This window comes from Rhizobium sp. SYY.PMSO (assembly GCF_046840415.1).
GTDB lineage: Bacteria > Pseudomonadota > Alphaproteobacteria > Rhizobiales > Rhizobiaceae > Rhizobium.
Genome location: NZ_CP177351.1, coordinates 1,412,027 through 1,469,697, shown reverse-complemented (window position 1 = coordinate 1,469,697; position 57,671 = coordinate 1,412,027). Strand labels below are relative to the sequence as shown.

General features: G+C 60.3%; 46 protein-coding genes (1 of these 46 cut by a window edge). 21 read left to right on the top strand and 25 right to left on the bottom strand.

Translation table 11 applies throughout. From position 1 onward, the window contains the following. The 4 genes from ACJJVH_RS33390 to ACJJVH_RS33375 form a co-directional block, all read right to left on the bottom strand. A protein-coding gene (locus tag ACJJVH_RS33390; RefSeq protein WP_112794645.1) for an amino acid ABC transporter permease crosses the window boundary here: on the bottom strand, positions 1-290 show its start. 355 nt of this gene lie to the left of the window's left edge; 290 of the gene's 645 nt are visible here — the first part of the coding sequence; its start codon is at positions 288-290; its stop codon lies beyond the left edge, outside the window. 7 nt (positions 291-297) lie between these two features. Continuing rightward, positions 298-966 (bottom strand): amino acid ABC transporter permease, encoded by a 669-nt coding sequence (locus tag ACJJVH_RS33385; RefSeq protein ID WP_412066591.1) that lies wholly within the window; start codon positions 964-966, stop codon positions 298-300. Further along, positions 963-1,415 (bottom strand): type II 3-dehydroquinate dehydratase, encoded by a 453-nt coding sequence (locus ACJJVH_RS33380; RefSeq protein WP_412066590.1) that lies wholly within the window; start codon positions 1,413-1,415, stop codon positions 963-965. Before ACJJVH_RS33380 ends, ACJJVH_RS33385 begins: the two co-directional genes overlap by 4 nt. A gap of 107 nt (positions 1,416-1,522) precedes the next feature. After that, positions 1,523-2,353 (bottom strand): transporter substrate-binding domain-containing protein, encoded by an 831-nt coding sequence (locus tag ACJJVH_RS33375; RefSeq protein ID WP_112794921.1) that lies wholly within the window; start codon positions 2,351-2,353, stop codon positions 1,523-1,525. Positions 2,354-2,585: 232 nt separating this feature from the next. Here ACJJVH_RS33375 and ACJJVH_RS33370 point away from each other — a divergent pair, with 232 nt between their 5' ends. Next, positions 2,586-4,475 carry a bifunctional sugar phosphate isomerase/epimerase/4-hydroxyphenylpyruvate dioxygenase family protein gene (locus ACJJVH_RS33370; RefSeq protein ID WP_412066589.1) on the top strand — a complete coding sequence of 630 codons (1,890 nt, stop codon included), beginning with the start codon at positions 2,586-2,588 and terminating at the stop codon, positions 4,473-4,475. A 107-nt stretch (positions 4,476-4,582) separates the two neighbouring features. Here the strand turns inward: ACJJVH_RS33370 and ACJJVH_RS33365 are convergent, their stop codons facing one another. The 6 genes from ACJJVH_RS33365 to proV all read right to left on the bottom strand — a co-directional run bounded on the left by ACJJVH_RS33365 (position 4,583) and on the right by proV (position 9,580). Then, entirely contained in the window at positions 4,583-5,287 is a 705-nt protein-coding gene (locus tag ACJJVH_RS33365; protein WP_112794648.1) for a GntR family transcriptional regulator, read from the bottom strand. Between the two features lie 3 nt (positions 5,288-5,290). Further along, positions 5,291-6,010: a GntR family transcriptional regulator gene (locus ACJJVH_RS33360; protein WP_412066588.1), complete on the bottom strand. Its 720-nt coding sequence runs from the start codon at positions 6,008-6,010 to the stop codon at positions 5,291-5,293. Positions 6,011-6,142: 132 nt separating this feature from the next. Beyond that, the gene (locus ACJJVH_RS33355; protein ID WP_412066587.1) at positions 6,143-6,439 is read right to left on the bottom strand and encodes a helix-turn-helix domain-containing protein; all 297 of its coding nucleotides are present in this window, start codon (positions 6,437-6,439) and stop codon (positions 6,143-6,145) included. A 61-nt stretch (positions 6,440-6,500) separates the two neighbouring features. Then, positions 6,501-7,373, bottom strand: coding sequence for a glycine betaine ABC transporter substrate-binding protein (locus ACJJVH_RS33350; protein WP_412066586.1), 873 nt, complete (start codon positions 7,371-7,373; stop codon positions 6,501-6,503). Positions 7,374-7,441: 68 nt separating this feature from the next. Then, positions 7,442-8,323: an ABC transporter permease gene (locus ACJJVH_RS33345; protein ID WP_113360080.1), complete on the bottom strand. Its 882-nt coding sequence runs from the start codon at positions 8,321-8,323 to the stop codon at positions 7,442-7,444. Positions 8,324-8,347: 24 nt separating this feature from the next. Further along, complete coding sequence (gene proV / locus ACJJVH_RS33340; protein ID WP_112794652.1) at positions 8,348-9,580, bottom strand: glycine betaine/L-proline ABC transporter ATP-binding protein ProV; 1,233 nt, start codon at positions 9,578-9,580, stop codon at positions 8,348-8,350. Between the two features lie 760 nt (positions 9,581-10,340). Here proV and ACJJVH_RS33335 point away from each other — a divergent pair. The 3 genes from ACJJVH_RS33335 (at position 10,341) to ACJJVH_RS33325 (ending at position 15,042) form a co-directional block, all read left to right on the top strand. Next, positions 10,341-12,167: an FUSC family protein gene (locus ACJJVH_RS33335; RefSeq protein ID WP_412066585.1), complete on the top strand. Its 1,827-nt coding sequence runs from the start codon at positions 10,341-10,343 to the stop codon at positions 12,165-12,167. A gap of 270 nt (positions 12,168-12,437) precedes the next feature. Beyond that, entirely contained in the window at positions 12,438-12,920 is a 483-nt protein-coding gene (locus tag ACJJVH_RS33330; RefSeq protein ID WP_162761029.1) for a biliverdin-producing heme oxygenase, read from the top strand. Next, entirely contained in the window at positions 12,910-15,042 is a 2,133-nt protein-coding gene (locus ACJJVH_RS33325; protein WP_412066584.1) for a histidine kinase dimerization/phosphoacceptor domain -containing protein, read from the top strand. Before ACJJVH_RS33330 ends, ACJJVH_RS33325 begins: the two co-directional genes overlap by 11 nt. A 209-nt stretch (positions 15,043-15,251) precedes the next feature. Here ACJJVH_RS33325 and ACJJVH_RS33320 read toward each other — a convergent pair whose 3' ends face one another. Both ACJJVH_RS33320 and ACJJVH_RS33315 read right to left on the bottom strand, forming a co-directional pair. After that, positions 15,252-16,157, bottom strand: coding sequence for a hypothetical protein (locus tag ACJJVH_RS33320; protein ID WP_412066583.1), 906 nt, complete (start codon positions 16,155-16,157; stop codon positions 15,252-15,254). Positions 16,158-16,725: 568 nt separating this feature from the next. After that, positions 16,726-16,929 carry a CsbD family protein gene (locus ACJJVH_RS33315; protein ID WP_112794658.1) on the bottom strand — a complete coding sequence of 68 codons (204 nt, stop codon included), beginning with the start codon at positions 16,927-16,929 and terminating at the stop codon, positions 16,726-16,728. 203 nt (positions 16,930-17,132) lie between these two features. On the opposite strand from ACJJVH_RS33315, the gene ACJJVH_RS33310 reads away from it, so the two are divergent. Continuing rightward, on the top strand, positions 17,133-18,344 hold the full coding sequence (locus ACJJVH_RS33310) for an NAD(P)/FAD-dependent oxidoreductase (protein ID WP_412066582.1): 1,212 nt from the start codon (positions 17,133-17,135) through the stop codon (positions 18,342-18,344). A 179-nt stretch (positions 18,345-18,523) separates the two neighbouring features. Here ACJJVH_RS33310 and ACJJVH_RS33305 read toward each other — a convergent pair whose 3' ends face one another. Further along, a complete protein-coding gene (locus ACJJVH_RS33305) occupies positions 18,524-18,877 on the bottom strand; it encodes a hypothetical protein (RefSeq protein ID WP_412066581.1) in 354 nt (117 codons plus the stop codon). A 289-nt stretch (positions 18,878-19,166) separates the two neighbouring features. On the opposite strand from ACJJVH_RS33305, the gene ACJJVH_RS33300 reads away from it, so the two are divergent. Continuing rightward, a complete protein-coding gene (locus ACJJVH_RS33300) occupies positions 19,167-20,060 on the top strand; it encodes a helix-turn-helix domain-containing protein (RefSeq protein ID WP_412066968.1) in 894 nt (297 codons plus the stop codon). Positions 20,061-20,106: 46 nt separating this feature from the next. On the opposite strand, the gene ACJJVH_RS33295 is transcribed toward ACJJVH_RS33300, so the two are convergent. Continuing rightward, entirely contained in the window at positions 20,107-22,248 is a 2,142-nt protein-coding gene (locus tag ACJJVH_RS33295; RefSeq protein ID WP_412066967.1) for a TonB-dependent siderophore receptor, read from the bottom strand. 337 nt (positions 22,249-22,585) lie between these two features. Between ACJJVH_RS33295 and ACJJVH_RS33290 the strand changes: the two genes are divergently transcribed. From ACJJVH_RS33290 to ACJJVH_RS33270, 5 genes are read left to right on the top strand one after another with little or no spacing between them, the layout of a single operon-like run. Then, on the top strand, positions 22,586-23,581 hold the full coding sequence (locus ACJJVH_RS33290) for an iron-siderophore ABC transporter substrate-binding protein (protein ID WP_412066580.1): 996 nt from the start codon (positions 22,586-22,588) through the stop codon (positions 23,579-23,581). Further along, positions 23,578-24,621 (top strand): FecCD family ABC transporter permease, encoded by a 1,044-nt coding sequence (locus tag ACJJVH_RS33285; RefSeq protein WP_412066579.1) that lies wholly within the window; start codon positions 23,578-23,580, stop codon positions 24,619-24,621. Before ACJJVH_RS33290 ends, ACJJVH_RS33285 begins: the two co-directional genes overlap by 4 nt. A gap of 2 nt (positions 24,622-24,623) precedes the next feature. Further along, positions 24,624-25,658 carry a FecCD family ABC transporter permease gene (locus ACJJVH_RS33280; RefSeq protein ID WP_412066578.1) on the top strand — a complete coding sequence of 345 codons (1,035 nt, stop codon included), beginning with the start codon at positions 24,624-24,626 and terminating at the stop codon, positions 25,656-25,658. Next, positions 25,655-26,479 (top strand): ABC transporter ATP-binding protein, encoded by an 825-nt coding sequence (locus tag ACJJVH_RS33275; RefSeq protein ID WP_113384697.1) that lies wholly within the window; start codon positions 25,655-25,657, stop codon positions 26,477-26,479. The genes ACJJVH_RS33280 and ACJJVH_RS33275 overlap by 4 nt, the downstream gene beginning before the upstream one ends. Further along, positions 26,476-27,537, top strand: coding sequence for a DUF2218 domain-containing protein (locus ACJJVH_RS33270; RefSeq protein WP_412066577.1), 1,062 nt, complete (start codon positions 26,476-26,478; stop codon positions 27,535-27,537). The genes ACJJVH_RS33275 and ACJJVH_RS33270 overlap by 4 nt, the downstream gene beginning before the upstream one ends. 516 nt (positions 27,538-28,053) lie before the next feature. On the opposite strand, the gene ACJJVH_RS33265 is transcribed toward ACJJVH_RS33270, so the two are convergent. After that, positions 28,054-29,397: an AAA-associated domain-containing protein gene (locus ACJJVH_RS33265; RefSeq protein WP_412066576.1), complete on the bottom strand. Its 1,344-nt coding sequence runs from the start codon at positions 29,395-29,397 to the stop codon at positions 28,054-28,056. Positions 29,398-29,409: 12 nt separating this feature from the next. Beyond that, on the bottom strand, positions 29,410-31,146 hold the full coding sequence (locus ACJJVH_RS33260; RefSeq protein ID WP_412066575.1) for an ABC transporter permease: 1,737 nt from the start codon (positions 31,144-31,146) through the stop codon (positions 29,410-29,412). Positions 31,147-31,760: 614 nt separating this feature from the next. Between ACJJVH_RS33260 and ACJJVH_RS33255 the strand changes: the two genes are divergently transcribed. Continuing rightward, positions 31,761-32,798 (top strand): ATP-binding protein, encoded by a 1,038-nt coding sequence (locus tag ACJJVH_RS33255; protein ID WP_112794665.1) that lies wholly within the window; start codon positions 31,761-31,763, stop codon positions 32,796-32,798. Continuing rightward, the gene (locus tag ACJJVH_RS33250; protein ID WP_412066574.1) at positions 32,795-33,427 is read left to right on the top strand and encodes a response regulator transcription factor; all 633 of its coding nucleotides are present in this window, start codon (positions 32,795-32,797) and stop codon (positions 33,425-33,427) included. The genes ACJJVH_RS33255 and ACJJVH_RS33250 overlap by 4 nt, the downstream gene beginning before the upstream one ends. A gap of 241 nt (positions 33,428-33,668) precedes the next feature. Here the strand turns inward: ACJJVH_RS33250 and ACJJVH_RS33245 are convergent, their stop codons facing one another. From ACJJVH_RS33245 to ACJJVH_RS33215, 7 genes are all read right to left on the bottom strand, one after another. Beyond that, entirely contained in the window at positions 33,669-34,007 is a 339-nt protein-coding gene (locus ACJJVH_RS33245) for a slr1659 superfamily regulator (protein WP_412066573.1), read from the bottom strand. Positions 34,008-34,025: 18 nt separating this feature from the next. Continuing rightward, positions 34,026-34,580, bottom strand: a complete 555-nt coding sequence (locus tag ACJJVH_RS33240; protein ID WP_412066572.1) for a slr1658 superfamily regulator — start codon at positions 34,578-34,580, stop codon at positions 34,026-34,028. Positions 34,581-34,584: 4 nt separating this feature from the next. Further along, positions 34,585-36,945: a SpoIIE family protein phosphatase gene (locus tag ACJJVH_RS33235; protein WP_112794669.1), complete on the bottom strand. Its 2,361-nt coding sequence runs from the start codon at positions 36,943-36,945 to the stop codon at positions 34,585-34,587. Beyond that, positions 36,942-38,117, bottom strand: coding sequence for a class I SAM-dependent methyltransferase (locus ACJJVH_RS33230; protein ID WP_113360053.1), 1,176 nt, complete (start codon positions 38,115-38,117; stop codon positions 36,942-36,944). Before ACJJVH_RS33230 ends, ACJJVH_RS33235 begins: the two co-directional genes overlap by 4 nt. Next, positions 38,114-38,617: a ubiquinone biosynthesis methyltransferase UbiE gene (locus ACJJVH_RS33225; protein ID WP_412066571.1), complete on the bottom strand. Its 504-nt coding sequence runs from the start codon at positions 38,615-38,617 to the stop codon at positions 38,114-38,116. The genes ACJJVH_RS33230 and ACJJVH_RS33225 overlap by 4 nt, the downstream gene beginning before the upstream one ends. 49 nt (positions 38,618-38,666) lie before the next feature. Continuing rightward, complete coding sequence (locus ACJJVH_RS33220) at positions 38,667-40,358, bottom strand: bifunctional diguanylate cyclase/phosphodiesterase (protein WP_113423510.1); 1,692 nt, start codon at positions 40,356-40,358, stop codon at positions 38,667-38,669. A gap of 409 nt (positions 40,359-40,767) precedes the next feature. Then, positions 40,768-41,964, bottom strand: a complete 1,197-nt coding sequence (locus tag ACJJVH_RS33215; RefSeq protein WP_412066570.1) for a glycosyltransferase — start codon at positions 41,962-41,964, stop codon at positions 40,768-40,770. Between the two features lie 308 nt (positions 41,965-42,272). Here ACJJVH_RS33215 and ACJJVH_RS33210 point away from each other — a divergent pair, with 308 nt between their 5' ends. The 6 genes from ACJJVH_RS33210 (at position 42,273) to ACJJVH_RS33185 (ending at position 52,039) form a co-directional block, all read left to right on the top strand. Next, positions 42,273-43,601 carry a polysaccharide biosynthesis/export family protein gene (locus tag ACJJVH_RS33210; RefSeq protein ID WP_112794674.1) on the top strand — a complete coding sequence of 443 codons (1,329 nt, stop codon included), beginning with the start codon at positions 42,273-42,275 and terminating at the stop codon, positions 43,599-43,601. 30 nt (positions 43,602-43,631) lie between these two features. Continuing rightward, on the top strand, positions 43,632-46,889 hold the full coding sequence (locus ACJJVH_RS33205) for a Wzz/FepE/Etk N-terminal domain-containing protein (RefSeq protein WP_412066569.1): 3,258 nt from the start codon (positions 43,632-43,634) through the stop codon (positions 46,887-46,889). Positions 46,890-46,893: 4 nt separating this feature from the next. Then, positions 46,894-48,201 carry a glycosyltransferase family 4 protein gene (locus tag ACJJVH_RS33200; RefSeq protein ID WP_113404605.1) on the top strand — a complete coding sequence of 436 codons (1,308 nt, stop codon included), beginning with the start codon at positions 46,894-46,896 and terminating at the stop codon, positions 48,199-48,201. Between the two features lie 131 nt (positions 48,202-48,332). Continuing rightward, the gene (locus tag ACJJVH_RS33195) at positions 48,333-49,025 is read left to right on the top strand and encodes a sugar transferase (RefSeq protein WP_112794676.1); all 693 of its coding nucleotides are present in this window, start codon (positions 48,333-48,335) and stop codon (positions 49,023-49,025) included. Positions 49,026-49,554: 529 nt separating this feature from the next. Then, positions 49,555-51,072, top strand: coding sequence for an oligosaccharide flippase family protein (locus ACJJVH_RS33190; protein ID WP_412066568.1), 1,518 nt, complete (start codon positions 49,555-49,557; stop codon positions 51,070-51,072). Between the two features lie 226 nt (positions 51,073-51,298). Then, positions 51,299-52,039: a methyltransferase, TIGR04325 family gene (locus ACJJVH_RS33185; RefSeq protein ID WP_412066567.1), complete on the top strand. Its 741-nt coding sequence runs from the start codon at positions 51,299-51,301 to the stop codon at positions 52,037-52,039. Here ACJJVH_RS33185 and ACJJVH_RS33180 read toward each other — a convergent pair. Further along, a complete protein-coding gene (locus ACJJVH_RS33180; protein ID WP_412066566.1) occupies positions 52,036-53,751 on the bottom strand; it encodes an FAD-dependent oxidoreductase in 1,716 nt (571 codons plus the stop codon). The two genes, ACJJVH_RS33185 and ACJJVH_RS33180, sit on opposite strands and share 4 nt — an antisense overlap. Positions 53,752-53,963: 212 nt before the next feature. Here ACJJVH_RS33180 and ACJJVH_RS33175 point away from each other — a divergent pair, with 212 nt between their 5' ends. Together ACJJVH_RS33175 and ACJJVH_RS33170 are read left to right on the top strand one after the other, a co-directional pair. Next, the gene (locus tag ACJJVH_RS33175) at positions 53,964-55,148 is read left to right on the top strand and encodes a DegT/DnrJ/EryC1/StrS family aminotransferase (RefSeq protein ID WP_112794679.1); all 1,185 of its coding nucleotides are present in this window, start codon (positions 53,964-53,966) and stop codon (positions 55,146-55,148) included. Beyond that, positions 55,135-55,905, top strand: coding sequence for a 4'-phosphopantetheinyl transferase family protein (locus tag ACJJVH_RS33170; protein ID WP_412066565.1), 771 nt, complete (start codon positions 55,135-55,137; stop codon positions 55,903-55,905). The genes ACJJVH_RS33175 and ACJJVH_RS33170 overlap by 14 nt, the downstream gene beginning before the upstream one ends. 60 nt (positions 55,906-55,965) lie before the next feature. Here the strand turns inward: ACJJVH_RS33170 and ACJJVH_RS33165 are convergent, their stop codons facing one another. Next, positions 55,966-57,561 (bottom strand): hypothetical protein, encoded by a 1,596-nt coding sequence (locus ACJJVH_RS33165; protein ID WP_113360045.1) that lies wholly within the window; start codon positions 57,559-57,561, stop codon positions 55,966-55,968. Positions 57,562-57,671 lie beyond the last annotated feature (110 nt).

Sequence of the window (57,671 nt, the reverse complement as noted above, 5' to 3'; positions counted from 1 at the left end):
AGATAGGCGCTGGCATGGAGTGTCAGGCCGATCGCGACTGCTTCCCAGGCATCGAGCTTCAGCCCGATCAATGCCAGCCCGTAATAGGTGACGAAGAGTTGCATGAGGAGCGGCGTACCCTGGAAGACAGCGATGTAGCTCGACGTTGCCCGCTCGAGCAGCGGTAGGCCCGAGGTGCGTGCCAGCGCTATGGCGAGACCTGCGATGCAGCCGCAGACGAACCCGACGGCAGACAAAAGCACGGTCCATTTCAGGCCGATCAAAAGGAAGGTGAATTCTGCGCTGCCCATGATGCCCTCACTTGACCGGATAGGTGAAATAGCGGGCCGAGAAGAGCGCGAAGAAGCGCATCATCAGCCAGGAGATGAAAAAGTAGAGGAACGTGATGGTGAAATAGACCTCGAAGCTGCGGAAGCTGTCGGATTCGATGCGTTGCGCCACAGCGGTCAATTCATAGGCCGAGATCGCTGAGCAGATGCTTGTCGACAGCGTCAGCAGCACGAACTGGCTGGTCAGCGACGGATAGATCGCTCTCAGCGCAGGCTTCAATATGATCAGCCGGAACACCTGTACCTTGTGAAGCCCGAGTGCCAGGCCTGCTTCGATCTGGCCGCCGGGAATGGATTGCACGCCGCCCCTGATGATCTCGATCGCGTAAGCGCCGCCATTGATGCCGAGCGCGATGATCGCCGTCGGCGTGGGGTCGAGGCGGATGCCGATCAGCGGCAAAGCGAAGAAAAGAAAGAAGATCTGCACCAGAAAGGGCGTATTTCGGATGAGCTCAACGAAGGCTATCACCAGCCAGCGCACCGGTTTGATGGGGGAATCCCTGAGCGCCACGCCGCCGATGCCGATGATGACGGCAAGAACCATGCCGCAGATGGCGAGCAGAAAGGTGCCGAGACAGCCAAGCAGCAGGCTTGGCAGACCATCGATAACGGGCGTAAAATCCAGTTGATAGTTCATACTTCTCTTGCGGCCCCCACCATTCCTGCCATGGCCTCGATTGCCAGCTCATAACCGTGGGCGCCAAAGCCGATCATGATGGCGGTGGCGATGCGCGAGACAAGGGATCTGTGGTAGATTTCCTCGCGGGCATGGACATTGGAAATGTGCAGTTCGATCTTCGGGGGATCAAACGTTTTCAAGGCGTCGAGCAGCGCAATCGAGGTAAAAGTGAAAGCGGCGGGATTGATGATGATGCCGCAAGCCTCCTTTCGAGCCTGATGGATGCTTTCCACCAGCTCGCCCTCGAAATTCGTCTGGCGAAAATCGATCGTAAAGCCAAGGCTTGCGCCCTTGGTGACGCATAACGTCCTGATATCGGCGAGCGTCGTGAAGCCGTAGATATGCGGCTCGCGCTCGCCAAGCAGGTTGAGGTTCGGCCCGTTGAGGACGAAGATGGTTCTGGTCATGGCGCGCCTCAAACGGTGCAATGCGGTTTCTTGGTCTTCGGCGAAAGGGTTCAAAGGACGGGATGAGAATTCCCGTCCTTGCGCCTGAATTGCCAGGAGCGTTTGTGTCAGTTCGCCACGAACGAAATGCCTTCCAGGCTCTTCGGAAATTCCGGAACCGGCACCTTCATCCACTTGTCGTAGATCGTCTTCAATTCGCCGTTGCCCTTGATTTTGTCGATGAAGGCGTTGATGGAGGCGTTGAGCTCCTTTTCGCCCAGACGCGTGCAGGCCCCGTTGTAGAGCTTCTGAAACTCCAACTTGTTTTCGAATTCTCCGGGGCGGGCTTTTTCCACGCGGTCCATATAGAAGATGTTGCCGCCGAGAGCATCGACTTGGCCGGAAACAAGCGCCTGGACGCTGGCTGCATCGCCATCGAAACGGCGGATGGTGGCCGAAGCCGGCGCATTCTTGGTGACCTGTGTGTCTTGTGCCGCGCCTTTGGCCACAGAGATGGTCAGGTTGGCCATGTCGGCGTTGGTCTTGATCGACTTGTTCTTCGGGCCGATCAGGACGATGGCGTTGGCGTTGTAGGGCTCACTGAACTGTACGGCTTTGGCGCGGTCCGGAAGCATGGCCATGGTCGCAAAGAGCACGTCGACGCGGCCGGAGGTCAGTGCCGGAATGCGGTTGTTGACTTCCAGCGGGACAAATTCGACGTCAACGCCGAGTTCCTTGGCGTACAGGGCGCCCATGTCGGCGTCAAATCCATCCTGTTTGCCAGCGCTGGTGACGAAGCCCCATGGCGGGTTATCGCCCTGGATGCCGACGATCAGTTTTCCACGCGCCTTGATTTCCTGGGGCGTGATAGCGGCTGCCGAGTTTGCAAGCCCGATGGCGGCAGCGAAAACGGCCGCACCAAGCATGGCGCCACGCCGCGTCAGTAAAGACTTCAACATGAGTTCCTCCTCTTTTCGGATGGTCGCCTCCGCAACCTCCCAGTCACCCTCTCCCGGTTGTTCGCGGTAATATTTGCCTGAGGGGTGCGGATAAATCAACATAGTTTTTAAAAAACATATGATACTTTTCATTTAATCATCTGAATTGAAATCCTCACGATATTCATCATAATGCCATCGGCATGCTCGGCTGCTTATTGCCGTGGCACGGCCAGGGAGGATTTTGCGCGCCATGAAGACCTCGATTGCGACTGTCACGATCTCAGGCGAGCTTCCGGAAAAATTGGAGGCTATCGCGCGGGCCGGCTTTGATGGCGTGGAGATTTTCGAAAACGACTTCCTGGCCTTTGACGGCAGCCCTGCCGATGTCGGGAAGATGGCGCGGGATCTTGGCCTTACCATCACGCTCTTCCAGCCCTTTCGCGACTTCGAGGGCATGCCGGATGCTCTGCGCGGCCGCACCTTCGATCGCGCTGAGCGCAAGTTCGACATCATGCATGAGCTCGGCACGGACATGGTGCTCGTCTGCTCGAATGTCTCGCATGCAGCGCTCGGCGGCATCGACCGGGCCGCAGCCGACTTTCGCGAGTTGGGACAACGAGCGGCAAAGCGTGGGCTGAAGGTGGGCTATGAGGCGCTGGCCTGGGGCCGCTTTGTCAACGATCACCGCGATGCCTGGGAGATCGTGCGGCGCGCGGACCATCCCAATGTCGGGCTGATCCTTGACAGTTTCCACTCACTGTCGCGCAAGATCGATATCAATTCTATCCGCTCGATCCCCAAGGAAAAGATCTTCATCGTGCAGCTTGCCGATGCACCATTGATCGATATGGACCTGCTTTACTGGTCCAGGCATTTCCGCAACATGCCGGGCGAGGGCGATTTGCCGGTCACGGAATTTGCCGAGGCTGTGGCATCAACCGGTTATGACGGATACTTCTCTTTGGAGATATTCAATGACCAATTTCGGGGCGGCTCGACACGGGCGATTGCGGCGGATGGCCACCGTTCGCTGATCTATCTGGCCGACCAGATTCGTCGGAAGGTCGAGACGCCGATCGGCACCGAGATGCCGGCGCGCGCCGCGGTCAAAGGCGTCGGTTTCATCGAATTTGCCACCGATGAAGAGGAGGCGGTGGAACTGGTCGGCATCCTGCAGGCGCTCGGCTTCCGCAAGGTGGCGGCGCACCGCTCCAAGAAAGTCACGCTCTTCCAGCAGGGCCGGATCCGCATCCTTATGAATGTCGATCCCGCAGGTTTCGCCAACGCCGCCTATGCCGTGCACGGCACGTTTGCCTATGCCATGGCGCTGGTCGTCGATGATGCGGCAGACGCCTATTCCCGCGCGCTCGCACTCGATGCCGAGCCGTTCGTCCAGGCCGTCGTCGAGGGTGAGTTGCAACTGCCGGCTATCCGCGGGGTCGGCGGCGGGCTGATCTATCTGATCGACGAGAAAAGCCCGCTCGGCCGTTTCCCGGAGATCGATTTCGTGCCGGTTGCGGAGCAGGACGCGGCCGACGATGCCGGATTGCTGGAGATCGACCACGTCGCGCAGACCGTCGGCTACGACGAAATGCTGACCTGGCTGCTCTTCTACACCTCGATCTTCGAAGCGCACAAAACGCCCATGGTCGATATTATCGACCCCTCCGGGGTGGTACGCAGTCAGGTGATCGAAAATGAGGCCGGTTCCTTGCGTATCACGATGAATGGTGCGGAAAACCGGCGTACGCTCGCCGGTCATTTCATCGCTGAAAAATTCGGCTCGGGCATCCAGCATCTGGCTTTTTCGACGGGAGATATCTTTGCGACCGCCCAGCGCCTGCGCGCCAAGGGATTTAAGCCTCTGACGATTTCCCCCAACTACTACGAGGATGTCGAAGCTCGCTTTGGGCTGGATACTGAGCTGACGGAACGGCTGAGGACGGAAAACATTCTCTACGATCGCGATGACGATGGCGAGTATTTCCAGCTCTACAGCAGCACCTATGGAGAAGGTTTCTTCTTCGAGGTGGTCGAGCGCCGCGCTTATCGCGGCTATGGAGCGCCGAATGCGATCTTCCGGATCGCCGCGCAGAAGAAGCAGATGCGGCCGGAGGGCATTCCGAAGGATGCCGTATAAATGAGTCTCGTCATCGCCCGGCCGGGACCGCTTCTTCGGCATGCGCGGGTGGCTCCGAGGGGTCCGCAGCCGCGCTTATGGGATGCGCGAAACAGCGTTGCTACAGTTCAGCCGATGCGCCCGCTCCGCAGAACGTGTTCCATACCGCTTTGCACATGCCTGGCGATGATGGCCTGGGCAGCGTCCACATCGCGCTTCAGCGCGGAGTCGAAAAGCAACTTGTGATCATCGGCCACGGCCTGGCCGCGAAAGCTTTTCGCCAACATGTGATACCGCAGAAACCGATCGAAGACCGAAGAGAGCGTTGCCATCAGTGTCGTCGAGTTGCAGGCGGAGACGATCGCCTGGTGAAACTCCCAGTCGTAGCGTACCCAGTCGATCGTCCGTGAAGCATCTCCCGCGAGCAGCTTGCGCTCTGCCGCAGCGAGCTTGTGGTGCGCAGCGACGACGCGGCCTTCCCATTCCAGCGTGCCGGCCGCAAAGGAAAGCGCGATTGCATGCGTTTCCAGTACGGTGCGGAGATCGGCGAGTTCTTCCAGTTCCTTGCGGGAGGCCGGGCTAACCTCGAAGCCGCGCTGGCCTTCGGCAAGCACCAGATTCTCCATGGCAAGGCGGCTGAGGATTTCACGCAGCGAGGACACGCTGATCGAGTAGTGTATTTTGGCCTGCTCCAGCTTGATCTTGGTGCCAGGCGCCAGCGCTCCCGAAATAATGTCCTGACGGATCTGCCGGAAGACAACATCGCTGATGGTCTCGGAAGCATCGGCTGCGGCATTGCCGGCCTGTTTTTCCGATTTACGTGGGGCTGCCATCGATTACTTCGCCTGTTTGACCGGGGAGGAGAGCAGCCCCTTGCCGAGCGCATGCTCGACGCCGCCCTGGATGTGGCGCTTCAGGATGTCCTTCGCCTTGGTGCTGTCACGCTTGAGAGCGGCGTCGAGCAATTGCCGGTGTTCCTGCTCGGCCACTCCGCCCCGATAGGAGAGCGCCACCATCTGATAGCGAAGATATTTGTCGAAGACGGCTGAATGCGTCTCCATCAAGAGCCGCGAGCCGCATGCCGCAATCAGCGCCTGGTGGAATTCCCAGTCATAGCGTTTCCAGTCCTCGGCCTGGCCGGTATCGCCCGAAGCCATGACGGCTTCCATACGTGCAAGCTTGTGATGGGCCGATACGAGCTGCGCCTCCCATTCCAGGTCACCCTGTTCGAAGGACTGCTCCAGCGCATGTTCTTCCAGAAGCAGCCTCAGCGCTGCGATCTCGCGCAGGTCCGCAATGGAAACTCTTGCGACCTCGAACCCTCGTTGCCCCTCGGCAACAACCAGTCCTTCCGATGTCAGCCGGTTGAGAATTTCTCTCAGGGTGCTGACGCTGGTCTCATAGGTCGCTTTCAAATTATCGAGTTTCAGCTTCTGCCCCGGAGCGAGTCGCCCAAAGATGATGTCCCTGCGTATCCGCTGGTAGTTGCTCTCGGCAACGGTTTCGGCCAACAAGTCGGTTTGCACGGCTTCCTCGGAGATTTTGGATTTTCTCATACATATTCGACTCGATCTTTTCAATGGGAAACATTCAAGTCGATCTCCCATTGGATCGCTTCCGGTAGCGATGCGCTGAAGGCGCCCGGCGCGACGGGCAAGCTTGAAACGGCCGAGCTTTGCGCATCCGCTTCAATTAGAGCGTTTCGGACTTGCGAAGGATTGTTCGCTGCCTTTCCAGCTTGGGCCGATGCCTCGACCGCTCAATAACCAGGCCAGGCTGATGTGAAGCGAGTCGGCAATTTCCCCGAGGTAGGCCGGATCGGGCTCGTCGCGGTCGTTCTCCCAGGATAGCCACGTCTGCTTCGGTACGGCCACGAGCAAAGCTGCATCCTCTGCGGAGAGCCCGCAGGCATCGCGTGCCAATGACATCCGGCCGCCGAGCGTGTCATCGGCTGCGAGCGCCCAGTCCGGCATCTGATTGCACATTCATGTCACCTCGATATGAAAAGAAACCCCGCCGCGGCACGGCGGGGCTGCAACGGGGATGTCAGCCTTCGTCGCCGACCCAGGCCTTCACCTGATCGGGATGATCCTTGATGTACTTGTCGACCGCCTGATCGTAGGAGGTCGTCTGCGCATTAAACATCGCCGCTTCCAGATCGGAGATCGGCAGTTTCATGCGCGACAGGAAGCCGGCCACCTTCGGATTTTCGGCGGCGAAGCCCTTCCTGGCGAGCACATCCACATGCTCCGCTTCGCCCAGAGACTTCTTCGGGTCGGCAATGTAGCGAAGCTTGTATTTGCCGAACATCCAGTGCGGGCTCCAGGAGGTTGCGACGAACCATTTTTCGCTGCGTATGTCACGATCGACCGTGGTCAGCATGCCTGCTTCGCTCGAGACTTGAAGCTTGTATTTATCGAGGCCGTAATCCTTGAGGGCCTTCTCCGAAAGCCGGGTCAGGCCGGCGCCGGGATCGATGCCCTGCACCGTGCCCGACAGCTTTTCCTGAATCTCCGGCTTCTTCAGATCCTCGATCGAGCCGATCTGGTCTTGCGGGATGTAGGCGGGCACCACCCAGCCGAGCTTTGCGCCGTCATAGACGGTGCCGAGGGTCTCCACGCGGTTCTTGACCTTGGCGTAGTAGTCAGCATGGGTCTGCGGCAACCAGGCCATCATCATGGCATCGAGATTGCCGCGGCTGACGCCCTGATAGAGCGGCGCGACATCGGTCTGCACGAGCTCGACCTTCTGGCCGAACTTGTCCGTGATCAGCTTGGCGGCGAGCTTCGTGACGAACTCGGCATCGGACCAGGCGGCCCAGCCGATCTTCACCGGTTTGCTGTCTTCAGCCATCGCGGCTGCGGTCATGCCGCTGCAAAGCGTGGCGGCAAGGCCCAGTGTTGCGAGTAACTTGAACATGGATGTTGCTCCTTTCAGGGAAGGTTCGCGTTTGGCGGTCGAGACCGCCTTGGTTTCAGGTGGAGGGTTCAGGCCGTGGCCGTCACCAGGCGCTCGCTTTCGCTCCTTCGGAAGAGCGATTGCAGCAGGGTGAGCCGGCGCGAGCCAAGGCTCTGGGTGATGCGGTCGAGAATGACGGCGAGGATGACGACAGCCAGCCCTCCTTCGAAACCGGTGCCGACATCGAGGCGCTGGATGCCCGTCAACACCGTATTGCCGATGCCGCCCGCGCCAATCATCGAAGCGATGACGACCATGGAGAGCGACAGCATGATCGTCTGGTTGATCCCGGCCATGATCGAGGGCATGGCATTCGGCAGCTGCACCTTGAACAGCAGCTGCGTCGAGGTGCAGCCGAAGGCATTGCCGGCCTCGATGAATTCGGGATGAACCTGGCGAATGCCGAGGTTGGTCAGGCGCACCACCGGCGGCATCGAGAAGATCACCGTTGCGATCGCACCCGGCACGGCGCCGAGACCGAAGAACATCGCCGCCGGGATGAGATAGACGAAGGCGGGCATCGTCTGCATCAGGTCGAGGATGGGGCGAACCGCGGCGGCGATCGCATTGCGGCTTGCCATGGCGATGCCGAGCGGCAGGCCCACGATCATTGCCATCAACGTAGAGGCGATGACGAGCGCCAGCGTCTCCATCATCGCGCCCCAGAGGCCCATATGATTGACCAGGAAAAGCGAGATGCCGGTGAAGGCGGCAAAGGCAAATCCCACCCGCCACAAAGACAGGAAGACGAAGATGGCGATGCCGACAGGCATCGGTATCGCGGTCAGCGCGCTCTGGATGGAGCCGGTGACGAAGCCGATGATTGCGGCAATGGTGTCGAGCGCGGGCGAAAAATTGTCGAGAATGTAATTGACGGCACTGTCGATGCCGTCGCCGATATCGAAGGTCATGGAATCTTCCGATTTGATTGGAGGTCAGCTTGCGCGGTCGAGCGTTTCGAGCAGCGCCGATTTGCTGATGGAGCCGAGATAGCGATTGCCGTCATCGACCACGGGCACGGGCCACGGGCTGGCCGCGACCTTGCCGAGAACGCCGGAAAGCGGCTCGGCGGCGGGGATGGGTTCTATCCCAGGAAGAAAGGCGCTGCGATAGGGATCGGCAGCGTTTGCACGCAGATTTTCGACAAGGGACGCATGGCTGACCATGCCGTGATAGGTCTTGTCGCGGCCGAGAATGATTGCATATTCCCGGTCGAAGTTTTTCATCCGCTCCAGCGCCGCCGCAGCGGAAACGCCCTGACGCTCGATGATCGTCACCTGGGTCTTGCGCGCGACATCGCCGGCCCTGAAGACCTGTGAAACGTCCACATTGCGGAAGAACGACCGGACATAGTCGTTGGCAGGACTCATGACGATCTCGTCGGGCGTACCCACCTGGATGACATTGCCGTTCTGCATGATGCAGATGCGGTCGCCGATGCGCATCGCCTCGTCGATATCGTGGCTGACGAAGACGATCGTTCGACTGTGCTGAGCCTGGAGGCGCACGAGCTCATCCTGCATCTCCGTGCGGATCAACGGATCGAGCGCCGAAAAGGCCTCGTCCATCAGAAGCACGGTCGGCTCATTGGCAAGCGCGCGCGCAAGGCCGACGCGCTGCTTCATGCCGCCGGACAGCTGATCCGGATGACTGTCGGCATAACCGTCGAGACTGACGGCCTCGAGCGCCGCCATCGCCCTTTGCCTGCGCTCCGCTTCGCCGACGCCGGCCACTTCAAGACCGAAAGCGACGTTGTTCAACACCGTGCGGTTCGGCAACAGCGCGAAGGACTGGAAGACCATGCTGATTTCGCCACGGCGCAGAGCGATCAGCTCCCGGCGCGGCATGCCGGTGATGTCCCTGCCATCGATTTCGATGGAGCCGGCTGTCGGTTCGATCAGCCGGTTGAGCAGACGCAGCAGGGTGGATTTGCCCGATCCGGAAAGGCCCATGATGACGAAGATTTCGCCGGCCCGGATATCGAAGCTTGCATCGTTCACTCCGACCGAGCAACCCGTCGCGGCGTGAATTTCCGATTTTGATTTGCCGGCGTGGATCAGGTTCATGGCCCTCGAAGGGCGTTCGCCGAAAATCTTGTAAATGTTCTTGAGACTGATTTTGGTCGAAGCCGGGTGCGCCGGCGCGTCATTTTCAGTTGCAAATGCCATAAAATCCTGGGCCTGCGACTCGATAGTCCAGGCATGCTCCTTGTTCTTGTTTATTCATCCGGGACGACAGCTGAAATCCGCAGATCCATGCGCTGTCTTCCAGTTTCCGATTCGACGATCAATCAGTCGGCAAACGGAGGTGTCGTTTTGTCGATCGATAAGCCGGGGAGGCGCGAAGGACGGCGAAAAGCAGACAAATACAAATGTTCCTGCTCACCGCAGGACCAGTTTATGTCTCAACACTCAGCAACGGCTTTTAGGATGGTAGACAAGGACTGTCTACAAAAAATTGAGATTATTTGGTCGCGCTGGTTGTCGCAAACAGGGCTTCGGGTCCCGCCGATATCATCATATGCTTCGAATGATTTGTCATCTCACGGAGGCTTGGCCATCTCTATGATGACTTAAAAAATTCATATTTATCAAATGATTATCTGAAAGTCAGATCCTCTCGAGGATACTGTCCGGCTGCTCGTCATCGAATTCACGTTTCCTCTTGGTAACCATAGCAGATACCGCCGGGGAACACGCCCATGCCTGGCGACTGGTTTTCATGCCTACTCGCATTCTGTCGCGAACCTGTTCGGGAACTTCCTGATTGAGCACTGTTCGAAAAGGCGAAATTCTCAAGAAAGCCATGGCGATCGCTACCGACGCGTAGCTGATTGCCAATCCGATCTTGGCCAATTAGCCTCGGCCTGTCGAATGTGCTGGGAACGTCATGCCTGAACCGATTACCGAACCTGATATTCCGCCGCTGGTGGAGCGGGCTTTCCAGCTAACCTCACTGTTTACCCTGAATAAGCCGGATGCGCGACGTTGGCCGATTGCATTGCGTGCTGCCGTGGCAATGGGGGTGCCGGCGGCAATCGGCTGGGTGGCCGGCGACCTGCCGGCAGGTCTGATGGCGACGATCGGTGGCTTCACTGCCGTCTACGGCAATGACCGGCCGTTCCTGAACCGCGCCATGCATCTTGGCGCGATCGCGATCTCATTTGCGCTGGTCGTCATGATCGGTGTGGCGGCAGGCAGCACGGGTTGGCTGACTATTCCGGTGGTCACGGTGATCGCAACCGCCGCCGCCTTCCTATGCAGCGCATTGAAAGTCTCGCCGCCCGGAGCGTATCTCTTCACGCTTGCGGTTGCGGCTGGCACGGCGATGGGTGCCGAAGATCTGGCATGGTGGCATGTGGGTACGCTCGTCTTTGCCGGCGGAGCCTTCGCCTGGACGTTGCATATGGCGGGGGCGATCTTTGCGCCACGCGGCCCTGAAGTTTTGGCTCTGAAATCGGCAGCCCGCGCAGTCGGCGATTTTCTCACCGCTGCGGCGACGCCGCGTGCCGACGCGGCAAGGCATCAGGCGGCTGCCGCGCTCCATCTGGCCTGGACGGTGCTGGTTAGCCAGCAACCCGTCCAGCCCCGGCCGAACGGAACATTGACGCGGTTGCGTGCCGAGGGCAGGGAGTTGCACATGATTTTCGCCGAGAGGGTCAATGCTGCACCAAGCGAGCCTGTCCCGCTGGTAAATGTCGAACGTGTGAGGGCAATCGCCGAGCAGGGGCCCAGACCGCAGGACGTCACCGATATGGGCCATATTCCGCTCGGCCGCGTCAGTGGCTGGCAATTGCTGAAGGAGAGCGCAAGACCCGGCGCGCAGGCATTCGAGATCGGTCTACGTGTGGCGGTAGCCTCGGCGGTCAGCGGACTCGTGGGCTGGGCGACGAACGTCGAGCATGCCTACTGGATCACCGCCGCGGCCGTCTTGATGCTTTACCAAGGGCTTGATCGGGCGACCACGCTGCAACGGGCAATCCAGCGGGTCGGCGGGACCCTGATCGGCACGGTTCTGGCCGGCGGAGTTCTGTTTCTGCATCCAGAAGGCCTTTGGTTCGCTGTGGCGATTGTCGTACTGCAATTCATCATCGAAATGCTGGTGCCCAGGAACTATGGACTTGCAGTCGTGTTCATCACGGCGATTGCGCTCACCATTGCCTCCGGCGGTTATCCCGTGACGGATATCTCACATCAAATCTGGGTCCGTGCGGAAGATACCATTCTAGGTTGCGCGATCGGTATCGCGGTGTTTATGCTGCTGGCGAAGCGTGGCATGACCCGGGCGATATCACGGGAATTGTTCCGGACCTGGGGTGCGATCGATTTGGTCACCCAGCATCTGGCAGCCGGCGATGCTGATACAACGGCGGCTCGCAGCGCCCGGCGTAATCTTCAGCATCATACGATTCTGTTGCTGCAAAGCTTCGATGCCGCCGTTGGCAGCAGCATGGAGAGCCGGGCTGCGGCCGAACCGCTCTGGCCGGCCGTCGTTGCTACCCAGCGCCTTGTCTACCGCCTGCTTGCCGCCGCCTGGCGGATCGACTCTGCGTCGGCGATGGGCGAGAATACTGCTCTGGCGAGAGAACTGTTCGGCAGAGACGGCGCGGCGCAGGTGCACAACGCGCTCGTCGGCATCATCAGCGCCCTTAACAAAGGGGCCGCGCTGCCGTCTGCGCCCGACGTTCCGGCTTTTCTCGAAGCGGAAATCCGGCTGCTCCGCAGCTCGATCGTCAGCGCGTCCAATAGAGCATGACGGGAGCTTTTGTCGCATACAACCCATTTCGCGAGTTCGATCAATCTGCAAGCCTCATCGTCGGACGGTTCGGCTCGATAGAAATTCAAGCCGTTTGGAACAAATCGTTGCGCCGTGCATTCATCGTGGTCAAATTGCTTAATAAGTGAATTTTCCTAAAAGTGGGTTTTCTGAATGTTGCAAAGAGGAATGCCAGGCCGCCGTGGGCGTTTGAAATCGGCGACTGATTCCCATCACCGGCGGCTCGATGCATTGAACAAGGAGTTCGCCATGTTCGAGGCACTCCCCTCCTATCGCAAATATCTGATTGCAACGCTTGCCAGCCGTGTGCGATTGGAGTCCATGCTCGAAGCCAGCGGAGTGGAAGCGCTGGTTCCGGATTGGGCGCAGCGCAGAATCGTTCCGCAGCTTCTGGAGGATCTCCACGATCTTGGCGGTGGCGCGCCCATGCCCGTTGAGGCAACGCGCAACCCGGTCGACATGGCCGCAATCGTCGGGACGCTTTACGTCCTGGAGGGCTCCGGACTGGGAGCAACGATCCTCCTGAAGCAGGCGGTCAAACTCGGTATGTCGGAGACGTTCGGAGCCCGCCATCTGGTCCGGCAGGTGAGCAATCAGCGATCGTGGCGAGACATGCTTCAAACGATCGAGACCACCCCTGTCAGCGACGAGGACGGCTGTGATCTTGCGGCGGTCACTGCCTTTGCGGTGTTCGAGAGCGACTATCGGAAGGTATTCGCCAATGACCTCTGAGACGGCTGTCGACCTCAGCGCATGCGATCGCGAGCCCATTCACATTCCCGGATCGATCCAGCCGCACGGACTTCTTTTGGTTGCCGAGCGAGAGACCGGCAAAGTCATCGGTGGCGCTGGAGCGATCGAGACCTATCTTGGCGACAACTGGATGGGCCGCTCGATCAGCGAACTCCTGGCACTCGATGTTCTTGGACATGCCGAGCAAGCACCGCGCGCAAATGAGATCATATTGGGAAAGCGAGAGATCGCTGGCGAGATTCACGACATACTTGGCCATGTGTCCGGCGATGTGATCCTGGTCGAGGTCGAGCCGGCACCGAGCGCGCAAGTGACGCCGGAACAGTCGCTTTCGAACCTCGACGCGATCGCCCAGGCGTTCGAAGCTGCGCCGGACATGGCAAGCCTTTTTCAAACGGCGGCCACGGCTTTTCGCAGGCTGACGGGATTTGATCGGGTGATGCTCTATCAATTTACCGAGGATGCCTCCGGCGTGGTGGTCGCCGAGGATCGCAACGAGGCCTTTCCGCCATTTCTCAACCATCATTTCCCCGCCGGCGATATTCCAAAGCAGGCACGCGCGCTTTATCTACGCAACCGCGTCCGCGCCATTCCGGATTCGGCATACCAGGCCGCACCCCTTCGCTGGGAAGACGGCAAGGCGCAGACCGTCGATCTCAGCGATGTGGCGCTGAGAAGCGTGTCGCCCATTCATCTGCAGTATCTGCGCAACATGGGCGTGTGTGCGAGCGCATCCGTTTCCATCATCAAGGACGGTATTCTTTGGGGCCTGATTGCCTGCCATCACGCCACGCCGCTGCGCATGCCCTTTGCCATACGTGCTGCGGCGACGGCTTTGGCGGGGAGTCTGGCGCGGCAAATCAAGGCCAAGGACGAGGCTCAGAATGCGCGGGAGCGGCTGAGGCTGAGGTCGCATGAAGACCGCCTGATCGAAACGCTTCAACTCAATGCTCCGCTGCAGACGCTTTTGGCGGAGGCCGCACCCAATCTGCGGCAGATGATGTTGGCCGATGGCTTTGCCGTCGTGACGGGAAAGACGCTCGTGGCACAGGCCGGCACAGTCCCCGAGCTGCCGGACCTTGCCATCCTGATCGAACTCGTGCTGCCGAGCCTGAGAGGCGGCATGTTCCATTCGCATCAATTCGGCAGAACGCCCGGTCTGCCCGGCGATCTGGTCGCTGTTGCAAGTGGCCTGGCGGTGCTCAGATTGTCGCTGGAGGAGGATCTGTTCCTCGTGTGGCTGCGAGCGGAGAAGGTGCAGGTCGTGGAATGGGCGGGCAACCCTCACAAGGGCGAGGCGCCGGCTGCAGCCGCGCCGCTAACGCCGCGCGCGTCGTTCGAGGCCTGGTCCGAGGAGGTCCGCGGTGTTGCGGCGATCTGGAACAACAATAAGATCGATGCGATACATCGCATCGGCCGCGTGATCAGCGAAAGCTATCAGCGTCAGCGCATCGCCGGGCTCAACCGCGAACTGGAGAAAACGCTTCAGCAAAAGGATGAACTGCTCAAGCAGAAGGATTTTCTGATGCGCGAGATCAACCATCGCGTCCAGAATAGCCTGCAGCTTGTTTCGACATTTCTAAAAATGCAGGCGCGAGAAACGCAGGACGCATCGATTGTCCAGCATCTTGACTATGCGCGCGCCCGCATTTCAGCCGTGGCGCTGGTTCACAGGCGGCTCTACTCGGACAACTATGTCGGATCGGTTGATCTGGCCCGCTATCTGAGCGAACTCTCCAACGAGCTCTTTCTGTCCATGGGAGAGGAATGGCGCAGCCGCCATACCAGCAACTTCGCTCCGGTGCTGATGGATGCCGACCGGGCGATCAATCTTGGCCTGATTTTCTCGGAGCTGATCACCAATGCAAACAAATATGCTTATGGCGGTGCTCCAGGGCCAACAAGCGCATGCCTTGATCATCATCTCAATGAAGTTCGCCTGATCGTTTCCGACAGCGGTGGTGGAAAGACGCGCCTGACCGCTGGTTTCGGCAGTAAAATGCTGCACGCCATTATCGTCGGTCTCGGTGGCGAGTTACAGGAAACCGACAACAATCCCGGACTGAAGACGATTGTGACGGTGCCTATCAAGTTCGGCTAGCTTGCCAGCGGGGAGGCGACCTTGCCACAAAGGGGCAGACGTCAGCCATGGGCCCGTCCGAATGCTCCTCCTTTTTCAGAAATCCTGCGATCCTGATCGAACTCGGGGTGCCGGGAAATACCGCACCCCGAGAATTTAGTGCAGCCATGCTGCCGGGCTTCGATCGAGCGGCCACGGCGAAGGACAGCGGGCTGCCTTCGCCGCGCCTGTCATAAAGCGCGGCGGCTGGTCGTGATGAGCAGATCCTCTTCCTCATCGCGCTGACGACCACCAAGCGCTGCGGCCGCAGATGCGATGAACGCACCGACCAGCAGCGACAGAGAGCCGACCAGCGCCGTTGTCGCCCCGGTCTTGCGGGCTTTGTCAGCCGCTTCCTTTGCCGCCGATTTTGCCTCGTCGATCTGTTTGAGGGTGGTGTCGACGCGGCTGCGTGCATCCGCGTCGGAGATGCCGGTGCGGGCAGCAATGAGCGTTGCAATATAGGATTTATCGGCTTCCGGAATCTGTCCGCTGGCAGCACCTTGCAACAGAATCCGCGAGATTTCGGCGGCCGCCGCGCCATTATCGGATTGAGCGCGGTCCGCCGCCTTCGCCGGCCGAAGCAGGGCGTCGGTGAAGTAGGCGGTCGAGCCCGAATTGTCCGACGGCGCTGCGGAAGCAGCGGCGGTAACCGCGGTCTTGGCAATCTGACCCGCAGTATTGATCGAGGCGCCTGTCAAGGTAGTTAACGAGGAGGCCAGAAAGCCCACCACGAAGACCGTCGCCAGAGCCCAGCTTAGAAACCCATGCGCCGTGTCGCGGAAGAACACCTCGTCGGAATGAACCTCAACCCATTTTGTGCGAAGCCGCCCGGTGAGGTAGCCGCCGATCGCCGACGAAAGCCATTGAACAACCACCAGCCAGATTGCCGCGGTAATGCCGACGGTCGTCGCGGAACTGCTCTCACCGCTCCATGGGGACACCATCGTGAGACCGACGCCCGATCCAAGCAGCAGCAGGATGAGGGCAATTCCCGTCGCGGCAAGTGCACCTCCAATGATCGGACCCCATACGATGGCGGGTTTGGAGGATTCGATAGGAACGGCTTCTCCCGGCGCGTTTTCGACTGCGGACATGGACGCCTCCTATCGCGTGAAGAGAACAAGAAGAATAACGATCGGCAACGGAATTCCCAGAAGCCAGAGCAGAATACCTCGACCCATTTGACTATCCTCCAAAGTTGAACTGATGCTCATTGGAACGGCGATCAAGGCGGTTTTGTTCCCGGCTCCTTGTTCGCGTTCTGCGCGAAAGCGGCCGATCTGGATTCGCAATGTTCGGGGAGATGCAACACGACGTTCCGGCAGCCTATGCCTCAGCTCGCCAGCAGCCTGTATTTTGGCGGCGGGAGCCCATTCGCGTTCTCATGCGGTGAACCGCAGTGGTTGAGGCTGAGGGAGGAAAAGCTGCCGACTGGCAACGGGAAAAACCGGAGGAACTCGCCGCTGATGAGACCGGCGGTTTCAGACCACACGAGACCATGCACTCGTTATGCCGGCCGGGGATCGCGGCACGCCCTTGATGTGAGGGAAGGGCGACACCGCCAAAACTGTGTCCGATAATTTTCAATGGGCATCAGACGGTTTCGCGGTTGTCGAACCCGTAGAAGGGAAGGGACCGGCAGCGCCGGCCCCCGAATGCAGGTTACCAGCCTTGCCGGCCGTACCAGTCGTCGACATCGGATTTGGCCCTGTCCTTGGCCAGACCATACCGCTCCTGGATCTTCCCTTCGAGTTGCTCGCGCTTGCCAGCGATCTGATCGAGATCGTCGTCCGTCAGCTTGCCCCACTGCTCCTTGATCTTGCCCTTTACCTGCTTCCAGTTTCCTTCGACACGATTCCAGTCCATGGGAAATCCTCCTTCTGGGTTGCATGAGGTCAATGCCCGAAAGCCGCATTTGTTCAGTTTTATTTCGCATCCTCCCCACGACGAGCGAGGCTGCATGATCAGCAATTCCTTCTGGAACCTCGCTGCCCGCACGTCGTTAACTGCAGACTCCAGCTCATGGCGATTGCAACCGAGGGGACATCCTGTTGGAAAAATCCAGATCTTTGACGAGGCGTCATGCTCTGCGCCGCGACTTGCCGCTCTGGGCCTCGACTCCCGGCGGCTCGATCAGGACGCAGGGAAAAAGTCGGCGGTCGCACTATGATGTGATCATCGTCGGGGCCGGCATAAGCGGCGCTCTGATGTCGCATGCGTTGGTCGAGAAAAATCTGCGGGTGCTCATGGTCGATCGCCGGCGGCCTGTCCGCGGGAGCACCCTTGCCAGCACCGCGATGATCCAGCATGAAATCGACACTCCCCTGCATGTGCTCCAAAAGTCGATCGGGGTGCGCAACGCGCAACGGGTGTGGCAACGCTCGGCGACGTCTGTGGAGCAGCTCGGCCAGATCGTGCGCGATCTCGATTTGAAATGCGCTTTCCAGGCAAAGAAGAGCCTTTTCCTTGCGGGCGAGGACTATGGTTCGCGGGCGTTAAGGACCGAAGTGGAGGCGAGGAAGGCAGCGGGCCTGAGCGCGAACCTGCTGAGCGCAGAAGTCCTTCGAGAACGGTTTGCGCTATGCCGTACGGCCGCAATCGAAAGCGCGATCTCGGCATCGGCAAATCCGGCACAATTGTCCGCAGCCATCCTGCGAAATGCGAAAAAGAAGGGTATGGAGATCGTTTCGGACGTCGAGATCAAGGACATCAAGGAGTTCGACGAGAACGTCGTTCTCTCGACATCGCAGGCCGTCCTGCTGTCAGCGCGCGCTGTCGTGTTCTGCACCGGCTATGAATTCTTGAAAGTCCTAGCACATAAAAGTCAGAGGGTCGTTTCCACCTGGGCACTTGCAAGCAGACCGAGGCTGAAGCGACCTGAATGGCTGGACGAATACGTCGTCTGGGAAGGCTCTGATCCCTATCTATATTTTCGTTCGACACCGGATGGCCGCGTCTTGCTGGGCGGCGAGGATGAAGATATCGAAGACGCGTACAAAGACGAGAGGAAGCGTGCGCGAAAGACCAAAATTCTCGTCGAGAAGCTGGCGGATCTCACGGGCATATCAATCGGCAAGCCGGATTTCGAGTGGTCCGCCGCCTTTGGAGTGACGCCCAGCGGCTTGCCGATGATCGGGCGGGTGCCGCATATGAGGAATGTTTTTACAGCCATGGGGTTCGGGGGAAACGGCATTACATTCAGTCAGATCGCCGCCGCGCTGATCTCCAGCGAAATTCTCGGTCATCGCGACGCCGATTGGGATCTATTTCCGATTTCATGATGCCATAAATGTCCGTCCGTCCGTCGGCTGGCCATAAGACGAGTGACGTTCACTGAATCCTGGCCAGAGCTGGGGAATTCGGACCTATCTGTCGCCACAGCGATAAGATCGGACCCGGCACAATGGGCTAAAAAGGCGTCGCCCGGTCCTCCGACATAATGCTTCTCCCGAGCTCTTGCCTATATCTTCCGCGTTAGCCGGATAGAAGCGATTTGACGATGTGCCTCCTCCAGTTTGTTATACGCCGCCTGCATCATGTCGATATCGTACAGGTGGGCGACACCGGCAAGTTTGTACATGACATCTCCAACGGCCCTATCGACCCGGAGTTGATGACCGGTTGAATAAACTTTTTGAGCTACGGCAGAAATTTCAGCCGCGTCTCCTTCCATGGCATAAAACAGCTCGATCGCTCTACGAAGAAAGTCATTTCTTCGATCATTTATGTCTAAGATCGAATCCTCCCCGGATCGCAACTGCATCAACTCTACGGCTTTGTTTTGATACTCGCTCATGATAAGAAAAAACTCCATGCGATCAGCCCGCATTACTCTACGATCACTTAAAAAATGGACAATAGATCGCGCGACTTTCGGGCCGTCAGGGCAGCGATCGGTGGATGATGAATCGTTCGGTGAATGTGCGATAAATCTCGACGAGTTGCTTGTCTCTGCGGTAAAACATGATAATTGTACTCATGTTAATCATAAACCGGTTTGAAACCTGCCGGGACAGCTTTAGAGGCTGTTGCTGAAATCAGTGCGTCGGGGCGACGTTGAGGCTGGATATCGCGCATGTCGCGAGCGGGAATGGATTCTTAATTTGAATTTCTGGCATTCGATGGTTTGGCACACCGAGGGTATACAGGTCATGGCGCCTGTTAAGTGGCGCCAGTTCGACGGGCTCGTGAGCGTCTTCTGGGAGGCGGAAAGCCAGTCCGGCGCCAAGGGATATTATCTGTCGGACGATCCGCGCATCATGATCTTTTTCAGCGACGTGTCATCCCAGATCCGTATGTCGAACCGGGACGGTGATTTCCTGCAGTACTACCGGCCTTTGACCCGGGCGATTTACGTACCGCCCGGCATGCCTATGTGGACGACCAGCAGTGCCACTCATCGCTTTTCGCATCTCAATGTGCACATGCATAAGGACAGGCTGCTCAAATATCTTTCGCCTTCGATCGGCACCTCGGCCGCGATGACGGCCCTGCGTCGGCCGGTCGAGGTTCAGGATACATTGGCCATCGAAACTCTGGCCCGGCTGGTAGTAGACGAGGTTTCAAAGCCGTCCAAGCATCCCCTCTACGGTGAAAACCTCGTTGGGAGCATCGTCACAGGCCTACTCGATATTCCGCAGAAGGGGCATGAGCAGACCAATGGCAGGCTGACGCAGGCGCAGATGAACAAGCTGATTGCGCGCCTTGACAGGCTCACCGACTGCCGGTTGACCGTTGCGGAAATGGCGGAGACGGTCGGTCTGTCGGAAAGCTGGTTTTCCAACGTTTTCAAACAGACCACCGGCAAGACTCCGCTTCAATGGCAGCTTGGAAAGCGTATCGACCACGCCAAGACACTCTTGCTGGAAAGCCACCTTGCCGTGGCGGATATCGCAGCCCAGCTTGGCTTCTCCGACCAGGCGCATCTGACGAAGGTTTTCCGCCAGATCGCAGGCTCCACACCAGCGGCATGGCGTCGTATGCAGCGCAGTTGTTAGAACGGATGTCCCGCCCGGCAGCGTTGTGGACGGGACGATGCGACCATCACCAGGTCTGGCGGAGCGTTGCCATGACGGCGCGGCCAGGGTTGTAGAAATCCGCCCCGAAGCCGCCATAAGCCACATGTTTTTCGTTGAAGATATTGCTGGCGTTCAGCTGAAAGCTGGTATTCTTTTGGATCTTGTAGGTCAGCGAAGCATCGAAGACGACATTGGCCTTGGACTTCGACGTGTTGTCGTTGCTCAGATAGTAGGAGCTCGTATAGCGAGCGCCGAGTCCGAATGTCGTGTCTCCGCGCAGACCCTCGCCCGGCAAGGTGTAGGTGACCCAGGTGGAGGCGAAATGCTTCGGCACCAGGGCGAGGCGATTGCCCTCGGTGCCGTCGCCGCCATTGTTGAGAATCTTGGAGTCAATGTAGGAGTAGGATGCAATCACGCTGATATTGTCGGTGACTTCGGCCTTCGCTTCGAGATCGATACCGCGATGGCGGACCTTGCCGACGGTGGATGGCAGCAAGGTCGCGGGATCGGTGACGGTGATGTGTTCCTTCGTCAGGTCATAGATCGCAGCGCTGAACAGGGCCGGGAAATCGGCCGGACGATATTTGACGCCGATTTCATATTGTTCGCCGGTTTCCGGTTCTACGCCGGTCTCCGGCGGCGCGACGGAGTCGGCGTAGCTCGCATAGGTCGAAAGCTCCTCGGTGATCTTGTAGGTCAGGCCGAAGCGCTTGGTGAATTTACTGACGTCGCTGGAGCCGTTGGCGCCGTATAGCCTGTCGGTTTCGTGCAGGTCGAGCCAGTCGTTGCGCAGGCCGATGGTTGCGATGAGCTTGTCGAAGAAGGTCAGGTCTTCCTGGAAATAGATCGCCTTCGTGTTCTGATCGCTTTTTGTGCTTGCGATCAGCGGAACGTAGGACGGACGGCCCGTATAAACCGGATTGGTCCAGTCGATGCCGGGAGCAGGGCCCCAATAAGTCTTGTCGTCGATATCTGTCGTGTTGTACTCGACGCCGAGCATGCTGCGACTGTCGATGTTTTCGAAATTCGTCTCATAAAGAAGATGCGAATCGATGACGAACTGCTCCGTGGAGCTGTCGTTACCGAAATAGGCGCGACTTGCGGTAGTCGAGCCGTCGGTCGGCGTTGCCGAGATATAGGCGTAGCCGAAATTGGTGTTCGCTTTGCTGTAGCGCGCATTCGTGCTGAAGGTGAGGCCATCGCCGAAATCGTGGTCGAATATGACGCTGACCGAATTCCTGTTTATGCCACGATAGTTATAATCCGGCTCGCCGAAGAAGCGGCTTCGATCAAAATGCGAGCCTACGGGCTGGCCGCCGCTTCCCGGAACGCCATCCTTATCCAGATGATCGAAGACGACCGACAGGCTGGTATCGCCGCTGGGCCGCCAGGTCAGGCCGCCCATGATGAAGTTCTCGTTGTCCTTCGAATAGTCATATTCGGCATCGGACCTCTGGAACTTGCCGGTGATGCGGTAGGACAGCGTGTCGTCGTCGGTGATGTTGTCACCGAAATCGACACCCGCTTCGCCGTGCTTGTAGGAGCCGCCGGTGGCATAGGCCTCGCCGAATCGCTCGCTCTTCGGCCGTTTGGTCACGAAATTCACCGCGCCGCCGGGATCGGAAACCCCGAAGCCCGTCGAATTCGCGCCCTTCAGCACCTCGACGCGCTCATAAGCATAGGGCTCCTCGCGAAGCCCGCCGAAAGGCCGGCCGATGACGAGCCCGTCGCGATACATATAGGCATCGAAGCCACGGATTTTAAAGTAGTCGAACCGGTCGTCCGATCCGTAGAAGTCCGTGTTCACGCCGGCAGTGTACTGAAGGACCTGCTCGACTGTGCTGGTGCCGCGCTCCTGCATTTCCTTGGAAGTGATGACGGAAACCGAAGCGGGCGTGTCCAGGATATCCGTCGGCATCCTGCCGCCGCCCGTGGTGCTGGTCGCCACAATCGACTTCGAATCGTTCCCCGTGTCGAGAATGCCGGTGTTCCCGCTGCCCTGAAGGACGATCGGTTTAAGCGTGGTGTCTGAACTCGAATTGTCGGCCTCCTGGCCAAACGAGATAGCCGGCGTGAATGCGATAAGAGCCGTACATGCCAGAAGGACCGTTTTCCGGTAGCGGATAAGGGCCTGTCTCGAGCGACCGCTTGTTCTTTCGATGTCCATGTTCACGTTCCAGAAGTTAATATGGCCGTTGCCGGCTTTCGGCAGGAGTACGCCAAGATTGGAGCCAGCTTTGCGGAGCATCCCGAACGCATCCCCGGTACTTTGACATGGGCAGGAGATCTCTTCCCGACCCTGGCAGCGATGATGGTTTGATTTACCCCGTGAGGGCTACTAACTTGAGCCTGTTTATCCAGTATTGTAAATTTCCCGGGTTTTGTAGGATCCAATGGAAATCTCGATGCCGCCGCCCATCAGCGCCGGCATCCCCGTTGACGCGGCCCGATGAACCTGAGAGTGGAAGTCCACTTAAAAACGTCAGGTGGAGTTTTGCGCGGTGTTGCGGTTCTTTCTTTCTGCCGTGCGTGTGACGGCTGCATGCGTCTGGATTATTGCGCTCAGCGGCGCGTCGGCCGGGGAGGGCACTTCCTATCCGATTGCCATCAGGCATGCCTTCGGCACGACAGTCATCCCCAGCAAACCCGAACGGATCGCCACCGTCGCCTGGGCGAATCATGAAGTGCCGTTAGCTCTCGGGATCGTGCCCGTCGGCTTTGCAGCGGCTAATTTCGGCGACGATGACGGCGATGGGGTGCTGCCCTGGGTGTCGGAGAGGCTGGCAGAGCTTCATGCCGGCAAGCCGGTGCTGTTCGACGAGGGAGATGGCATCGATTTCGAGGCAGTCGCCGCCACTCATCCCGATGTGATCCTGGCGGCTTATTCCGGCTTGAGCCGGTCGGATTACGACACGCTGAGCCAGATCGCTCCGGTGGTCGCTTATCCGCAGGCGCCCTGGTCGACCGATTGGCGCGATACGATCCGCCTCGACAGCGCCGGGCTGGGCATGGGCCCCGAAGGAGAGACCCTGATCGCAGGGATCGAGGCCGACATCGCCAAGGCGGTTGCCGCGCATCCGGAGCTCAAGGGAAAGACGGCGATGTTCATAACGCATCTCGATCCGACCGACCTGAGCACGGTCAACTTCTACACCACCAACGATACTCGCGTGAAATTCTTTGCGGATCTCGGCCTGAAATCGCCGAAAAGCGTGGTCGAGGCCTCGGCGCCGGGCCGGTTCGCGGGTTCGATCAGCGCCGAGCGCATCGATTCGTTCGACGATGTCGATATCGTCGTCACCTACGGCAATCAGCAGCTCCTCGACGCGCTGAAGGCCAATCCGCTCACCGCCAGGATGCCGGCCATCGCCAGGGGTGCGGTCGTCATGCTGGGCAGGAACCCGCTCGGCACGGCCGCCAATCCGACGCCCCTGTCGATCCGCTGGGTGCTGAAGGATTACGTGGATCTGCTTGCCGAAGCAGCCAGAAAGTCCGAATGACGACCTCCGGCTCGCAATCCTCCCACTGGATTCCCGCACACGGCCGGTCGAACCGCAATCGCGGCCTCTGGCTGGCGGTTCTGGTCGCGCTGCTCGCCGCGCTCTGCGCGCTTTCGGTTACGATCGGCACGCGCGAAGTGTCCTGGGCGGACATTGCCTCGGCCCTGGCCGGACGGGCCGACGATATCGGTCAGGCGGCGGTCGCGGTGCGTATCCCGCGCACGCTGCTTGCACTGCTCGCCGGCGCCGCGCTCGGGCTTGCCGGCGCGATCATGCAGGGCGTGACACGCAACCCGCTTGCCGATCCGGGCATTCTCGGCGTCAACATGGGCGCGTCGCTGGCCGTCGTGGTCGGCGTCGCATGGTTCGGCATCGCAACGGCCGAGGCCTATATCCGGGCCGCGATCCTGGGTGCGGGATGCACGGCCGCTTTTGTTTACACCATCGGCTCTCTGGGGCGCGGCGGGGCGACGCCGCTCAAGCTCGCCCTCGCCGGCGCGGCCACATCGGTCGCCTTCTCCTCGATGGTGATTGCCGTGGTGCTGCCGCGCAACGACATCGCCGGCGGCATTCGCTCCTGGCAGATCGGTGGCGTGGGCGGGGCCTCCTTCGACCGCATTGTCCCCGTGCTGCCATTCCTGGCCGCCGGTTTCGCGATCGGCCTTCTGTCGGCGCGGAAGCTGAATTCGCTGGCCCTGGGCGACGAGCTGGCGGCCGGTCTGGGCGAGCGTGTCGCCCTGGCCCGCGCCGTGGCCTCGCTCGGCGCGATCCTGCTCTGCGGCGCAACGACAGCGGTGTGCGGGCCTATCGGCTTCCTCGGACTGGTGGTGCCGCATCTGTGCCGTCTGATGGTCGGGGTCGATTATCGCTGGCTGCTGCCCTTTTCCACCCTTGGCGGCGCCTGCCTGTTGCTGGCGGCCGACATCCTTGGCCGCATCGTCGCCAGACCGGCCGAAATCGACGTCGGGATCGTGATGGCGCTCGTTGGCGCGCCATTCTTCATCGCGATCGTCCGTCGCCAGAGGGTGCGCGACCTGTGACCATGTCCATTTCCACACTCGACCGCATTATCGACAGCCGCAGGCGGCGTCTGCGCCGGTATGTGCTCTTGATCGCCATGCTGTCGGTTATCGTCGTAGCTCTCTTCGCGCTTACCTTGCTGCTCGGGCAGTCCTTCACACCGCCGGGGGACGTCATGCGCGTGCTGCTCGGCGAAAACGTGCCGGGTGCGGCCTTTACCGTCGGTCAGCTCCGGCTGCCGCGCGCCATGCTTTCGGTGCTGGCGGGCCTGAGCTTCGGGCTCGGCGGTGTTGCGTTCCAGACCTTGCTGCGAAACCCGCTCGCCAGTCCCGATATCATCGGCATCAGCTCCGGCGCCAGTGCGGCGGCCGTTTTCGCCATCGTCGTGCTGTCGCTGAAGGGGCCGGTCGTCTCCCTGGTGGCCGTGGCGGCTGGCCTCGGCGTCGCGCTTCTGGTCTACGGCCTGTCATTCCGAAACGGCGTTGCCGGCACGCGGCTCATTCTCGTCGGCATCGGCGTTTCGGCCATGCTGGAAAGCATGATCGCCTATATCCTGTCGCAAGCTCCGGCCTGGACGTTGCAGGAGGCGATGCGCTGGCTGACCGGCAGCGTGAACGGCGCACAGCTCGTCCAGGCGGCTCCGCTGCTCGCCTCGCTCGCTGTCTTCGGCGGCCTTCTGCTTAGCCGCGCGCGCGACCTGGAGGCGCTGCGGCTTGGAGATGACACCGCCGCCGCCCTCGGGGTCGGCGTTTCGCGCACTCGCGTCCTGGTCATCGTCGCGGCCGTCGGCATGATCGCCTCCGCCACGGCGGTCACCGGCCCGATCGCCTTCGTCGCCTTTCTTTCAGGGCCGATTGCGGCGCGTATCATGGGAAGCGGCGGATCGTTGCTCATCCCATCGGCGCTGATCGGCGCCGTCCTCGTGCTGGGAGGCGATTATGCCGGCCAGTTCCTCCTGTCGAGCCGCTATCCGGTGGGCGTGGTCACAGGCGCGTTCGGGGCTCCCTATCTGATTTTCCTGATCATCCGCGCCAATCGGACCGGAGGCACACTATGACGGTTCATTCCCTTGTGGCCAGCGGGCTTTCCGTCGGCTACGGCCAAGTTGAAATTCTGCATCAGCTTGATCTCGTCGTCCCTCCCGGCAGGATCACAGCCATCGTCGGCGCCAATGCCTGTGGCAAGTCCACGCTTCTGCGCTCCTTGTCGCGACTGCTGGCACCGCGACAGGGGCAGGTGCTGCTCGACGGTGAGGCGATCCACCGCATGCCATCGAAGGAACTGGCGCGCACGCTGGGGCTGCTGCCGCAGTCGCCGATCGCGCCGGAGGGCATCACCGTTGCTGATCTCGTCAGCCGCGGAAGGCACCCGCACCAGACCTTGTTTTCGCGCTGGACACGCAAGGATGACGAAGCCGTGGACAGCGCACTTTCGGACACCAAGCTCTTGGAGCTTGCCGAACGATCCGTGGACGAGCTTTCCGGCGGGCAACGTCAACGCGTGTGGATCGCCATGGCGCTGGCTCAACAGACGGAAGTTCTGCTGCTGGACGAGCCGACGACATTTCTCGATATCAGTCACCAGATCGAGGTGCTGGATCTGTTGACCGATCTCAACCAGTCGCGTGGGACCACCATCATCATGGTGCTGCACGACCTCAATCTCGCGGCGCGCTACGCAGACCACCTCGTCGCAATGGCGGGAGGGCGTGTCCACATTTCGGGCCGACCGGAGGACGTGCTGACGGAAGAGAATGTGCGGCAGATCTTCGGTCTCGAAAGCCGCATTGTCACAGATCCCACCTCGGGCCGGCCGATCATGCTCCCGGTCGGCCGACATAGGATGGCGGCCCACAATTGCAAGGGGAATCGATCATGAGCGTTGTTCAGGAGTTCAAACTCTCCAGTATAGCGGTCCCGCAGGACGCTGCCAGCATGCTTGACGACATCTGCGAACACTTCGTCGAGCATGCCGAGGTAGAGCGCAGTGGGAATCTTGCCCTGCTGAAAAGCAGGATGGCGCACGCTCGCCTTTGCGTGCAGGATCGAACGCTGCTGATAGAGCTGACCTGCCCCTCGGAACAGGCGCTGGAGATGAGCCGCAGCATGATAGCCGAACATCTGTTTTATTTTGCCGGAGACGATCCCCTCGATCTCACCTGGTCCAGCCCCGCGCCGCCGGCGCTGCTGCCGAACCTCCACGCTGTCACGGTGATTTCCGCGGAGGACGTGACGCCGCACATGCGGCGGGTAAAATTTACTTGCGCCGACGTGGCTCCGTTCATCGGCGGCGATATGCATGTCCGCTTGCTTGTGCCGCCGGCGGACAGGCCCCCGGTCTGGCCGCGCCTGCGCGAGGATGGCAGGGTTGCCTGGCCCGGAGAGGACAAACTTCTGGTGCGCGTCTATACGATCCGCGCTGTCGATGCCGAGCGCCAGGAACTTTGGATCGACTTCCTGCAACATGCTGCATCCGGCGTTGCGACGCCCGGCGCCGATTTCGCGCGAGACGCACGGCCTGGACGGGAAGTCGCCCTGTTAGGACCGGGCGGCGGAGGCGTTCCGGCGGCAAGGTCCATCCTGCTGGCCGGCGACGAGACCGCACTTCCGGCGATCGCGCGGATCGCCGAGGAAGTGCCAGCCGGCACGCGGCTGCAAGCCATCATCGAAGTGTTCGACACTGCAGAAGAGCAGCCGCTTTCTTCCCAGGGCGTACTCGCTGTCCACTGGTTGCATCGCAGGCACTATGCGCCCGGCGCCAAAGGTATCCTTGCCGAGGAAATGAGGAAAGCGATCGCGTCTGTGGACGATGAAACCTTCGTCTGGTTTGCCAGCGAAAAGGAAGACGCGCGCTCCATTCGAAACGTCTTGAAAGATCGCCGGCATGACAGGAAGAACATGTATGTAGCGTGGTATTGGGAAAAAGACCGAGCCTGAAAGGTGACGCGAAGCGGACGGGCGATTCCGATCACGGTGACAGCGCAATCAATGAAATTCCGGATTTGACCAATGCAACCGATGGCCCGTCCCGCCAGCCGCGCCGTAGATTGCATCGGTCCATAGGAACCTTTCGCACGTAACGTCATCGATGGACGGTGAGCGATCTGCAGCAAATAGTGTCGGCCGATGCTGTGTCGTTATAAACCAACGCAAACAAGCGAAGCGGCAAGAACTTTCCTCGGGAGTGGATGCAATGCAATTGTAATGCAGGTCTGCTGGGAGGCCTGGATGACAATTCATAGAAATGACGAAGTGACTATCGCCGCCAATCATGCGATGTCGTTTACAAAGAGCATGCCGGGAGGGAACTCCGCGGTATTCTATCAGCTAAACCATGGGCTCGGCTTATCGAATTTTGCGCTATCCGATATGTCTCCCGAGTTTCATTGGAAATACGTCGCTGAGGCGAGATCATTCAGTCCAGATGACGGTTTGTGCCTCCGGGGAATGGCGCTATTCAGGGTTTTCCAGGCTGAACTGCTTCGATGCCTCGTCGTAGCTGAAGAGCTCGGCGTAGCGACCCCAAGAGATCAGCGCACGCATGGTATCTTCGGCGAGTTTCTCGGACATGTGATCCTCCAGCTCGTCGGAGAAGCGCGTGAAGGGGGCGTGATGACTCGGACGTTCGTCCAGAACGCGCCTGATCTGGGCGGCCAGCGGCACGTAGGTTATCAGATGCTCGGCGAAGAGATGCTTGCGGGCATCGACCTCGCCATCGACGAAGCGACGGCCCTGTTCCGTCAGTTGAACGTCGCCGCCGGCCACCTCGGCGAACCGCAGAAGCTGGAGCGTCTCGGCGATCGGGAAAAGTTCGTCGGCCTCCATCTGCAGCGTGGTCGCGAGCTCCGGCAGGTCGGCCCGGCCGCTATAGGGCGGCCCGGCGAGCGCCTCCATCATGCCCGACAGGAGGTTGGTCGAGAGCCTTGGCAGCGCCATGCCGATCCCCGTCCCCGGAAATCCTTCGATCGTCCTCTTCTCCGCTTTGTCCGTAGGCGCCTTCTGCGTCATGTGCGCGTAGATTTCCTCGACGAGCTCGCGGAAGCGCGGATCGGCGCGGTTGCGCGGGTGCGGGAGCCCGACCTTGATTTCCTTGGCGACCCGCCCGGGATTGGATGAGAAGATCAGGATACGGTCGCACATCAGGACGGCTTCCTCGATATTGTGCGTGACCATCAGGATCGACTTGATCGGCAGGCGCCCCTCGATCCATAGATCGATCAGATCGGTGCGCAGATTTTCAGCCGTCAGGACGTCGAGCGCGGAGAACGGCTCGTCCATGAGCATCAGCTTCGGGTGAACGACGAGCGCGCGGGCGAAGCCGACACGCTGACGCATGCCGCCGGACAGTTCCTTGGGATAGGCGCTTTCGAAACCGTCGAGGCCAATCAGATCGATCGCCTGGAGCGAGCGCCGACGGCGTTCGGCGGCAGGTATGCCGATAGCTTCCAAGCCGATCTCAACGTTCTGGAGAACCGTCAGCCAGGGGAAGAGCGCGAAGCTCTGGAAAACGATCGACAGCCCTTCGCAAGGACCGGTGACCGGCTGGCCGCACCAGCGGACGTCGCCGCTCGATGCTTCCAGAAGACCGGAAATGATCCGCAGGAGTGTCGACTTGCCGGAACCGGAACGGCCGAGAAGGCCGACGATCTCGCCCTCGTGAATGCTGACCGATACGTCGTTGAGCACGACGAGATCGGCGTTGTCGCCCTTGTGATAGACCTGACGGACGCCGCTGACCTCGACCAGGCGCTGGGTGTTCCGGTTGTCATGGACATCGAGTGCTGCAGGATTGTTCATGGCAGGTCTCCCTTAATTGAGACGTAGACGGCGCTCGGCGAAGTCATACATCGGACGCCAGACCAGACGGTTGAAGAGGATGACGAAGAGCGACATGACGGCGATCCCGAGCGTCAGGCGCGGGTAGTCTCCGGCAGTCGTCGCCTGGGCGATGTAGGCGCCTAGGCCGTGGGCGGTGAGCTGCGTTTTTCCCCAGTTCGCAACTTCGGCGACGATCGCGGCGTTCCAGGAGCCGCCGCTCGCAGTGATCGCTCCGGTGACATAGTAGGGGAAGATCCCCGGCAGCATGACCTTGCGCCACCAGTTCCAACCGCCGATCCGGAACGATGCAGCCGCCTCCTTCAGGTCGTTCGGGAAGGCGCTGGCTCCGGCGATGACGTTGAAGAGGATGTACCATTGCGTGCCCAGAATCATCAGCGGCGATAGCCAGACATCGGCATTGAGACCGAAGCGGACGATGAGCACGACCGCGAAAGGAAAGACGATGTTGGCAGGGAACGCCGCCAGGAACTGTGCGATGGGCTGGACCCGCTCCGCCATCCGGGGGCGAAGCCCGATCCAGACGCCGATCGGAACCCAGATCACCGAAGCGAGGACAATCAGCACCACGACGCGGATCATGGTAAGGACACCGAGCCCGAAGACGTCTGCCACCTCCGGCAGGGCGAGTTCCGTCGCGACGAAGTGCACGATCAGCCAGACCGAATAGATCGTCGCGGCGATGACGACCGCCAGCCAGACGCGGTCGGCCGCCTTGCTCGCCACGATCTGCCGGGCAGATTTCGGGAAGATCGAAGGGCCGGAGAGTCGGAGCTTCGGCAGGCTGGTGATCAGCCAGCCGAGCGGCCGGAGTACGACCCGAAGGAAACGTGCGCGGCGGAAGGCGTCGAGGAGCCACGAATTAGGAGCCGTTCCGCCAGCCGAAAGTTCGACGCGAAACTTGTCGCTCCAGGCGACGAGCGGCCGGAACAGCAGCTGATCGTAAAGAAGGATCACGGCCAGCATGGTGACCACGGCCCATCCGATGGCGGTGAGATCCTGCTGCTCGATGGCGAGGGCGACGTAGGAGCCGATCCCCGGCAGCGTGATCGTCGTGTCTCCGGCCGAGATCGCTTCCGAAGCGACGACGAAGAACCAGCCGCCCGACATGGACATCATCGTGTTCCAGATGAGACCCGGCATGGAATACGGGACTTCCAGTCGCCAGAAGCGCTGCCAGCCCGTCAGGTGGAACGTGCGCGTGGCTTCGTCCAGCTCGCGCGGCACTGTCTTCACCGAGTGATAGAAGCTGAAGGTCATGTTCCATGCCTGGCTGGTGAAGATCGCGAAGATCGATGCCAGCTCGACACCCAGAACCTGCCCCGGAAACAGCGCCATGAAGCCGACCACGGTGAACGACAGGAAACCGAGCACCGGAACGGACTGCAGGATGTCCAGAAGCGGGATCAGCACCATTTCGGCCCGCTTGCTCTTCGCCGCCATCACTCCGTAGAGGAAGGTGAAGACGAGCGACGCAACGATCGCCGCCAGCATGCGCAGCGTGGTGCGCAGCGCATATTCGGGCAGGTTGCGTGGATCGAGCGAGACCGGCGTGACATTGAGCGAACTGATCGGCACCAGCGTGGCGTGGCCGCCGTGGATGAAGAGGAGGACGCACCCGAAGAAGAGGCCGAACGCGACGACGTCCCAGATGTTGGGTACGAAGCGGCGTGCCCGGCCCGCGTCCATTGCTGGAATAGGCATGGTCATGTTGATCACCGAAGTTCGGATGAGAAGATCAGGCGCGTGGAGACGCACCGGCGGCCGCTTATGAAAAGCGTCGGCTTCCTATTCGATCACCGCGCTGCCGGGAGCGGCGGGCAGGCCGAAGGATGCGGGGAGGAAGGTTCCGCATTGCTCACCTCGTGTTCTGGCTGACCGCCGCGAACGAGGGAACCGGACATCAGGTTCGCGGCGTCTTCGACGGCAGGCTCATGCTGCTGGTTCGACTACTGGACGGGTCCATTGAGAGGGTCCTGATTGGCGTCGGTCAACCGATCCGACACGACCGATATGATCCCACGACGGCCCTCAGTCAAGCTATGCCCGGCGGAGCTCAGGCTCCTCTTCCGACATGCTCCGCCGCACGGCGATATCTTGCGGACGTTCGACAAGATGCTGATACATATGCGTTTTTTCGTGTATTCTGGCTTATCCGCCAAACGGAATGCTGAGGAGGCGCACCAAAAACAAGGCTCCCGGATATACTTTGGTATATCACCTGTATTCCAATGCCTTTGTCACGGGCGCGTTTTAAGCGCGAAATTGTCGGGAAAAGCATGTCTGATTGCGAGAACCTTTTGGAGCGGGAGGCTCCCGAACCCATGATTTCGCGACCTGTCGTCGTCCTGCCCGTCCTCGTTCTTCTAATGGCCGTGATCTTTGCAGCGGACACGGTGACGGACTATGCCATTGCCGCTGCAGTCTTCTACACCTCCGTTCTGCTGATCGCGACGCAGTTCCTCTCGATCCGCGCGGTGGTCGTGCTCGCCGCGGCGTCCGTTTTTCTGACGATCCTCTCCTTCTACCTGACCCGGCACGGAGCCTACGAGGTCGGATTGGTCAACATGGCCATCAGCATCGTCGCGATCGGAGGAACGACCTATCTCGGGCTGCGCCTGAAGTCGGCGGAACTCTCCGCACACCAGTCGCGGGAGAGGCTTCTCAGGATGGCCCGGCTGACGACGCTCGGCCAATTGACGACATCGATCGCTCACGAAGTCGGTCAGCCGCTCGCCGCCATATCCACGAGCGCCGGGGCATGCAGCCGCTGGCTGGGCCAGGAGCCTCCGAACATCGAGCGTGCCAGGGCTGCGCTCGAACGCATCGTCAGCGACACGTCCCGCGCCAGTGATATCCTCAGCCGCGTGCGGGGGCTTGCGAGGGGCGAGGCCCCGCTCAGGACGGGCTTCGATCTCAACCAGGCGGTCCGGGAGATCGTCGAACTGTCTGAGGGCGACATTGGTCGAAGAGGCACGGAACTTACCATGTCCTTCTCCGAAAACCTTGCCGCAGCCTTCGCGGACCGCGTCCAGATCCAGCAGGTCGTCGGCAATCTGCTCCTGAACGCGATCGAAGCGATCGCCATCCGCCCGGATGGCGCCGGAAGGATCAGTCTCATGACCGAGCAGGCCGAACCTGGAAAGATCAGGTTCGCCATCCAGGACAACGGACCAGGGATTCCGACGAACGCCCGGCAGCATCTCTTCGATGCCTTTTGGACGACGAAGTCGGGAGGCTTCGGGCTGGGGCTGACGATCAGCCTGCAGATCATCGAGTCGAACGGTGGGCACATATGGGTGCCGCCGACGGACGACGGGGCTTGCTTCATCTTCGAAATTCCAGCGGAGGCCGTCGAATGACAGCTGTCGATGCCGAACCGGCGGTCTACGTAGTCGATGACGACCCCTCCGTGCGGATAGCGCTAGAAGACCTGTTCGAGTCCATCGGACTGCCGCTGCTGACGTTTCCTTCGGTGGGAGCGTTCCTGGAACATCGTCACGGGCAGGGGCCGTCCTGCCTTGTTCTCGACGTCAGAATGCCTGGGCGGAGTGGAACCGACTTTCATCTCCAGATGGACGGAATGGGTCTGCGAATGCCGGTAGTCTTCATCACGGCCCATGGAGATATCGCCATGGGCGTAAAGGCGATCAAGGCAGGCGCCGCGGATTTCCTGACAAAGCCGTTCCGCGATCAGGAACTCCTCGACGCCGTCAATTCGGCCATCGACAGGGACCGGCGTAGGCTGGGGCAGGAGAGGCTCGAAGCCGATCTCAAGGCAAGATGGGAAACCCTGACTTCCGGAGAGCGCGACGTTTTCGACCTCGTAGTTACCGGGCTCCTGAACAAGCAGATCGCCTCGGAACTCGATATCAAGGAAGTCACGGTAAAGGTGCGCAGGGCAAGGATCATGCAGAAGATGGCGGCCGGGTCGCTTGCCGACCTCGTCAGGATGGCGGATCAGCTCAAGGCCAGGCAGTCCGACCGCTGAGTGCAATTCAGACGAACTCGCATGCTGTTGTATTCCGCACAGTTATGGCGATGGCATAGTTTGCTGAAACGGGTGGTATCAAGTCCCGCCGTGATGGTGGACGCACATGGGACCGTGGTCTACCGGATATTGGCTCCATCGATCATCGCTGCGATGATTTCACGAGGCCGTGCCGCAATCTCTCGCATAGCTCTATGGGACGCAGCGCGGGATTGAAAATGTGCGCGGCGCGCGTTTCTCGTCACGTCAAACGCAAATCCAGGCGGGGATGAAGCTTCTTCAGGTTCGGCAGCGACTTCATTTGCCAGGGGATTTGCGACGAGCCGCATACGGTGAGATGGAGATCCGGGTGCTTGCGCGCCTCGATCGTCAATTTGGCGAGTAGGTTGATACCGGAAGAGTTCAGGAACTGCAGGCCGGTAAGATCGAACGTCGCCTTGCCGCCGCTGTCATGCAGGATTGTCCTGGCGAGATCGTAGACCGGCGCATAGGCATCGGGGCCTGCCAGCCGCATGGTTCCGTCAAAATACAAGATGCTGCCTTCGGACCAGACGCGGAACGCTTCTTCTTTAATTTCCATAAGGGGCCTCTTGCAGGTTTACGATGACGAGATTGCCATCGCGGCATAGGTTTGCAGTTTCGTTCGCTTATGCGGACCGTCTTCATCGAAGCGCCAGGCCAGTTGAACCTGGTAGTCGCTCATCAGCGTCAACAGTCCTAACCCGGACGCATTGTCGCCCGCAAGCACGCTTGCTTCGATCTGCTCTATGAGGAGATCGCCCGGATCGCCGGACGTCACTTTCACCAGCAGGCGCTGAAAGCGGGCCGTCGCCTCGTGGTCGATCAGATTCACGATCCGCATCCTGAAATTATGAGCATCCATCAGCGCTTCGATGACGATCTCGCCGGAGACGCGAAACTTGACGGCGTTTTCGATCAGCTCGTTCGTCAGATAGCCGATGTCGTGCCGCGCCGTCTTGTAGTGGCGCTCGGACGACCGGAAGCCGAGCGCCATCGTCTCGGCGATAAAATCCGAGGTCATGGCCGAATGACGCCATGCCAGATGAAGCGGCCCGTCGAACAGGCAAATCCGCAGGGCTTTGGCAGCGTTGAACGAAACCAGATGGTCCTTGCCGTATACCGCAGTTGTCATCTTCTCACCTGTGTCGCATTACCACGAGGGTAATGTCGTCATGGATCTTCTGGGTGCCGATATAGGCCATCAGGTCATCGAGGATGCCTTCGACCACTTGCTCGGCAGTTCCGCCGTGGAGGCGACGGGCATCTTCCAAAAGCCTTTCGAAACCGAAGAGTTCACCCTTCGAATTCTCCGCTTCGGTGACGCCGTCCGTGTGCAGGACGACCATGTCGCCCTTTTCGAAAGAGATTTCCCGTGTATCGATAAAGGGAGCAATATCGGGCTCGAGGCCGACCGGGAGACCGAGATCCCCGGTTTCTATCCGCTCCACCTGGCCATCCTTGCGCACGATGATCATGTCTTCGTGCTGGCCGGATATCGTCAGTCGCTTGCCGTCATAGTCGAGAAACGACAGGGTCAGATGCTTGTCCGTCTTCGTGCGCTCGATGTTCTTGAAGATCGCGCGGTTGAGATCGGTCAGGAATTTTGCGGGATCCATTTCACCCGCCTCCTGGAGCGCGCGTGCGATCGATTGCACCATCAGCATCAGCACGCCGCTCTCGAGCCCGTGTCCGGTTACGTCGCCAATGCCGATCTTCAGGTTGTTGCCGTTTTGCAGGACATCGTAGTAGTCGCCTCCGACCTCGTCGGCCGGCCGCATGTAGGCGGCAATTTCCAGATGCTTGATCGCCGTAAGCTCCTTGGCGCGCGGCAACACCATGAGCTGAATTTGTCGCGCGACGTTGAGCTCGGCGCCCAGCCGCAGGTTTTCGCTCTTCAACTGACTGTTGAGGGTGGAAATCTCTTCCTTGGCGGCCTCGATTTCCTTTGTCCGGTCCGAAACGAGCTTTTCGAGGTTTTCGGTATGAAAGCTGATATCCTCCGCCATCCGGTTGAATGCGACGCCGGCTTCCCCGACCTCGTCCTTGGTGGGGATATCGACCCTGACGGAGTAGTCCTTTGCCTGTATGCGCTTGGCGGCGCTCGCCAGCGCGCTGATGCCGCTCGTCACGCGCTTCGAAGCGGCAAAGACCGCGGCCGTGACGATCATCAGCGACACCAGAACCGCCATGATCTGGTAGAGCAGGATGCGGTTGGTGGCGCGCGAAATCTCCTCCTTGGCGGCAATGAGCGACGCGTAGATCTCGCGTTCCGGCACCACTATTCCAAGCGACATCACCTCGCGCCGCACGGGGCCTTCTACCCAGAGGTTGGTCGGGTGCAGCTGCTTGACGACCACAAGGTAGGGAACCTCTTCTCCCTGTTCGGTGAGGGAGATGTGCTGGATTACGCCGTCGGCATCGAGCGGCAGCGTCGTGATGGCCTTTTGCGTGCTGTTGCGCAGCGACCGGTCGAGACCGGTCACACCCTTGGCGGCGGCGTCGCTCGAAGCGCGCAAGCCAATGATCTTCTCGCCGACCGGATTGATCGCGACGACGTTTCCGTTCGACATCGTCAGGAAACCGAAGCCGCTTTGGGCGACCTTTACGTTCTCGACGATTTCTGCGAGCTGGCCAAGGGTAATATCGGTCCCGGCTGCCCCCGCGACGCCATGCCGATCCGGCGTCCAGAGCGGGTGGAAAAAGCTGACGATCAGCTTCCCGGTGATCGCGTCGGTATAGGGCGCGGTCTGGGTGATGTAATCCGCAACCGGCCGGGACGAAGGGGTCGCGGCCCATTGCTGCCAGGATTCGTAGAGGCCGGGGAAGAAGAAGGTCCAGAAGTCGGAACTGTTGTGGCCCGGATAGAGCCGGTCGAAGGTCTGGGCCTGCGTCGTGTAGGGCGCGGTCCGGAAGATCGGGCGTTCCCGCGGGCCGATATAGTACATCTGCAGCTTCGATGCGCCGTTGTGGAGCAATGCGGGAGCCACAAGATCGAGCACGGCGCTCCATTCTATGTCGGCCTCCACCTGGGGCAGCGGACGATGGTCCTTATCCAGAAGATAGCCCCAGACGCTGACGACCGAGGGCGTGCCGGGAAGATTTTGCGCCCACTGGCCGGCCGGATCATAGGTTACGGTTACGGCGCCCGGCGACGCCTTGGCCATGGCTTCCCCGACGTTTCCATTGCGGGTGGGGTTGTCGATCTGCCCCTGCAGCACGCCCGCGAGCGCCTTCACATCGGAATGGACCTGGTCGAGGAGGAGGCCGACCTGCGCGGCGGTGGAATCCGCATAGGAGCGGATATAGTCCTGGCTTGCCTTTTCCAGGCCCTGGCCCACCTCGGTCGTCGCATTGCGCGACAGGCGTTGCACGTTCCACAGCGCAAGGCCACCGCTGACCAGCAGGTCGAAAAGAACGGCTCCTCCGACGACGATCAGAAACTTGGCGCGAAACGAGCGCAATCCGAGCCTTTTGCTGGCAACTGCTGTTTCCGTCATAGCGGTTTTTGCCCCGATGAGGCCCAGATCGGCCAGCCGGCATAGCCTCTCGGGTGGAGCGCCGCGAAAATATGGTCGGCAAAGCCCTGCTTGAAACGCTCTATGAATTCGGGTGTATCGCCTCTTCTGACCGCCATTTCATCGGCATAGACATTCTGCCATGCGGTGATGATATCGGCGAAATCCTGCGGGTCGCCATCGAGATTGGTGACCATGAAGCTTTCCATCCTCACGTCGGCAAAGCCGGCGTCCAGCAGCATGCGGCGACCCTTCGGCCCCATTTCCACATCCATGTCGAAATGCGCAAACAGTTTCGCGACCTCGTTGTACGTCCACTGGATGCTATCGGCCCTGGGCTCTCCGAGGCAATGGGAATTCTTCTCGTTGGTGATGTAGACCCTGCCGCCCGGTTTGCATATGCGGAAGAGTTCCCGCAGCAGGACGTCCGGGCGATCGAAGATCTGCAATGAGTGCCTGCAGGTCACGAAATCGAACTGGTTGCTCTCGAACAGCATCTGCGAGGCGTCGCCATAGGTATATTCGATGTCCCGCACGTCGAAGTCCTCTGCGACCTTGCGGGCATAGTCCAGGCTGGGGATCGAGTGGTCGAGCGCGACGATCCGCGCAGGCTTGAAATCCTTCCGCAACAGCATCGCGAAATCGCCGATGCCGCAGCAGATATCGGCTATATGCAGGCCCTCCCGCAGTCCGTGGCGCGGCAATATCTCGCGCTCATGGCGCCAGGTCATTTTCGTCTGCGTCCTTAGGATCGGTATGAAACTCTGGTTTTCCACGAAGGTCTGGCCCGGATAGAAGGCAGAATCGTAGATTTCGACAGTGATATTGGGCGAAAGGTCGCTCAAATGGCGAAACAGCCGGGATGCCCACGCCACGACGCTCGATGCGACGACCTTCAGCTTGAGATCCGGCCTTGAACGGGTGGCGTCGAGCAGGACATGGGTCAAGGCTCGAAACGCCGTGTTGTTCATGTGGGTAACGCGTTTGAGATTGATGTAGCAGATGCCGTTTACCGTTTCGATGCCGGTGCGCAGCAGGGCCAGATCGTCGGCGAGTTCCGATACGGAGTGCGGCCTGATCACCCCGGACAGGGAGAATTCCTGGTTGTTGGCGTCGAACTGCGCCGCGAAGCGGTCGGACGAATGGTCGCTCAATTGAGTAGCCTTTCGAGTGCGAGATCCACCACAAGGGTCAGCATGTCCGCATCGTGTTCGTGCAGGGTGATGCCGGCGTCATAGTTGAGCGCCAGGCCAAGAAGGATCGCGTGCTCGGCGCGTGCCGCATCGTTGGTGATGAGGTCGAGATAGGCCGCAAGCGCATGGCCGCCGCCTTGCATGTGTTCGAGGATTGTCCTGTATTCGCTCCGTTGCTCGGCCGAGCAGGGAAAGGTCAGTTCTATCCGCTCGGTTGAGCCGTTTCGATAGAAGCGGCAGGTAAGGGCGCCGTTGCACTCCCTCGTATGGAACGACATTTCGAAAAGTTCGTTGAGAGCGGCCGAAAGCAGATTGGCATGGCGGATGGGATCGGGGCGATCATGGCTGACCATACTGGCCACATAGGCGGCGCACTGGTCGCAGTGCAGCCAGTCCGCCACGAAGATCGCCATTTCCATCTCAAGTTCGAGCAATGGCTCCGAAACTGGGTCCGCTTGCATTTCCATGGTATCCACTCAAGAAACTCCGGATGAAATGCGTTTCAAAAGATCAGGTGCCGGCGCGAAACTCATCGAGGGGCGTGGTCGAGGGAATGCGCGCGCCTTGCCTTATAAACTCCTCAAGTCTGTCGGCGCGCAGCGGAGGGCTGATGCAATAACCCTGCAACCGGTCGCAGTTCTCCTGCTGAAGCCACGCCGCCTGTTGCGGCGTTTCGACGCCTTCGGCCGTCACGCGCATATCCAGACCATGGGCCAAGCCGATCACTGAGCGAACTATCGTTTGGCTCTTCGTGTCCTGCAAGAGATCCTTGATGAAATAGCGGTCGATTTTGATCGTATCGAAGGGGAAGTTCTTGAGATAGCTCAGGGAAGAGTATTCGGTGCCGAAATCGTCGAGGGAAATCTGTATGCCCAGCACGTTAAGGGTGTTCAGAGTGTCCAGATTGTTGATGGTGCGCTCCAGCAGCACCCCTTCCGTAATCTCCAGTTCCAGACGCTCGGCAGGAAAGCCAACGACATCGAGGGTTTGCGAGATGCGATCTGTCAGGCCCGGCGTCAGGAATTCCGCCGGCGAAAGATTGACGGCGAGGGTAAAATGCGACGGCCACGCAAGGGCTTCGCGGCAAGCCTCCTCCAGCATCCATTGGCCGATTTCGTGCATGAGGCCGTCTGCCTCGGCCATGGGGATGAATGCGGCCGGGGGGATGATCCCCACGGTCGGATGCCGCCAGCGCAGCAGCGCCTCGAAGCCCACCACGCTGGAGGGCGGCTTCACCAGCGGCTGATATTCGATGAAGAATTCGTCGCGCTGGAGCGCCACCCGCAGGCTGCGTCGCAGCAATTCCCTTTGTTCGACCACGACGAGCATGCCCGGATCGAAAGTTCGCGCTCGGCGCCGCCCCTCCTTCTTTGCCTCGTAAAGGGCAACGTCGGCAGCCTTCATCAGCTGCTCGCCCTCATTGCCGTCACGCGGCGCAATCGCAATTCCGACGCTGACGCCGACGAAGAGGGAGATTCCGTTGACCGTGAAGGGCTTGCGGAATTCGGCGACCAGGGCGTCCGCCAGCTTTTCGGCCTCGAAGGCCCGTTGCGATCCGACCTGGATGATGGCGAATTCGTCCCCGGCCAGCCGGTAGACCGTTCCGCTGCGGCCGAGTGTTTCCTTGATCCGCGCGGCGGCGAGTTGCAGCACGAGGTCGCCGGCGCCATGCCCGAGCGTGTCGTTGACGGGCTTGAAGTCGTCGAGATCGAGCTGCATGAGCGCAGGACCCAGTTTCCCGCTGGCCGGCAGCAGTTGCGATAGTGCCGCGCTGAACTGGCGGCGGTTGGGCAAGCCGGTCAGCGCATCGTGCGTCGCCTGATGGATGAGCCTTGCTCTTTCCCCATCCTCGGGCGGCAGGTTCCAATCGCCCCTTCTTTCGCTCTCGACAATCAAGAGCCCTTGCTGAAGACAGGACAGCAGGAGATTGCGTTTTCCGAGCGTTCCGGCATCGAACTCTATGGTCCGGGGTTCGCCGGTATCGATCACCTGCCGGACGATCGCCGCAAGCGTCGGTTCGGCAAGCGCCGGATAGGCCTCCTGCAGCGTCATGTCTTTCCGGGATGCAACGCCGATATGGTCGTTAAACTTTTGCGAGGAATCGATCAGTTCGAGATCGAGGTTCCAAAGTGAGACAGCCGCCTCGAGGCTGCTGCCAGATCCGGGAATTCGCTGCGACCGATCCACTCGGTTTTCGGTCATAAGGCCTAGTCCTCCCAAACCCGGCTGCGCGAAGTCTGCGGTGTCCGGCGAGAACCGGTCCGCCCGCGTCGGAGCTTGCGCATCGAAAATCGCAAGTCTCGTCAAGCGAGCCGGCGCAAACCGTAACCTATCAGAACGTGGCAACCGCTTTAAGCGAATATATTACCGGATCTTGATTTAGCAAATGATTGTCGAGACATATGCTGATTAAAAGGCTGGCGCCGGACACGTCTTGTTCCATTCCGGACGAAGGGTAAGTAGTGCGCCCCGTCATGTGAAATCTAAGGTTGTCCGCAAGACATGCGTTCGCAGGCGAGGAGCGCTCCGGACATTCCGTCAAGAGCCGATCGTCGCCCACGCCTTACGGCTTTCAGGTCCGCTCCATATCTTCGGCCAATACCGGTCCGGCCTATTGGAGCGTGGTGCTGTGCGGTTTTGCGACAAGCACGGGCAGCTGCGTCTCAAGCCCGCGCTGAATGGCCGTAACGGGGCGCTGGCTGCGAGCCCTGTCTGCCTTTCGGATCAGCAGTTCCTCATTGATGATGGCCTGCATGCCCGTGGTGAACTTATCGAGGCTGAACTGTTCCGCATGCGCCTGCAGCGCTTCGGGACGAAAACGATGCTCCGTCGCCTCGAATTCGAGTACGGCCTCGATAAGGGCGTCGACGGACTGTTTGCCGAAGAGAATGCCGCTCACGCCCGGCACGACCGTCTCCAGCGCCCCGCCGCTGCCATAGGCGATGACGGGCCTGCCGCTTGCCATGGCTTCGACCGGAACGATGCCGAAGTCCTCCTCGCCGGGAAAGACCAGGGCGCGGCAACGGGAAAGCTTTTCCTTGAGGACCGGAAACGGAGCCCGGCCCAGGAAGGTGACGGAGGGACCGGCAATGCGCTTCAGTTCCTCCATCTGCTTGCCTTCGCCGATCACCACCAGTTTGCGATTCAGGCGGGTGAATGCCTGTATCGCCAGATCGACCCGCTTGTAGGGAACCAGCTGACCGGCGCAGAGATAGAAATCCTCGACCGATGCGGCCGGCGTGAAATCATCGACATTGACAGGCGGATAAAGGACGGTGGCGGAACGCCGGTAATATTTGCTGATACGGTCGCAAACATGGTGCGAATTGGCCACGAAACGATCGACGCGCAGGCTCGTATTGACATCCCAGGAGCGCAGCAGCGGCGCCAGCATCGGCATCATCAGCCGCGATGCAAGCCCGGCGTGCGAGCGATAGACGTGATAATGATCCCAGAGATAGCGCATGGGCGAGTGACAGTAGCAGACATGGGTCGCCCTCGGCGGCGGAATGATGCCTTTGGCCGGACCGGACTCGCTGGAGATGATCAGATCGTAATCGCTGAGATCGAAGCTCTCCAGCGCGAACGGCATGAGCGGCAGAAACGACTGATAGGATCTGACGGCTCCCGGAATTCGCTGTAGAAACGACGTGTGGATCCTGTGCTTGCGGATTTTCTCCGAGACGCGGCTTTCATCGTAGACGAGAGTGAAGATGTCGGCGTCCGGATACATGTCGCAGAGCGCCTCGACCACCTTTTCTCCGCCCCGCATCGACACCAGCCAGTAATGCACGATCGCTACCCGCATTGCTTTTCCCTCCATGGGTCGAAACAACATTGGGCAGGTGGCAACCTTTGCGACAGGGCCCAGATCGGTTCAATACGGCATCCAAATGGTCGAACGGAGTAACCGAAAGATTTAGCCGCCGGTCGCGGCCTGCACACAAGGATATACCCGCACGACCAAGAAATCGCGGGAACGTCTACCTCCCTGTCAGAAATGATAATCCCTGTTGCTTCGGCAGGGGATTTACACGCTTTGCGTTCAGCTGCTGATCTCGTTGCATAGCGTCGTCGGCCTGATGGCGCCAGCAACACAAAGCGAGAGTTCGGCTCATGTCTAGAGTTTCCGCTCTGCCCTATCGTTCCGCCTCGAAGCCGCGTCGGCATCTTGCGCCCTTCGTATTGGCCTTGATGCTTGCCGGGGCGGGGCTGTCGGGCAATGCCCATGCAGCAGCCGACGAGGTGTATCATGTCGGGCCGCAAACCCGGATCAAGATTGCCATCGTCGAATGGATCGCCGCAACCGGCGAGTACAAGGAATGGACCGCGCTGAACGGCGAATATGTCGTGTCGCAATCGGGGTCGATCTCAATTCCGATGATCGGAGAGATGCAGGTCGGCGACAAGACGGTCGAGGATATCAGCGCCGATATCGGCGAAAGGCTGAAGCAGATCACCGGCCTGGCCATAGCGCCGACGGCCTCGGTCGAAGTCGTCAAGTATCCGATGATCTATGTGTCCGGCGCGGTGGAGAAGCCGAGCGAGCTGGAATTCAGGCCCGGCCTGACCGTGAAGCAGGCTATCGCCATGGCCGGCGGGCGCGAGCGCCGTTCCAGCCAGACAGGCGATTATTCGGAGGCGCAGCAGATCAGCTATGCCGGGGAGATCAGCCGCATGGAGCTCCAGCTGAAACAGCTCGGGGCCAGGCGCGCGCGCCTGACGGCCGAACTCAACGACCAGCCGGCGATCGCATTCCCGCCCGACGTCAAGGCCGCTCCCCAGGGGTCGGCCGTCTGGCAGATCATGACGAGCGAGGTCGACCTGTTCAATGCCAGAGGCCAGGCCCTGCAGCAGCAGCTTGCCGCCGCTGCCGATCTGGAAACGCTGCTGCGTAACGAAATCAATATTCTCGACGAGAAGATGACGTCGCAGGACGAGCAGGTGAAGATCGCGCAGGATGAATTGAGCGATATTTCAAAGCTGGTCGACACCAAGATCCTGACCACATCCCGCAAGACTTCGCTGGAGAGGATCGTCGCCGAAATGCAGGCCGGAAAGCTGGACCTTGTCGTTGCGTCGATGCAGGCAAAGCAGAAGCTGAGCGAGACCGAGCGCGACGCCCTCAATCTCAAGGGCCAGCGCAAGACGGAAGCCGGCCAGCAACTGCAGACCACCGAGACCGAAATCGAAGATACGAAGCTCAAGCGGAACACGACGCTGCAACTGCTGCAGATTTCCGGAGCCTCGCTTTCGCGGAGCCAGAGCATGAAGGCGCTCGACCTTCAGCCGCTCGAATACTGGATCACCCGAAACAGCAGTGAATCCAAGGCATCGGAGGCAACCGAGCTTCAGCCGGGAGATGTCCTCGATGTGCGCTACAACATTTCCGGAAGCCTGGACGGCACGACGCTCTCGTCGGCCGATGCCAGCCAATCCCAATAACGATAAGCGAGCCAAGGTGGGGCGACGAAAATGGCTATTCACGAGATCGGCAAAGGGTTGCGCGGTATTCCATCGGATACCAAGAACGGGGGGGAGAGCGAATATATTTCGTTTCGCGATGTGTGGCGCTTCTTGCAGCGCCATTGGTTGATCTTCACCCTGTTCACTGCGGCAGGCATCGGCGTCGGCGGCCTTTATATGGCGACGACGCAACCTGTTTATCTGGCGACCACGCGGCTCGTCATGGATCCCGACCAGGGGCGCATCGTCTCGCAGGATGCGTTCACCGGCACGGTCATCATCGAAGCCGCCGAAATCGCAAGCCAGGTGGAAATCGTCAAGTCGGAAGCGATCGCGCGCGCCGTGGTCGAGAAGCTCAACCTCACCGAGGATCCCGAAATCGTCGGTGGCATGTCGTGGCAGGCAGCCCTGCACGACAAACTCCGTGCGATCATCAGCCATTTCAGGCATGACGACCGCGACAGCGCCAAGACGGAGGTCCACGAGGACGACGTGATGCGCCGCACCATGGCCTCCTTCCTTTCCAGGGTTTCGGTCAATCGCGTCGGCCAGTCCTACATCCTCGAGATCGGATATAGCTCGGTCGACCCGTATAAGGCGGCGCAGGCCGCGAACGCGATTGCGCAGGCCTATATCAGCACGGGCCTGTCCGAGCGCGCCTCCGCAGCGCAGAGCGGCGCCAACTGGCTGGAAACGCGCCTGATCGAGGTAGGCCGGCAGGCCCGCGAGGCCGCCATGAATGTGGAGGAGTTCCGTGCCAAGAACGGTATCATGGAGATCAGCACGTCTTCCTCTCTCGATCAGCAGCAATTGTCGGAGATCAGTAGTCAGGCGGTTGCTGCAAAGGCGCAAACCGCAGCCGAATCCGCCAAGCTCGCGACCCTCAACCAGCTGATGGCAGGCGGCAAGGTCGAAGGCGACGTCGACGAGACCGTGAACAACACGCGCATCCAGAAGCTGCAGGAAGATCTCGGCGCCGCTACGATCAAGCTCAACAACCTCGCCGGCAGATATGATGCCGATAATCCCGCCATCGTCGCCGCGCAGCAGGAAATCGATCGGCTGAAGGGCGACATGCGCAAGGAGTTCGCGCGTATCCAGGCCGTCTACAAGTCGAATCTCGAAGTCGCCCAGACCCGCGAAAAGCTTCTCAGCGATGAACTGGCCTCGCTGAAGGAAGCCGGAACGGACAAGAACCTGGCACGCGTCGAGCTATCGGAGATGGAAAGCCGGGCCACCACCTATCGCAGAATGTACGAGAGTATTCTGCAGCAGCTCATCGGGGCGCTGCAAAAGGAGTCGTTCCCGCTCGGCAATGTCCGCGTCGTCACGGCCGCAGCGGTTCCGTTGGCGAAAACCTGGCCGAAATCCTCCTTCGTGCTGCCGTTCACGGCCATGCTTGGCCTTGCGGCCGGCGTTATGGCCGCCCTTCTGAGAGACGGCCTGGACCGCCGCGTCAGTTCCAGCGAAAAGCTGCGCCGGGAGCTGGGGATCAGTTCCCTGGGGCATGTTCCCGTCTATTCCAGCCCATCGTTTCTGCCCGGAAGGACGGCGGCGGCGAATGCCAGCTGGCGACGAACGATGCTGCCGCTGAGATCGGTGCTCGATACGCCCTATTCGCAGTTCTCCGAAGCCCTGCGCGGCGTCAAGCACTCCATCGACTCCGCGTTCCCGCCGAATGCGCCCATGGTGATCGGCATCACCTCGGTCGGCACCGGCGAGGGCAAGACCACGATCGCGACCAATCTCGCGCAGCTTTACCAGCACGAGGGCGCCTCCGTCGTCCTGATCGACGCCGACTTCCTCAATGCGAGGCTGAGCTGCGTGGTGACGGAGTCCGGCACTGAATTCGGCATGGAGGCTCTCAACATCAACGATGTGCCGCGCCGCTATGCCGTCGCTCATGAGAGTGGCGTTCTGGTGACGAAGGCCGATCAGGGGCCGGAGGCGGACATGATGCATGCCCATGGCGGCGTTCCGGTCGTCACGGTCGACGAGACCGAAAAATCCGTTGCGGCCTTTCAGCGTTACGGCCATTTGCCGGCGTTGAAGGCGGAGATCGACTTGCTGAGGCGGCAATACAAGGTCGTCATCGTCGACATGTCGGCGTTCGAAGATTCCGCCGATACGCGTGTCATCTGCACGTATCTCGAAGGGATCATCGTCGTCGTCGGGCAAACGAACAAGATGACCGTCGAGCGGTTGTCGGATGCGCTTGCAAGCTTCGGCACGTCGAGCATCAATATTCTCGGGATCATCGCCAATCGCAGCTATGAGAGGCGCCAGCGTCAGCAGAGCCGTTTTCTGCGCCGCAGATCGGAGAAGCAACAGGTGCGCGCCTCCGCGAGGCGCCTCACGGGCCGCACCGCCGGCCGGCCGCTGAAAATTGCGCTCGGTATCGCAAGCGCCGGCCGCCGCGACATTCTCTCCTCCATTCTCCCGCATATCGCCAGTCAGACCCGCAAGCCGGACGAGGTGGTCGTCTGCCTGTCCTCGCCCGAGGATATCGATCCGAGTTGCCTGCGAAATCTCGACTTCCCCGTGCGGGTGCTTGTCTCGGAGCGCGGCCTCTGCCGGCAGCGCAACCGGATTCTCGACAGCCTTCAGGATGCCGACATCGTTCTTTTCCTCGACGACGACTTTCTGATGACGCCGACCTATGTCGAGGAGGCGGAACGGCTGTTTCAGCTTCAGCCCGACGTCGCCATGTGCACGGGCACGGTACTGGCCGACGGCATCGCGGGACCCGGTATCTCCGTTCGTGATGGCTTACGTTTGGTCAATGTCAAGAAAGGCCGTAGATCGGAGCCCGCCATGCAGATACGGCCGATCTACAATGCCTATGGCTGCAACATGGCAATCCGCATGTCGATCGTCAAAGCCGCCCTTTTGCGGTTCGACGAAAACCTGCCCTTCTATGGTTGGCTCGAGGATGTCGATTTCAGCAGGCTGGTTGCCCATTACGGCCAGGTCGTCAGCGCCCGGCAGCTTGAAGGCGTTCACCTCGGCACGAAAGGCGGGCGCTCGGGCGGCCTTCGTCTCGGCTACTCGCAAATTGCAAACCCGCTCTATCTCATGCGCAAACGAACCATGAGCGTGCCGCAGGCCACGATGCAAATCGTCCGCAATCTCGCGGCCAATCTCGTCAAGGTCTGGCGGCCCGAGCCGTGGGTCGACCGCAAGGGGCGGCTCAAAGGCAACGTCATTGCGCTTCGCGATCTGCTCAAGGGCAGGCTGGCGCCCCAGAACATCGAAGCGTTGGAATAGTCCAGTGACGCGCCCATCCGGACTCGATCGTGTCGTCGTCATCAATGATCGCTCCGCGAAGATAGGAGGAGCATCGAATCTGGCGATTCTTTCGGCCTGCCTGCTGCAGAATGCAGGGATCGCCGTGACCTACTTTGCCGGCGATATCGCCGGCTCCGATCCGCCGACGTTCGAAACCATCAATCTGGAAGCGCAGCCGCTGATGCAGCAGGGCCGCCTGAACGCGTTCGCCGGCGGCCTCTACAATCGCCGCGCCTACACTTGCCTGAACGATCTTATTTCACGCGCCGACACGGAAGGCACCGTCTATCACGTCCATGGCTGGTCGAAGATCCTGTCGCCCTCGATCTTCCGCGCCCTGTGGCCGGTGCGCGACCGCGTCGTCCTGCACGCCCACGATTATTTCCTCTCCTGTCCCAATGGCGGTTTTGCCAATTATCGCAGGAACCACGTCTGCCCGCTGGCGCCGATGTCGATCGGCTGCCTGACGACAAATTGCGATAAGCGCGGCTATCATGAAAAAGTCTGGCGGTCGGCACGCCATCTGCTGCGGGAGCATTACTATCCCATCCGGCAGGTAGCGGCCAATATCGTCGTCGTCCACCAGCGCATGCTCGAATACTTCGCGCGGGGGCAGATCCAGCCGGCCAATATCGAAACGATCCGCAATCCGGTCGAGCCCTTTCTCAACCGTCCCTCCGATCCCTGGAAGAAGCGCGATTTCTTCTTCGTCGGCCGGCTCGAGCCGGAAAAGGGATTTGAAGATGCCGCGATCGCGGCGCGGCTCGCCGGCGTGAAGCTTTGCGTCATAGGCGATGGAGCCGGCCGGGCCCGCCTGGAGCGGGACTTTCCGGAAGTCGTCATTCACGGATGGAAGTCCAAGGAGGAGATGCGGGGCATTCTTGGCCAGGCGCGCGCGCTCGTCGTTTCGTCGCGGGTGCCCGAGCCCTTCGGATTGGCGGCGCTGGAGGCGGTGACGAGCGGCATACCCGTGATCTTGCCGGATACAGCGCTTCTGGGCGACGAGCTCGCAGCGCTCGGATGTGGACTGACCTTTCAAAGCGGCAAGGTGGAAACGCTGGCGAGCGGAATGCGCCGGCTTGCCGGCGACGACATGCTGCTTCGTTTGATGAGCATGAATTGCATCCGCCGGTCCAGCGATCTGGCGCACACGCCGGCCTCGTGGCTCGACGCCTTGCTGGATCTTTACGACGGCGTCTTGAAACGTGCGAATACGGTCGCGATCGATGCGGAAACGACCATGACCGGTGACTTTTCGGTCGCGGGTCGACTGATCGATGAGACGAGGTGAGGCTTGTGGTCAACCCGGCGTTCGGGGCCTACGCCAATGGGACTAGGCCGATGCCCGCAGGGTCAATTGTCAAGGATGAGGCCAGCTGGCAGCCTTTGCAGGAAGCATTCAAGTGGTGAGGGGTCTGAAATATGCTATCGACTTTTGACGACGTTGCCCACCGTGAGCGATCCCGCCGCGAGGTGAAGCGGGCGGAACGGCTGGGGCGTTCCAAACGTATTGTCGATCTCCTTCTATCCGGGGCGGGACTGTTGTTTCTGGCACCGGCTCTGCTGGCGATCGCGGTCGCGCTGCTCCTGGTCGACGGCCGTCCCATCATCTATCGCCATACCCGTATCGGCCGCGACGGGCGGCCCTTCCAATGCCTCAAGTTCCGCACGATGCGCAAGGATGCCGACCGGCAGCTGGCAGAGCTGCTTGCCCGCGACGAGACGCGCAGGCAGGAATGGCTGTCGACGCAGAAACTGATGAACGATCCGCGCGTGCACTGGCTCGGAAAATATCTGCGCATGAGCAGCGCCGACGAGCTGCCGCAGCTGCTGAACGTTCAGCGCGGCGATATGAGCCTTGTCGGCCCTCGTCCCGTCGTCGCCTCGGAGCTCGATCGCTACGGCTCCAACCTCTATTGCTATCTGGGACTGCGCCCGGGCATCACGGGCCTCTGGCAAGTCAACCGCTGTGCCGACACGACATATGAAGAGCGGGTTCAGTTCGATCTAGACTATTTCCACAGCCAGTCGCTCCGTGTCGATCTGTCCATTCTCGTCAAAACCGTCGGCGTCGTGCTGCTTGCGCGCAATGAGAAAGAACGTCTCACCAAATGAAGAACGCGGCTACAGCAATCCATACGACAAGACAGAAGATCACCAATATCCAGCGAAGCAGATATTTCCGGCTCGATCTGCCCGCCTGTCCGGAGGCGCTGCGATCATGGTTATCGTCTTTCATGAGCGGCTCTGCTTGGTGTTTCATGACGATTGCCGGCAAGCTCCTCTTCCACTACCGAGAATTTCGATCCGACCCTGGCGTTCAACGCAAACATCTTCGTGCAATAAAATCGCATGGTTCCGGCTTGTCCAGTCGGCAGGCAGCGCTTCATTGCACGGAATCATGTCCTGAATGGGAACGCTATGCTTTTTATCTGGTGCAAGGCTGGAAGCCGGCATCCGCAACTATGCTCGCATCCGCCGCTATTCCAAGAGCCAGGAACGCACATTTCTGTCTGCGCCGGACAAGAGCGGTTCCGCGTTTCAAGGAAATGCCGGACCACTCTATCGTTTTGCTTCTACGCGATTGCCGACGGAAAGTCGCTGCGTACGTTTCCCGGAACTGCCTTAGCATGATGGTGCGCTGATGGACAGCCTTCCGCTTCACCCCAAACGTGCCGGCCGGACCGGCCTGAGACACTGGCTGCGCGCTCGCATGCCCTCGATTGTCGGCGACGGGGCTTCCACGCTCGTTTCGAAGATCGTCTCACAGGTCGTGCAGCTCCTGATATTTCTCGTCGCCGCGCGCGTTCTGGAATCCGCCGAGTTCGGTCTCTACGCTTTCAGCTCCGCCATCGTGGTCATGCTGGTCGTGATCGCGGAAGGCGGGTGGGGCGAATTCGTCATGAAGGCCGAATGTACCGACCGCGAGCTCGACCAGATCGGTACGGTTTCGATCATCGCCGGCGTGCTCGTGACCATCGCCGGCCTGCTCGCGGCGGCCGCCGCCTGGCTCCTCTTCCGGCGGACGCACGAAGCGCTGCTTCTGATTCTCTTCAGCTGCTGGTTTCTGCCATCGTCTCTTTATGCGGTTTATGACGGATTACTGGTTGCTCGCGGCCTTCTGCGCAAACAGGCCGCCATCCGGATAGCGAGCGAGGTGGCGGGGCTTTGCGTGACCCTGCTCGGACTATGGCTCGGCTGGAACGTATTCTCGCTCGTGGCCGGAAGGCTCGTGTCGCAACTCGTCTGCCTCGGCGCCTCCGCAATCGTACTCGGCTGGTTTCCCACTCCATACCTGACCTGGCCCTTTGCGCGCGAGGTTCTGGAATTTTCGCGCCACATCCTGTCGAACCGGCTGATCCTCTTTCTGCGTTCCTATTCGGGCACGTTGGCGATCGGCAGTTTTCTCGGTCTTGCGGAGGCCGGCTACTATCGTGTTGCAGAGCGTATCATCGCCGCCTTTTCCGAGCTCATCGGCGAGCCGGCGCGCATGCTTGCATGGACGTTGTTCCGGCGTGCGGCCATGGTGGTCGGCTCCGACGGAAGGTCGGTTCGGAACGCCGGCCCCTCGGCGACCGTTTTCATGACGGTTCTCATGGGGATTTCCACGCCGATCTATCTCGGTCTCTCACTGATTTCATCCGATCTGATCGACATCGTCCTTGGCGACAAATGGGCGCCGGCGGCCATCCTTGTGGCGATCCTGTCCATGAAGCAGGTCCTCCTGACGCCAGGTTACGTGACCGAGGCGCTCCTGTCCCTGTCAGGCAATATCAGGCGCATGCCTCCCACCCTCCTGCTCAATGCGCTGGTTTCGGTTGCGCTTATCCTGGTCATGGCGCCTTTCGGTGTCGCGGCGGCGGCGTGGGGCCAGTGTGCGGCGTCGCTGATCTCGTTCCTGACCTCGATGCATCTGCAGCAAAATTACGGCGGCCTCGGCTGGGGGCAGGTCATGCGCAAGAGCGGCTATGTTGCGGTCGCAATCGTGCTTATGGCCGGAGCCGTTTATGGACTCGGCCATTTCGCCGAAACGCTCAACATGCGGCGTGTGCCGGCCGTCCTGCTGCAGGTCATTTCGGGAGGAGCGATCTACTTCTGCACGCTTCTCGCTCTTGAGAAGATGATGGGAGATACGGCCGCGATTCTGTCGATCAGACGATGACGGCAGCGGCCGGCGCATAATGGAGCGGCTCCCGTGTTTCACGGAATCGCTCTATCTCTTTGTTTTTACGCGATTCCGGACGGAGAACCGGTGGGCGCTTTTCCTGGAATTGCTTTAGGGGGATGCAAGGATGATAGCTTCGTTGTGGTCGGGGTCGCTTTGGTCAAATCATGCGCGCTCGGTTTTAAAGGGTGCGGCGCAAACCGCCGCTCACGGATTTTCGCCTTTGCGTCTGGTAAGAGGCCGGCTGACCTACCTCTCCCCCTTTCCACGACGCTTCACCGGCGCCTATACGTCCTATGACGCCGCCATGGCTGCCGCTCGCAGGCGGACGATGGCCGGCTACGATCATGAGGAGATCGCCAGCGTTGCCTTTGCCAAAATGTGTCAGGTGACGCCGTGGGATTATCCAGTCCTGTTCTGGCTTCGCAGCCTTCTGCCCGAGATCGCGGGACTCGTCGATGCGGGTGGCCATATGGGAACGAAATATCGCGCCTTTCGTCCATTGCTGCAGCTGGACGCGTCCTTCCGCTGGACGGTGTACGATCTGCCGGCCATCGTTCGCGCCGGGCAGGGCCTGGCTGAAAAGGAAGGTTTGACGGGGCTGCACTTTATCGAACGGATCGAGGATGCAGGCGCGACGCCGCTCTTCCTCGGGTCTGGGCTGATGCAGTATCTCGATATGCCGCTGTCCGCTCTCCTGACGCGCCTGCCGAGCCTGCCGCCGCATCTGATCCTCAACAAGGTCGCGCTCCGCAAGGGCGAAGGCGTCGTCACGCTCGAACGGATCGGCAGATCATACGTGCCCTACCAGATGCGCAACGAGGCCGAATTCATCGGCGACATCGCAAGGCTCGGCTATATCCAGGTCGATCGCTGGTCTATTCCTTCCCTGTCGCACGCGATCGACACCCATCCCGAACTCGGCCGTAGCGAGAGCGCCGGCTTCTATTTCCGGCGCGGCTAGACCTGGTGCAGGGATAGGCCAGGCTCGCTCCTGCGCGGCGTGTGCGACCGCAGGGCGGCATGTCGCTGCTTGAGGTGATCGGCAAGCCGGATCGACAGGGTAAGCAGCATCAACGTCGGATTGGCGTGGCCCGGTGTCGGAAAGACGGAACTGCCGGCAACGAACAGGCCATCGGTGCCGTGGACCATCGCATTGGTATCGACGACGCTTGTTCGCGGATCGGTTCCCATCCGTGTAGTGCATGACGGGTGAGCCATATCCATGAACAGGGCACCGGCAACCTCGTCCACGTCGATCCAGTTCGATAGCCGCGGTTTCGGCAGGCCGACGCGCGTGAATTCGTCTGCGATCGTGCGTGCGAGCCGCTTGACGCTGTCTATTTCGCGTGTGCCGATCTTCCAGTCGACGCGCGGCAACGGTTGACCGAGCCGGTCGCGTTGCCCGGTCAGGGTGATGCGGCTTGCGGAATTGAGCTGCTGTTCGGCCATGACGTCGAAACGCAGTTCGGTCGAGCGATGCGGAAGTCCGCGCTTACGTATCAGGCGGTTATACAGCCCCGACGTAATCATGTCCGTCGATTTGGCAACCGCCAGCAGATCCGTCGTGAACGTTCCGTTTGCCCCTTTCGTCAGGCGCTTGAGCGCTGCCCAGGGATCGTCCGGAGCGTGGATCTGAACGGGATAGGCGGCGCAATTGGTAAGACCTTCCCTTGCCTGGATTTTCGGGCTTAAAGACAGTCCCCTGAGATAGAAGTGCGTCCGCCCGCCATGGCTCAGGCCATAGAAATTGAAGTGCCGGGCAATGGCATCGATGTCGCCTCCGGTAAAGCGGCAAAGCGATGTCCGGGGATGGTCACAGAGATAGCGTCCCACAACGTCGTGCCCGTTGCCGATGCCCGCCGGCAGCACGGAATTCGATGCCAGCAGGAGCCGGGCGTTTTCGACGCCGCCGCCGCACAGGACGATCGTACTTGCATGGACGGTCGCGCCGCGGCCGTCTGGGCTCTTCACATCCAGCGAGGTTACTGTCCGGCCCTCTCCGTCGACATTGATCCGCGTGACGGTTGCATGGGTCAGGAATTCTACGTTTCCGGCCGTGATATCGAGCGCAAGTCGGGAAAAGCGCGTCGGCTCGGCGCGTGGATGGCGCATGTGACTGAACTGCCAGAAGAAAGGCTGCAGCAGCTGCCTGTCCAGTCCGAGATCGTCCGGGGGCGAATGCAACTGCCGGAACAGGCTCTCGTCGTAAAGATTGGGGCCGAGGTTGAGCAGCTTCCCGGCGCGGTCGAGGGCCGGCAGCAATTGCGCGCGCTCGATCGGCCAGCCGGAAAGCGGCAGCCAGGGGCGGTTGCGGAAATCGATGTCGTCGAAGGCGGCGCATTTGCCGATCCAGGTATGGCTGCTGCCGCCAAGCATGCGGTTTCGCAGCTCGAATGCAGGGATGTCGTTCAGCCACGCCAAGGCGCCAGTGTAGCCTCGTCCTTCGGGCACGGCGGCCGCCGAAGCGAAAGGCTCGCCGATATTTTCGACAGAGTTCAATGCTTGCGTCTCGGCCTCGTAGTCCCGGCCGCCGCTTTCGATGACAAGGACACGGATCCGGGTATCGGCAAGCTCGCGCGCAATCGCGATTCCTGCCGGCCCGCCGCCGATAATCGCGATATCGGCAAGCATTTCAATACGATCCGGCATCGATCTCAGGTCGTGGTTCATCATGGTCGTTTTCCATCCGCTTTTCTGCTTTTTTACCAGCATCGCGTGCGCGCGGATAATTGTTCGATTGGCATAGGCGGGCGCGATATCTACCGATTTCGGATAGGTGCTGTGATCGTTCCGATATTGTTTTCAGTCGGATGGCCATGCTGAAAATCGCGCGTTCACACGTTAGGCTCCTACGCAAATGCCGCGTTTCCTGGGGAGCGAAGAGTATGGCTAAAGTGGGGTTACGGGAGTGGTTGGCGCTCGCGCCGGTGTTTGCCTCTGGAAAGCTGGCGCGATACAGCGACGAGACCGGCGGTCCGCTAGGGCGCTTTGAGGCGGATTTCTGCGTCAAGTTCGGCGTGCGGCATGCACTGACCATGAGCAGCGGAACGGGGGCGCTGGTTTCGGCGCTGGTCGCCGCCGGCGTCGGGCCAGGTGACGAGGTGCTGGTGCCGGCCTATACCTGGATCGCAACCGCCGCCGCTCCGCTGGCGGCCGGCGCCGTGCCCGTTCTCGTCGACATCGACGATACGCTCACCATGGATCCGCAGGATATACTGCGCAAGATCACTCCGCAGACCAGGGCGATCATTCCTGTCCATATGTCCAACATGGTATGCGACATGGACAGCATCATGCGCATCGCGCGCGAAAATAATCTGGTGGTCATCGAGGACGCCTGTCAGGCCGTCGGATTGCGCTACAAGACCAAGCGGGTCGGCACGATAGGTGATTTGGGCGCATTCAGCTTCAATCAATTCAAGAACATAAATTGTGGCGAGGGCGGCGCGGTCGTGACCAATGACGCGCGCCTGTTCGCGCGCGCCCGGATGTATCACGATATCGGCTCCATGTTTCGCGGGCACCTCGACAATGCCAACGAACCGCCCATGCTGGGAGTGAATTTCAAGGCGAGCCAGATCCAGGGCGCGATGCTGAACGTGCAGCTGAAGAAGCTCGACCCGATGATCGCCCGCATGCGCGAGCGCTACGATGTGATAAGCGAAATCTTCTCCAAGAACACGCGGCTCATGGTGGGGCCTCACAACGATGTCGCCAACGCCGCCGGCCTTCACGTTATTTTCGAGACGTCGGAAGAGGCCAAGAGATTTGCCGAGGAAAACAAGCGCGGCGTCTATCGGCTCTTCGATTCCAGTCGTCACGTCTACACGAACTGGCAGCCGATCCTGCAGCAGCGCACCGGCCATCCGGCGATGAATCCGTTTCACTGGACGGATCGGAAGATCGACTACACGCCGGAACTCTGTGCGCAAACGCTCGATATCCTGAAGCGCAGCTGCCGCATCAGCCTTGGGGAGAATTACCCCGTAACGCTGGTGGCTCATATTGCCCGGCGAATGTCGCGGCAAGCCAAATCCAAACCCGCCAGTCTTTTCTATGCCACCATCTAGCACGGAGACGATCGGCCCGGACCTCATCGATGTCTGGAGCTGGAAGCTGGATATGCCGGTGCCTGATTTCGGCACGTCCATGACCTTGCTGTCCGTCGACGAACGCGCCCGGGCGGAATGTTTCGTCCATGAGCGCGACAGGCAGCGCTTTGTTGCGGCGCGGAGCGGGATGCGCCTGATATTGGGGCGCTATCTTGGGCTTTTGCCGCAATCGATCCGTTTCGACTACGGCGCCAACGGCAAGCCTGCCGTCCCGGCATGCGGCAGCTCCTCCATCCGCTTCAATCTCAGCCATAGCGCCGATCTTGCGGTGCTCGCCGTTTCCGATCGCTACGAGCTCGGCGTCGACATCGAGGAGATACGTTTCCTGAAGGAAGACATTGCAAAGCGGTTCTTCTCCGGCCGGGAATACCGGACCCTTCGCTCCATGCCGGCGGAAGCCTATCTTGACGGCTTCTATCGTTGCTGGACGCACAAGGAGGCGTTTGTGAAGGCTCACGGCGCGGGCCTGTCGCTGCCGCTGGACAGCTTCGACATGATCTTCGACAGGCAGCGCGAATCACGGCTGGAAAGACTGGAAGGCGATCCCGACGCGCCCGGAAACTGGGTCGTCCTGGAGCTTGCAACACCGGTCAACTTCGCCGGCACTGTGGTCGCCTCCACCCGGGGGCATCGGGTTTGCCTGCGGTATCGCGACGAGGACATTGGAGCAATTCCAGGAAAAGTGCGCGGCGGTTTTCCGTCCGGGATTGCGTAAAAACAAAGGGCTGGAGCGGCTCATCGATCCCGTGAAACGGGGAACCGCTCTTGACCAAGCCTACAGCCTGGCATCGACGATATAGCGCCCGCCGGTCGCATCGAAATGGTGGCAACCGTGCAATCCCGCCTTGAAGACGGGCGTTATGGTGCGGATGCAGCGCTCGCGATAATCCTCCTGCGTCAGCGTTTCGATCTCCATGATGTTGAGCCCGTAACCATAGACGCCGTGCGAATTGCGTTGCGAGGGCCGCAGCAGCCGCCCCTGCTGCTCGAAGATACGTCCGGCACCCCGCGCATCGGTGCTGCCGATAACGACGGGATTCCGCTTGTGCGGCTTTATGCCGGTAAGGGCAGGACCATCGACCTCGAACAGGTAGAGCTCGCTGCAATGATCTTCGTAGGCATGAAAATCCGACAGGTTGGTGAACAGCCACCATTTGCCTTCGTGGCGGGTCAGAATGCTGTCGGCCGGCGATTGACCCTCGAAGGCTGTGGCATGGAGCTCCCATTGCAGCGGAAACTGGCGGCAGCGCCAGATCTCCAGGCGTCGGGCCTGATGGGTTTCCGGTATCATGAAGATCTGGTCGCCGTCACGAAATACGAACGGATAGGAAAGATGATAGGGGCGCTCCAGCGCGACCCCGACCGGCTGGAGCGTATCGCCGTCGAAGCAGCCGACGGCGATATGCGCCTTGCGGTCGCCGCGGGCATAGGCCTCGTAGAACAGATAGCATTTGCCTTCGTGTTGAAACAGGAACGGATCGGCTTTGATGCTGTTGTCGGAAGGAGGGATCTCAATCGCCTCGCGCGGATCGAAGTCATCGATCTGGCCGCGCCCCGTATAGAGGGTCCATACGGCGGAATCGGCATGGAGTTTCGCCTTGATCGATTTGAGCGCTATGGCCGAGACCGAGCCTGCGACGATGCAACCGTAGCGCAGAAGTTCGCCGAACGAGGGCGCATGTCCGTTGGCGGAATCGGCGATGGCGGCGGGGCTGAACCGCCGGGTATCGGCCAATCGCGCCAGTTCGCGCATCAGAAGCGTGACGCTTCGTTCCCGCACGAAGGCACTCAATCTCGCGGCGCTGGGCTTGATGTTGAACGCTGCCCTTGCAATCTCCAGCCTGTCCGGCTTGCCGCCGCACTTGGCGTAGAGGACCAGATCGGTGGTCGGGGCATGGGCAAGCACGTCTGCATATCCGAACCAATCCGCTCCGGCGGTTCGCTGGTCGCAGAAATTGAAGGCCCATTCTCCAAAGGGCAACGCGGCGTTCGCATCGTCCGGTATGCCTTTCGGCGTCATGCGGATGACAAGATCGAGCTTCAGGCGGCTCAGGAATGCCGCCGTAATGCTGCTGCCGGCGCGTGATGTGCCCGCGTCGATATCATAGCAATCGATGAAGTGGCGATGGCTATTGAAATACTTTGGCGAATAGGCGGGTTGCCGGGCAAGGGCTCTGGCTTCCAGACGCGCGCTCCAGGATAACAGCTTCGATGCCTTGTTCTCCCCGAAGGGATGAGGATGGGTAAATACGGCGGCGAGCTCCAGTCGAGGCGTCGCCAAAATCCGATCCAGGATCATAAGCTCCCAATTCTCGAGCGCACGTCCGCGAGCGACGAGAACGCCGACCCTCAATGGCTTGGTCTCGTTCATATCTGCTTCCTCTTATGGCCTGACTTCCCGCAGGCCATGGGATGGAACCTTAGGCAATTCCAGGAAATTGCGCAGCGGCTTTTTGCCAGGAATCTTTTAAGAACAAAGGG

Coding starts and splice junctions, on each gene's coding strand:
- ACJJVH_RS33350 (WP_412066586.1), bottom strand. CDS start 7,373: ATGTTCAAGTTACTCGCAACACTGGGCCTTGCCGCCACGCTTTGCAGC.
- ACJJVH_RS33250 (WP_412066574.1), top strand. CDS start 32,795: ATGACAGCTGTCGATGCCGAACCGGCGGTCTACGTAGTCGATGACGAC.
- ACJJVH_RS33280 (WP_412066578.1), top strand. CDS start 24,624: ATGTCCATTTCCACACTCGACCGCATTATCGACAGCCGCAGGCGGCGT.
- ACJJVH_RS33385 (WP_412066591.1), bottom strand. CDS start 966: ATGAACTATCAACTGGATTTTACGCCCGTTATCGATGGTCTGCCAAGC.
- ACJJVH_RS33355 (WP_412066587.1), bottom strand. CDS start 6,439: ATGTGCAATCAGATGCCGGACTGGGCGCTCGCAGCCGATGACACGCTC.
- ACJJVH_RS33370 (WP_412066589.1), top strand. CDS start 2,586: ATGAAGACCTCGATTGCGACTGTCACGATCTCAGGCGAGCTTCCGGAA.
- ACJJVH_RS33190 (WP_412066568.1), top strand. CDS start 49,555: ATGGACAGCCTTCCGCTTCACCCCAAACGTGCCGGCCGGACCGGCCTG.
- ACJJVH_RS33270 (WP_412066577.1), top strand. CDS start 26,476: ATGAGCGTTGTTCAGGAGTTCAAACTCTCCAGTATAGCGGTCCCGCAG.
- ACJJVH_RS33325 (WP_412066584.1), top strand. CDS start 12,910: ATGACCTCTGAGACGGCTGTCGACCTCAGCGCATGCGATCGCGAGCCC.
- ACJJVH_RS33240 (WP_412066572.1), bottom strand. CDS start 34,580: ATGACAACTGCGGTATACGGCAAGGACCATCTGGTTTCGTTCAACGCT.
- ACJJVH_RS33285 (WP_412066579.1), top strand. CDS start 23,578: ATGACGACCTCCGGCTCGCAATCCTCCCACTGGATTCCCGCACACGGC.
- proV (WP_112794652.1), bottom strand. CDS start 9,580: ATGGCATTTGCAACTGAAAATGACGCGCCGGCGCACCCGGCTTCGACC.
- ACJJVH_RS33210 (WP_112794674.1), top strand. CDS start 42,273: ATGTCTAGAGTTTCCGCTCTGCCCTATCGTTCCGCCTCGAAGCCGCGT.
- ACJJVH_RS33345 (WP_113360080.1), bottom strand. CDS start 8,323: ATGACCTTCGATATCGGCGACGGCATCGACAGTGCCGTCAATTACATT.
- ACJJVH_RS33220 (WP_113423510.1), bottom strand. CDS start 40,358: ATGACCGAAAACCGAGTGGATCGGTCGCAGCGAATTCCCGGATCTGGC.
- ACJJVH_RS33315 (WP_112794658.1), bottom strand. CDS start 16,929: ATGGACTGGAATCGTGTCGAAGGAAACTGGAAGCAGGTAAAGGGCAAG.
- ACJJVH_RS33365 (WP_112794648.1), bottom strand. CDS start 5,287: ATGGCAGCCCCACGTAAATCGGAAAAACAGGCCGGCAATGCCGCAGCC.
- ACJJVH_RS33360 (WP_412066588.1), bottom strand. CDS start 6,010: ATGAGAAAATCCAAAATCTCCGAGGAAGCCGTGCAAACCGACTTGTTG.
- ACJJVH_RS33235 (WP_112794669.1), bottom strand. CDS start 36,945: ATGACGGAAACAGCAGTTGCCAGCAAAAGGCTCGGATTGCGCTCGTTT.
- ACJJVH_RS33215 (WP_412066570.1), bottom strand. CDS start 41,964: ATGCGGGTAGCGATCGTGCATTACTGGCTGGTGTCGATGCGGGGCGGA.
- ACJJVH_RS33260 (WP_412066575.1), bottom strand. CDS start 31,146: ATGACCATGCCTATTCCAGCAATGGACGCGGGCCGGGCACGCCGCTTC.
- ACJJVH_RS33330 (WP_162761029.1), top strand. CDS start 12,438: ATGTTCGAGGCACTCCCCTCCTATCGCAAATATCTGATTGCAACGCTT.
- ACJJVH_RS33205 (WP_412066569.1), top strand. CDS start 43,632: ATGGCTATTCACGAGATCGGCAAAGGGTTGCGCGGTATTCCATCGGAT.
- ACJJVH_RS33255 (WP_112794665.1), top strand. CDS start 31,761: ATGATTTCGCGACCTGTCGTCGTCCTGCCCGTCCTCGTTCTTCTAATG.
- ACJJVH_RS33180 (WP_412066566.1), bottom strand. CDS start 53,751: ATGATGAACCACGACCTGAGATCGATGCCGGATCGTATTGAAATGCTT.
- ACJJVH_RS33165 (WP_113360045.1), bottom strand. CDS start 57,561: ATGAACGAGACCAAGCCATTGAGGGTCGGCGTTCTCGTCGCTCGCGGA.
- ACJJVH_RS33265 (WP_412066576.1), bottom strand. CDS start 29,397: ATGAACAATCCTGCAGCACTCGATGTCCATGACAACCGGAACACCCAG.
- ACJJVH_RS33245 (WP_412066573.1), bottom strand. CDS start 34,007: ATGGAAATTAAAGAAGAAGCGTTCCGCGTCTGGTCCGAAGGCAGCATC.
- ACJJVH_RS33195 (WP_112794676.1), top strand. CDS start 48,333: ATGCTATCGACTTTTGACGACGTTGCCCACCGTGAGCGATCCCGCCGC.
- ACJJVH_RS33170 (WP_412066565.1), top strand. CDS start 55,135: ATGCCACCATCTAGCACGGAGACGATCGGCCCGGACCTCATCGATGTC.
- ACJJVH_RS33275 (WP_113384697.1), top strand. CDS start 25,655: ATGACGGTTCATTCCCTTGTGGCCAGCGGGCTTTCCGTCGGCTACGGC.
- ACJJVH_RS33295 (WP_412066967.1), bottom strand. CDS start 22,248: ATGGACATCGAAAGAACAAGCGGTCGCTCGAGACAGGCCCTTATCCGC.
- ACJJVH_RS33225 (WP_412066571.1), bottom strand. CDS start 38,617: ATGCAAGCGGACCCAGTTTCGGAGCCATTGCTCGAACTTGAGATGGAA.
- ACJJVH_RS33175 (WP_112794679.1), top strand. CDS start 53,964: ATGGCTAAAGTGGGGTTACGGGAGTGGTTGGCGCTCGCGCCGGTGTTT.
- ACJJVH_RS33380 (WP_412066590.1), bottom strand. CDS start 1,415: ATGACCAGAACCATCTTCGTCCTCAACGGGCCGAACCTCAACCTGCTT.
- ACJJVH_RS33375 (WP_112794921.1), bottom strand. CDS start 2,353: ATGTTGAAGTCTTTACTGACGCGGCGTGGCGCCATGCTTGGTGCGGCC.
- ACJJVH_RS33305 (WP_412066581.1), bottom strand. CDS start 18,877: ATGGAGTTTTTTCTTATCATGAGCGAGTATCAAAACAAAGCCGTAGAG.
- ACJJVH_RS33320 (WP_412066583.1), bottom strand. CDS start 16,157: ATGTCCGCAGTCGAAAACGCGCCGGGAGAAGCCGTTCCTATCGAATCC.